This window comes from Pararhizobium sp. PWRC1-1 (genome assembly GCF_049897905.1).
In the GTDB taxonomy this organism is placed as follows: Bacteria; Pseudomonadota; Alphaproteobacteria; order Rhizobiales; family Rhizobiaceae; genus Pararhizobium.
On record NZ_JAFCXE010000003.1, the window covers coordinates 170,221 to 226,086 of the forward strand.

General features: G+C 60.0%; 55 protein-coding genes, 2 tRNA genes and 1 riboswitch (2 of these 58 cut by a window edge). Of the genes, 28 read left to right on the forward strand and 29 right to left on the reverse strand.

Annotation, left to right across the window (positions count from 1 at the left end; all coding sequences use genetic code 11):
• Together ACP7E0_RS06765 and ACP7E0_RS06770 are read right to left on the reverse strand one after the other, a co-directional pair.
• Nucleotides 1-42 carry the beginning of a polysaccharide biosynthesis/export family protein gene (locus ACP7E0_RS06765; protein WP_426123811.1) on the reverse strand. The gene continues 1,233 nt to the left of window position 1, outside the view, so 42 of the gene's 1,275 nt are visible here — the first part of the coding sequence; it begins with the start codon at nt 40-42; the stop codon falls past the left edge of the window.
• Nucleotides 43-117: 75 nt separating this feature from the next.
• The gene (locus ACP7E0_RS06770) at nt 118-798 is read right to left on the reverse strand and encodes a sugar transferase (protein WP_426124121.1); all 681 of its coding nucleotides are present in this window, start codon (nt 796-798) and stop codon (nt 118-120) included.
• An 829-nt stretch (nt 799-1,627) separates the two neighbouring features.
• Between ACP7E0_RS06770 and ACP7E0_RS06775 the strand changes: the two genes are divergently transcribed.
• Entirely contained in the window at nt 1,628-1,915 is a 288-nt protein-coding gene (locus ACP7E0_RS06775; protein WP_426123813.1) for an exopolysaccharide production repressor protein, read from the forward strand.
• A 162-nt stretch (nt 1,916-2,077) separates the two neighbouring features.
• Nucleotides 2,078-3,091, forward strand: coding sequence for a glycosyltransferase family 2 protein (locus ACP7E0_RS06780; RefSeq protein WP_426123815.1), 1,014 nt, complete (start codon nt 2,078-2,080; stop codon nt 3,089-3,091).
• A 34-nt stretch (nt 3,092-3,125) separates the two neighbouring features.
• Here the strand turns inward: ACP7E0_RS06780 and ACP7E0_RS06785 are convergent, their stop codons facing one another.
• Nucleotides 3,126-4,076: a polysaccharide pyruvyl transferase family protein gene (locus ACP7E0_RS06785; RefSeq protein WP_426123817.1), complete on the reverse strand. Its 951-nt coding sequence runs from the start codon at nt 4,074-4,076 to the stop codon at nt 3,126-3,128.
• A gap of 103 nt (nt 4,077-4,179) precedes the next feature.
• Nucleotides 4,180-5,139: a glycosyltransferase family 2 protein gene (locus tag ACP7E0_RS06790; RefSeq protein WP_426123818.1), complete on the reverse strand. Its 960-nt coding sequence runs from the start codon at nt 5,137-5,139 to the stop codon at nt 4,180-4,182.
• A gap of 121 nt (nt 5,140-5,260) precedes the next feature.
• Between ACP7E0_RS06790 and ACP7E0_RS06795 the strand changes: the two genes are divergently transcribed.
• The 9 genes from ACP7E0_RS06795 (at nt 5,261) to ACP7E0_RS06835 (ending at nt 16,671) form a co-directional block, all read left to right on the forward strand.
• On the forward strand, nt 5,261-6,718 hold the full coding sequence (locus ACP7E0_RS06795; protein WP_426123820.1) for a lipopolysaccharide biosynthesis protein: 1,458 nt from the start codon (nt 5,261-5,263) through the stop codon (nt 6,716-6,718).
• A 464-nt stretch (nt 6,719-7,182) separates the two neighbouring features.
• Entirely contained in the window at nt 7,183-8,295 is a 1,113-nt protein-coding gene (locus ACP7E0_RS06800; RefSeq protein WP_426123822.1) for an acyltransferase family protein, read from the forward strand.
• A complete protein-coding gene (locus ACP7E0_RS06805; RefSeq protein ID WP_426123824.1) occupies nt 8,292-9,074 on the forward strand; it encodes a glycoside hydrolase family 16 protein in 783 nt (260 codons plus the stop codon). Before ACP7E0_RS06800 ends, ACP7E0_RS06805 begins: the two co-directional genes overlap by 4 nt.
• Before the next feature lie 88 nt (nt 9,075-9,162).
• Nucleotides 9,163-10,362 carry a glycosyl transferase family 1 gene (locus ACP7E0_RS06810; protein ID WP_426123825.1) on the forward strand — a complete coding sequence of 400 codons (1,200 nt, stop codon included), beginning with the start codon at nt 9,163-9,165 and terminating at the stop codon, nt 10,360-10,362.
• On the forward strand, nt 10,359-11,357 hold the full coding sequence (locus ACP7E0_RS06815) for a glycosyltransferase family 2 protein (RefSeq protein ID WP_426123826.1): 999 nt from the start codon (nt 10,359-10,361) through the stop codon (nt 11,355-11,357). Before ACP7E0_RS06810 ends, ACP7E0_RS06815 begins: the two co-directional genes overlap by 4 nt.
• Nucleotides 11,354-12,289, forward strand: a complete 936-nt coding sequence (locus ACP7E0_RS06820; RefSeq protein ID WP_426123828.1) for a glycosyltransferase — start codon at nt 11,354-11,356, stop codon at nt 12,287-12,289. The genes ACP7E0_RS06815 and ACP7E0_RS06820 overlap by 4 nt, the downstream gene beginning before the upstream one ends.
• Nucleotides 12,289-13,308 carry a glycosyltransferase family 2 protein gene (locus ACP7E0_RS06825; protein ID WP_426123830.1) on the forward strand — a complete coding sequence of 340 codons (1,020 nt, stop codon included), beginning with the start codon at nt 12,289-12,291 and terminating at the stop codon, nt 13,306-13,308. The genes ACP7E0_RS06820 and ACP7E0_RS06825 overlap by 1 nt, the downstream gene beginning before the upstream one ends.
• A 4-nt stretch (nt 13,309-13,312) precedes the next feature.
• Entirely contained in the window at nt 13,313-14,218 is a 906-nt protein-coding gene (locus ACP7E0_RS06830; RefSeq protein WP_426123831.1) for a UTP--glucose-1-phosphate uridylyltransferase, read from the forward strand.
• A 92-nt stretch (nt 14,219-14,310) separates the two neighbouring features.
• On the forward strand, nt 14,311-16,671 hold the full coding sequence (locus ACP7E0_RS06835; RefSeq protein WP_426124122.1) for a polysaccharide biosynthesis tyrosine autokinase: 2,361 nt from the start codon (nt 14,311-14,313) through the stop codon (nt 16,669-16,671).
• Nucleotides 16,672-16,681: 10 nt separating this feature from the next.
• On the opposite strand, the gene ACP7E0_RS06840 is transcribed toward ACP7E0_RS06835, so the two are convergent.
• From ACP7E0_RS06840 to ACP7E0_RS06875, 8 genes are all read right to left on the reverse strand, one after another.
• The gene (locus tag ACP7E0_RS06840; RefSeq protein ID WP_426123832.1) at nt 16,682-16,906 is read right to left on the reverse strand and encodes a hypothetical protein; all 225 of its coding nucleotides are present in this window, start codon (nt 16,904-16,906) and stop codon (nt 16,682-16,684) included.
• A 123-nt stretch (nt 16,907-17,029) separates the two neighbouring features.
• Nucleotides 17,030-17,776, reverse strand: coding sequence for a 2OG-Fe(II) oxygenase (locus ACP7E0_RS06845; protein ID WP_426123833.1), 747 nt, complete (start codon nt 17,774-17,776; stop codon nt 17,030-17,032).
• Nucleotides 17,777-17,891: 115 nt separating this feature from the next.
• A complete protein-coding gene (locus tag ACP7E0_RS06850; RefSeq protein ID WP_426123835.1) occupies nt 17,892-18,881 on the reverse strand; it encodes a beta-ketoacyl-ACP synthase III in 990 nt (329 codons plus the stop codon).
• Nucleotides 18,878-20,143 (reverse strand): adenosylmethionine--8-amino-7-oxononanoate transaminase, encoded by a 1,266-nt coding sequence (locus ACP7E0_RS06855; RefSeq protein WP_426123836.1) that lies wholly within the window; start codon nt 20,141-20,143, stop codon nt 18,878-18,880. Before ACP7E0_RS06855 ends, ACP7E0_RS06850 begins: the two co-directional genes overlap by 4 nt.
• Nucleotides 20,140-20,772: a dethiobiotin synthase gene (gene bioD / locus ACP7E0_RS06860; RefSeq protein ID WP_426123837.1), complete on the reverse strand. Its 633-nt coding sequence runs from the start codon at nt 20,770-20,772 to the stop codon at nt 20,140-20,142. Before bioD ends, ACP7E0_RS06855 begins: the two co-directional genes overlap by 4 nt.
• A complete protein-coding gene (locus ACP7E0_RS06865; RefSeq protein ID WP_426123838.1) occupies nt 20,657-21,916 on the reverse strand; it encodes an 8-amino-7-oxononanoate synthase in 1,260 nt (419 codons plus the stop codon). The genes bioD and ACP7E0_RS06865 overlap by 116 nt, the downstream gene beginning before the upstream one ends.
• The gene (bioB, locus tag ACP7E0_RS06870) at nt 21,913-22,944 is read right to left on the reverse strand and encodes a biotin synthase BioB (protein ID WP_426123839.1); all 1,032 of its coding nucleotides are present in this window, start codon (nt 22,942-22,944) and stop codon (nt 21,913-21,915) included. The genes ACP7E0_RS06865 and bioB overlap by 4 nt, the downstream gene beginning before the upstream one ends.
• Nucleotides 22,945-23,120: 176 nt before the next feature.
• On the reverse strand, nt 23,121-23,789 hold the full coding sequence (locus ACP7E0_RS06875; protein ID WP_426123840.1) for a GntR family transcriptional regulator: 669 nt from the start codon (nt 23,787-23,789) through the stop codon (nt 23,121-23,123).
• 152 nt (nt 23,790-23,941) lie between these two features.
• A riboswitch (TPP riboswitch) is annotated at nt 23,942-24,080 on the forward strand.
• Nucleotides 24,081-24,167: 87 nt separating this feature from the next.
• Between ACP7E0_RS06875 and thiC the strand changes: the two genes are divergently transcribed.
• The 7 genes from thiC to ACP7E0_RS06910 all read left to right on the forward strand — a co-directional run bounded on the left by thiC (nt 24,168) and on the right by ACP7E0_RS06910 (nt 31,336).
• Nucleotides 24,168-26,003 carry a phosphomethylpyrimidine synthase ThiC gene (thiC, locus tag ACP7E0_RS06880; protein ID WP_426123842.1) on the forward strand — a complete coding sequence of 612 codons (1,836 nt, stop codon included), beginning with the start codon at nt 24,168-24,170 and terminating at the stop codon, nt 26,001-26,003.
• A gap of 2 nt (nt 26,004-26,005) precedes the next feature.
• Nucleotides 26,006-27,064: a glycine oxidase ThiO gene (thiO, locus tag ACP7E0_RS06885; protein ID WP_426123843.1), complete on the forward strand. Its 1,059-nt coding sequence runs from the start codon at nt 26,006-26,008 to the stop codon at nt 27,062-27,064.
• Complete coding sequence (gene thiS, locus ACP7E0_RS06890; RefSeq protein ID WP_426123844.1) at nt 27,061-27,258, forward strand: sulfur carrier protein ThiS; 198 nt, start codon at nt 27,061-27,063, stop codon at nt 27,256-27,258. The genes thiO and thiS overlap by 4 nt, the downstream gene beginning before the upstream one ends.
• A gap of 2 nt (nt 27,259-27,260) precedes the next feature.
• Complete coding sequence (locus tag ACP7E0_RS06895) at nt 27,261-28,034, forward strand: thiazole synthase (protein ID WP_426123845.1); 774 nt, start codon at nt 27,261-27,263, stop codon at nt 28,032-28,034.
• On the forward strand, nt 28,031-28,636 hold the full coding sequence (locus tag ACP7E0_RS06900; RefSeq protein ID WP_426123847.1) for a thiamine phosphate synthase: 606 nt from the start codon (nt 28,031-28,033) through the stop codon (nt 28,634-28,636). The genes ACP7E0_RS06895 and ACP7E0_RS06900 overlap by 4 nt, the downstream gene beginning before the upstream one ends.
• Before the next feature lie 10 nt (nt 28,637-28,646).
• Nucleotides 28,647-29,375 (forward strand): hydroxymethylpyrimidine/phosphomethylpyrimidine kinase, encoded by a 729-nt coding sequence (locus ACP7E0_RS06905; protein ID WP_426123848.1) that lies wholly within the window; start codon nt 28,647-28,649, stop codon nt 29,373-29,375.
• 131 nt (nt 29,376-29,506) lie between these two features.
• Nucleotides 29,507-31,336: an ABC transporter ATP-binding protein/permease gene (locus ACP7E0_RS06910; RefSeq protein ID WP_426123849.1), complete on the forward strand. Its 1,830-nt coding sequence runs from the start codon at nt 29,507-29,509 to the stop codon at nt 31,334-31,336.
• 77 nt (nt 31,337-31,413) lie between these two features.
• On the opposite strand, the gene ACP7E0_RS06915 is transcribed toward ACP7E0_RS06910, so the two are convergent.
• The 13 genes from ACP7E0_RS06915 to ACP7E0_RS06975 form a co-directional block, all read right to left on the reverse strand.
• Complete coding sequence (locus ACP7E0_RS06915; protein ID WP_426124123.1) at nt 31,414-31,947, reverse strand: DUF992 domain-containing protein; 534 nt, start codon at nt 31,945-31,947, stop codon at nt 31,414-31,416.
• Between the two features lie 299 nt (nt 31,948-32,246).
• The gene (locus ACP7E0_RS06920) at nt 32,247-33,668 is read right to left on the reverse strand and encodes an adenylate/guanylate cyclase domain-containing protein (protein WP_426123850.1); all 1,422 of its coding nucleotides are present in this window, start codon (nt 33,666-33,668) and stop codon (nt 32,247-32,249) included.
• A gap of 258 nt (nt 33,669-33,926) precedes the next feature.
• Nucleotides 33,927-34,247 (reverse strand): hypothetical protein, encoded by a 321-nt coding sequence (locus tag ACP7E0_RS06925; protein ID WP_426124125.1) that lies wholly within the window; start codon nt 34,245-34,247, stop codon nt 33,927-33,929.
• A 501-nt stretch (nt 34,248-34,748) separates the two neighbouring features.
• Nucleotides 34,749-34,824, reverse strand: a tRNA-Phe gene (locus ACP7E0_RS06930).
• A 185-nt stretch (nt 34,825-35,009) separates the two neighbouring features.
• Nucleotides 35,010-35,216, reverse strand: a complete 207-nt coding sequence (gene yacG, locus ACP7E0_RS06935; RefSeq protein WP_426123851.1) for a DNA gyrase inhibitor YacG — start codon at nt 35,214-35,216, stop codon at nt 35,010-35,012.
• Between the two features lie 4 nt (nt 35,217-35,220).
• Nucleotides 35,221-35,841: a Maf-like protein gene (locus ACP7E0_RS06940; protein WP_426123852.1), complete on the reverse strand. Its 621-nt coding sequence runs from the start codon at nt 35,839-35,841 to the stop codon at nt 35,221-35,223.
• Between the two features lie 48 nt (nt 35,842-35,889).
• Complete coding sequence (gene infA, locus ACP7E0_RS06945) at nt 35,890-36,108, reverse strand: translation initiation factor IF-1 (protein ID WP_037105236.1); 219 nt, start codon at nt 36,106-36,108, stop codon at nt 35,890-35,892.
• A 126-nt stretch (nt 36,109-36,234) separates the two neighbouring features.
• The gene (locus tag ACP7E0_RS06950) at nt 36,235-36,723 is read right to left on the reverse strand and encodes a low molecular weight phosphatase family protein (RefSeq protein ID WP_426123854.1); all 489 of its coding nucleotides are present in this window, start codon (nt 36,721-36,723) and stop codon (nt 36,235-36,237) included.
• Nucleotides 36,720-37,190, reverse strand: coding sequence for a UPF0262 family protein (locus tag ACP7E0_RS06955; RefSeq protein ID WP_426123855.1), 471 nt, complete (start codon nt 37,188-37,190; stop codon nt 36,720-36,722). The genes ACP7E0_RS06950 and ACP7E0_RS06955 overlap by 4 nt, the downstream gene beginning before the upstream one ends.
• Entirely contained in the window at nt 37,187-38,491 is a 1,305-nt protein-coding gene (hisD, locus tag ACP7E0_RS06960; protein WP_426123856.1) for a histidinol dehydrogenase, read from the reverse strand. The genes ACP7E0_RS06955 and hisD overlap by 4 nt, the downstream gene beginning before the upstream one ends.
• Nucleotides 38,492-38,554: 63 nt before the next feature.
• Nucleotides 38,555-38,995, reverse strand: a complete 441-nt coding sequence (locus ACP7E0_RS06965; protein WP_426123858.1) for a DUF2948 family protein — start codon at nt 38,993-38,995, stop codon at nt 38,555-38,557.
• Between the two features lie 106 nt (nt 38,996-39,101).
• Nucleotides 39,102-40,394 (reverse strand): UDP-N-acetylglucosamine 1-carboxyvinyltransferase, encoded by a 1,293-nt coding sequence (gene murA / locus ACP7E0_RS06970; RefSeq protein ID WP_426123859.1) that lies wholly within the window; start codon nt 40,392-40,394, stop codon nt 39,102-39,104.
• 266 nt (nt 40,395-40,660) lie between these two features.
• On the reverse strand, nt 40,661-40,909 hold the full coding sequence (locus tag ACP7E0_RS06975) for a hypothetical protein (RefSeq protein ID WP_426123860.1): 249 nt from the start codon (nt 40,907-40,909) through the stop codon (nt 40,661-40,663).
• Between the two features lie 158 nt (nt 40,910-41,067).
• On the opposite strand from ACP7E0_RS06975, the gene ACP7E0_RS06980 reads away from it, so the two are divergent.
• Nucleotides 41,068-41,142, forward strand: a tRNA-Thr gene (locus ACP7E0_RS06980).
• Between the two features lie 767 nt (nt 41,143-41,909).
• Complete coding sequence (locus tag ACP7E0_RS06985) at nt 41,910-42,170, forward strand: hypothetical protein (protein WP_426123861.1); 261 nt, start codon at nt 41,910-41,912, stop codon at nt 42,168-42,170.
• A gap of 14 nt (nt 42,171-42,184) precedes the next feature.
• Here the strand turns inward: ACP7E0_RS06985 and pdxA are convergent, their stop codons facing one another.
• From pdxA to ACP7E0_RS07005, 4 genes are all read right to left on the reverse strand, one after another.
• Nucleotides 42,185-43,168 (reverse strand): 4-hydroxythreonine-4-phosphate dehydrogenase PdxA, encoded by a 984-nt coding sequence (gene pdxA, locus ACP7E0_RS06990; RefSeq protein ID WP_426123862.1) that lies wholly within the window; start codon nt 43,166-43,168, stop codon nt 42,185-42,187.
• Nucleotides 43,169-43,229: 61 nt separating this feature from the next.
• Complete coding sequence (locus tag ACP7E0_RS06995) at nt 43,230-44,363, reverse strand: iron-containing alcohol dehydrogenase (RefSeq protein WP_426123863.1); 1,134 nt, start codon at nt 44,361-44,363, stop codon at nt 43,230-43,232.
• Between the two features lie 434 nt (nt 44,364-44,797).
• Complete coding sequence (locus ACP7E0_RS07000; RefSeq protein WP_426123864.1) at nt 44,798-45,976, reverse strand: sialidase family protein; 1,179 nt, start codon at nt 45,974-45,976, stop codon at nt 44,798-44,800.
• A gap of 12 nt (nt 45,977-45,988) precedes the next feature.
• Entirely contained in the window at nt 45,989-46,894 is a 906-nt protein-coding gene (locus ACP7E0_RS07005; RefSeq protein WP_426123865.1) for a dihydrodipicolinate synthase family protein, read from the reverse strand.
• A 291-nt stretch (nt 46,895-47,185) separates the two neighbouring features.
• On the opposite strand from ACP7E0_RS07005, the gene ACP7E0_RS07010 reads away from it, so the two are divergent.
• The 8 genes from ACP7E0_RS07010 to ACP7E0_RS07045 all read left to right on the forward strand — a co-directional run.
• Nucleotides 47,186-48,838 carry an ABC transporter substrate-binding protein gene (locus ACP7E0_RS07010; RefSeq protein WP_426123866.1) on the forward strand — a complete coding sequence of 551 codons (1,653 nt, stop codon included), beginning with the start codon at nt 47,186-47,188 and terminating at the stop codon, nt 48,836-48,838.
• A 143-nt stretch (nt 48,839-48,981) separates the two neighbouring features.
• The gene (locus ACP7E0_RS07015; protein ID WP_426123867.1) at nt 48,982-49,938 is read left to right on the forward strand and encodes an ABC transporter permease; all 957 of its coding nucleotides are present in this window, start codon (nt 48,982-48,984) and stop codon (nt 49,936-49,938) included.
• Nucleotides 49,939-49,940: 2 nt separating this feature from the next.
• Nucleotides 49,941-50,900, forward strand: a complete 960-nt coding sequence (locus ACP7E0_RS07020; protein ID WP_426123869.1) for an ABC transporter permease — start codon at nt 49,941-49,943, stop codon at nt 50,898-50,900.
• Nucleotides 50,900-51,934 (forward strand): ABC transporter ATP-binding protein, encoded by a 1,035-nt coding sequence (locus ACP7E0_RS07025; RefSeq protein WP_426123870.1) that lies wholly within the window; start codon nt 50,900-50,902, stop codon nt 51,932-51,934. Before ACP7E0_RS07020 ends, ACP7E0_RS07025 begins: the two co-directional genes overlap by 1 nt.
• Nucleotides 51,934-52,926, forward strand: coding sequence for an ABC transporter ATP-binding protein (locus ACP7E0_RS07030; protein WP_426124126.1), 993 nt, complete (start codon nt 51,934-51,936; stop codon nt 52,924-52,926). The genes ACP7E0_RS07025 and ACP7E0_RS07030 overlap by 1 nt, the downstream gene beginning before the upstream one ends.
• Nucleotides 52,923-54,026, forward strand: coding sequence for a four-carbon acid sugar kinase family protein (locus ACP7E0_RS07035; RefSeq protein WP_426123871.1), 1,104 nt, complete (start codon nt 52,923-52,925; stop codon nt 54,024-54,026). The genes ACP7E0_RS07030 and ACP7E0_RS07035 overlap by 4 nt, the downstream gene beginning before the upstream one ends.
• A 5-nt stretch (nt 54,027-54,031) precedes the next feature.
• Nucleotides 54,032-54,790 carry a FadR/GntR family transcriptional regulator gene (locus ACP7E0_RS07040; protein WP_426123873.1) on the forward strand — a complete coding sequence of 253 codons (759 nt, stop codon included), beginning with the start codon at nt 54,032-54,034 and terminating at the stop codon, nt 54,788-54,790.
• A gap of 205 nt (nt 54,791-54,995) precedes the next feature.
• On the forward strand, nt 54,996-55,866 hold the 5' portion of the coding sequence (locus tag ACP7E0_RS07045) for a capsular biosynthesis protein (protein ID WP_426124127.1). The gene runs 104 nt beyond the window's last position; only the first 871 of its 975 coding nucleotides appear in the window; it begins with the start codon at nt 54,996-54,998; the stop codon falls past the right edge of the window.

A 55,866-nucleotide genomic window follows, 5' to 3' on the forward strand; every position in this document is an offset into this window, starting at 1 on the left:
TCTGCCAAAGGCCGGAAGTCCTTTGCGAAGACTTCTATTCATGAAAATTCCTCACTTAACAACAAAGCCGATTCCGGCATTACGACGGAAACGGCGCATTCGAGCTGGCGACTGTAATCAGTAACTGCCTCGGGATAGGCAGACAGCAGGAATTGTTTTGGCAACGATGACCACATCGTTGAACAGCGACCAGTTGGTCACATAATGCGTATCGAAGGCGATGCGTGCGGCGTAGGAAACATCATTGCGTCCACTAACCTGCCATAGCCCTGTCAGGCCGGGGCGCGACTTCAGATAGAAGACGGCCGAATGTTCATAGAGCTCAAGTTCGTCTTCAACGACGGGACGTGGGCCAACGACACTCATTTCACCGCGGATGATGTTGAGCAGCTGCGGCAGTTCATCGAGGCTCAGTTTGCGTAAAACGCTTCCAACGACAGTAACACGCGGATCGTCCTGCAGCTTGCGGGTCGCCTGCCACTCCTCATATGCCTTGGGATTCTTATGCAGATGGTCCTGCAAGATCCTGTCGGCGTCCGGCGCCATCGTCCGGAACTTCAGGCAATGAAAGAAACGGCCGTTATGGCCGACGCGACGATGCCCGTAAAAGACTTTACCACCATCGGAGAACTTCACCAACGCCATCAAAAACAGAAAGAGCGGGCTAAAGACGATGAGCGCCAGTGACGCGGCAAAGATATCGAAACCTCTTTTTGATATTCCCCCTATCGGCCGGTGTCCCCCGGATTCGATGGTCGTAAAATACGGCGAGCTTGCCGATCGAGTCGCAGACTTCATGGGAGATAACTCCATTTGGGTTGGCGATTGGTCGGGTCCCCTGAGGGCACTGGGTGTCAATTGCATTTCAGAGTGTAGAGGGAGAATTTGATTTTTAAAGGCAGGATTCCTCCTGATGCCTTGGTCCAGCCCATATATGCATCAGTTAAAAACCAAAGCCACATTTGTTAATTCATCAAAACTAACAGATATGAGAATTTACATAAGTAAACCGTCATCAACAATTTCAATTACTCTAGAATAGATCGTTTACCCAACAGAAAGTTTTCCAAATTAAGTTTTAACCATTTGGTTTTTATATTCTATAAAGCTAAAATATATAGATTTATACATTTTTCTTTCTTCCATTCGAAAAATTTAATGCACTGCACCATTTTTCCGCACTGCACATTCTTTTATTCAAAACCTCTAAATTTGTAACAAAAGTTGATCTCAAACTTCAAGTCACGCCGGACGGGAGGCGGGAATAGCGACGATAAGCACCCCGGTTGTGCTCTATGTGGCGATGCACCTGCCAAATGTGGCAAAAACCGTCCGCTGCGGCAAATGGGCGCGAACGAAACAACAACTCGGCCCTCACAGAGCCTCGCTTTTCATGTCGCCGTAGCACCTTCACTCAAAAAAACATCGATTCCGCTGAAATAGACAGATGAATTTAAACCCGGGCTAAGAATTCGCATCGTAAACAGCGTGATGACTATGGAACATTCGTGCTTAGACGGCTGTTGAAAGCACAAAGCATGTTCGATATGTTAATAGTAGCCTAAGAGGAGAAGGTGGCTTTATCCATGATGTTTGCAAATCAAGACATAGCCTTGAGGGCTTTTTGATGTTTGCACCGCGTGTTTTCATCAGCATGATCGGGGCACTAACCGTTTTTGCCGTAGCGACCTTTGTTTTAACTGGCTCGGCGTGGACGGCTGCTTGGCAGACATTACTCTGTGCAGTGCTTCTGCAAGCCGGCTATTTTATCACCGTTCTCATTCTCGTCGCAAAAGAGGCCCATGATCGCCGGAAGCTGGCACAAGGTCCGCTCGCTGCCTCCCCGGCAGCCGGCGACGAAAAAGATGCGAAGGCTTTGCATGTCTCGAACAATCCAGGGCACTTCAACTCCTGAGTGAGAGATTGAGCAGAAACTGCTCGCGTGGTTTTCTCTGAGATAACCGGCCTTCGCACGTATGAAAGACCTCACCAAAGTCTTCGCATATGCAACATCTCGCCTTGTCGCCCAGCAAAAGCCGACTTAGGTTCGGCATGACAGCGATAAAGGAATGCACATATGAAACCGAATGCTGACGTCTGCGTCATCATCGCCGCAAAAAATGCGGGCCAGACAATTGGCCGTGCCATCACATCAGCGCTGCGAGAGCCCGAAACGGCCGAAGTGGTTGTCGTCGACGACGGATCAAGCGACAGCACGGCTAGTGTTTCGCGCCAGATGGATGACGGGACGGGACGGCTGACGGTCGTCAGCTTTGAAGTCAATAAAGGCCCGGCCGCCGCCCGCAACCATGCGATTCTAATGTCGAAATCGCCAGTTCTTGCAATCCTCGATTCCGACGACTTCTTCTTCCCCGGACGGCTGCACAATCTCCTGTCCCAGTCCGGCTGGGATTTTATCGCCGACAACATTGCCTTTGTCGACGAGGACAAGGCATCGACGGCCCATCTGGCGCTCGAGGCCTTTCCGGCGGCACCCCGTATTCTTAATCTCCACGAATTTATCGCCGGCAACATCTCAAAGCGCGGCGTCCGGCGCCGGGAGATCGGATTTCTAAAGCCTTTGATGCGGCGGGAGTTTCTGGACAAGCACCGGCTGCGATATCAGGAAAGTCTGCGTCTCGGCGAGGACTACGATCTTTATGCCCGGGCACTGACGAAGGACGCGCGCTACAAGATCATCCACAGCTGTGGGTACGGCGCCGTCGTGCGTAGCAATTCACTGAGCGGCAGCCACCGGACAGTCGACCTGAAGCGTCTGTACGAAGCCGACAGGGCGATCCTGGCGCAGACAGGCCTCTCGCCTCAGGTACGGGCACTGATTGCCCGCCATGAGCGTCATATTCGCGGGCGTTACGAATTGCGGGAATTCCTCGACATCAAGCGGCAATCCGGCTCTAGGGCAGCCTTGGCCCACGCCCTTGGCAATCCATCGGCGATCCCGGCGATCGCCACCGGGATATTCGCTGACAAGATCGATTACTTCCGCCGCCAGCCCGAGGCGGCACCGGTTGCGTTGGGCGGATCGGGCGGTTTGCGCTATCTGCTGCAACCACCCTCCAGAGCCGTTTAAATAAGAAGTTCAGAAATGACGTAGTGGCCGCGGCTTAAAAATAGGCGCGGCGCACACCGGCAATCACCTCAAGAAAACGTTCTTTCCGCTCTGCCAGAATATGATCGGCACTGAGTTGCGGGGTGGCGCGCGTCGCCTGCCAGAGGGACAGTGCCGACGGCACGGCCAGAAGCTGTTTTGCGGCGACCCGGAACGAAGTCTGTTTGGGGGACCGCGCTGCGACTATCACACTTTCATCGATCTGACGCTTATTCGGATCATCCAGCGCCGGCTGATGTGCATCGAAATCGACCCCCCAGAACCGCGCCCCCTTGATAATGGCCTCCGCCCTGCTGGAAACAGGAACGTGACGTGGACGATAGGTGACGCCAACCGTATGGGCCCAATCGTTCCATTTGAAGCTGTTGATGCTTTTGGAGGTCGTCACGGCCACCCACGGCACCCGGAAGGCATCGGCGAGAATGGCGCCGTGCATCGATTCGGCCATGATCAGTTCCGACTGGGCGATCTCGCGGATGACATCCTTGGCCTCGCCGCGCGGATCTATGTAATGCAGGCCGACCGTCTGGCAGATCACCGGCCACAGGCCTGCAATCGCTGATTCCCAATGGGGAACGAAGCTCTTCTTGTACTTTTTCGGCAAATTCTTGAATTCGTCCATTTCGGCGACCATTACGGCCGGATCGATAATACCGAGCTTCGGATCGACGCCGACTTTCTGCGCTGTGAGCGGGCCGCGAACGCAGCGGACATCCCATTCCGCAGTGTTGCTCATATCCGGCAGGGAACCGTAACCGAAGCCGCTGCCGATCACCAGCTTGTGCCGGCCCTCCGGCAGAAGTGCCTTGTTGAGCACCGTACCAACCCCGACGAGAAGTGTTTCCGGATGAACGGCGCGAAAACCCGGGATAAGGAAGTCCCAGAGCCACAGATTGAGATCATCACCGAAATTTCCGTGCTCGGATTCCCAGTAGTAAGGGTCCATGACCGTCTCCTATTTGCTTTACGCAAGGAACTGCAAAGGCGTGACATGCGATGGCATTCACGTATATCGATGGGCGCGGCAAAAAATGCTGCACCTGCGAAGGCTAGCGTGATAACTTGCCGACCGCAAGCTGGAGCGCACTCTGCAACAGCTTCGGATCACGCCAGACCCAGCGGGCCAGCAGATTGAACTGCGGCATTTTCCGCTGCTTGATCAGCCGGGCCTGGCTCCAGAGAGCCTGCCGCCGGGCTGTATGCTTGTAGGAATGAATTGATGCGATTTCCGCCGGCTTGCGCAAAAAACGCCCTTCCAATGTGTCGAGCGCAACCCAGGTGTTGAACTGCTGCGACAGGAACTGCGGAGAATCGCTATCGATGCTGTGGAAGATGTTGACGCCCTCGCCCCGCACTGCACCCGGCTCGTTGCACAGGACAATGCGGCCGGCTGCAATGGCGCAATCGCAGAAGAAAAGTACGTCTTCTGCCGCCAGGCGCAGCTCGGCCTCGAAGCGCACCGTCTCGAACAATTTCCGCCCGACCACCATGCAGGACAGGTGCAGGAAGCTCCAGTTGCGCAGCATCACCTGCGAAAACTCCGGCACCTCCAGAATCAGGGGCTTTTCAGAGAGCCGCGTGACCTTCTCGGTCTTTTCCAGTTCGGCCATGTCGAAATGGTAGTAGAAGGCGTCACCGCCCGTAATCGATGCCCAGTAGCAATCGGCCCCGAAGCGGGTCATGGTTTCCTGCGCGTTCTGCAGATGATCGGGCGTCCAAAGATCGTCGGAATCGAGAAACGCCACAAAATCAGTTTGCGCCGTGACATTGTTGAGGCCGGTGTTACGCGCGCCGCCCGGGCCTGCGTTCGGCTGTTTGATCACACGGATGCGGGCGCGCTGCTCCGGCGGCAAGCCGTCAAGATCGCTCTCAATGGGAAATGGAGACTGGTCATCGACAATGATGATATCGAAATCCTGATAGGTCTGCGCAAAAACGGAGCCCAGTGCCCGTTGCAGAATTCCCGCCTGTTTCTGGTAGTACGGAATAACAACTGTAAACTTCGCCATCTTTTTGCCCCTGCGGTTTTCCTAGAAGGTGCTTCCTGGTTCCTCCATCAGGTTGCGGCTGCGTTGTCTAGCGCGTCTCCTCTGTCCTTGATCCTCCCAATCGCCACACAGGATTTACGCCATGCCCCCTACAGTTAACGTCAAATCTGTCACGAGCAATGTCGGTTGGAGCATTTTATCCAAGACAAGCACATTCGGGCTTAAGTTTGTCACCGTGCCGATTTTGGCCCGTATCCTGACACCGGAAGAGTTCGGCGCCGTCGCCGTAACGCTTACCGTGGTGCAGTTTCTGGCCATGATCGGCGGAGCCGGATTGACCTCGGCACTAGTGATCCAGCGCGAGGAGGAGATGGAAACGGTCCATTCCGTCTTCTGGGCCAACCTTGCCATTTCCTGTCTCATGGCGCTCGGCCTTTTCATCTGGGCGGATTTCTTTGCAGCTCTTCTCGGCGCGCCGGAAGCCGCCTACCTGTTGAAGATCATGAGCTTCCTCATTCCTATCCAGCTTGGAGGCGACGTCGCCTATTCGCTGCTCGCACGGCGGATGAACTTCAGCAAGGACGCGGTCTGGAGCATGATTTCCGAATCGCTCGGCGCCATCGTCGCCGTCGTGCTGGCGCTTTTCGGATGGGGTGTCTGGGCGCTGATGGCCCAGCTCTTCGTCTCGGCGCTGGTGCGTCTCTGCGGCCTCTATGCGGTCTCGCATTACATGCCGCGTTTCGTCTTTCATCCCAAGCGGGTTATCGGCTTGAGCCGCTTCAGCCTGGGCATGATGGGTTCGGAAGTCGCCAATTTCATCACCTTCCAATCACCGATGGTGATCATCTCGCGTTATCTCGGCCTTGCCGATGCCGGCGCCTATTCGGCGGCCAATCGCTTTGCCAGCATTCCCAATCAGGTCGTGCTTTCCGCCGTCATGGGGGTGCTGTTCCCAGCCTTCAGCGGCATGATGGATGACAAGGCCCGCCGTTCGCAGGCACTGATGTTCAGCACACAGGTGACGACGGTGCTGCTGGCGCCGATGATGTTCGGCCTCTGGGCGCTAGCAGAACCGGCGATGCGCGTGCTGTTCGGCCCGCAATGGGCCTATGCCTGGCCGGTGCTCGGATTGCTGGCGCTGTCCAAGGGCATCCTCACGCCCTGCAGCACTTTCATTCCCTATCTCAAAGGCGTGGGCCATGGCCGGGCGCTGTTCTGGTCCGCCATCATTCGCGCCATCGTCACCTGCGCGGCCGTTGCCTATGGGGCAAGCACGGGCAAGCTCATCGATGCGATGATCTGGCTCTGCATCGTCAATGCCGCAACGTTGATCGGTTACTCATGGGCGGTCTTCAAGGCGGATGGAACACCGTTCTTCAAGGGTCTGTATATCAGCAGCCGCCCCATGCTGATGGCGCTGGTTATGGCGCTTGCGGTTCGGTATCTGCTCGACACCTTCGGTTCCCTGGTGCCGAACCCGATCCTGCAGATCCTCGCCGGCGCTGCGATCGGCGGCCTGATCTACGTCCTGTTCGTCCTGCTGTCGGAACGCCCACTTTTGGCGAAAATCTATCAGCTCGTCAAAAACAGGCGGTCTTGAGGCCAGGCCAAAAACTCCGGCGGGTACCGTTGCGAAACACGCCGGACGGGTTGCAGGAGCGCCTTATTTCGGAACAGGCGTGCCGACTTGAGAAGCATTTCACAAACCTTGACGTGTGGAATTGCCCGTTTTCGAAACTAATTTCTCACTCCGGCCAATTCCGCGAAGCACATTACATCAGAAACTACTGATATTCAGCAACATACTAACCTCACGCATTTTTCCAGGCTTCCAGATATAATATTGGCATTTTTTTCATCCGATTTCTGCCCTCCGAAACCGCGTGCATTGCAGCATCGGCATGACTTTTTCTGCTGCAGTGCCATATTTTTCGCGACACGCTGCCCTATCTTCGAGATGCAGGTTCAAGTCTGCTCTGGTTGAAACGCCGCTTTGGGGGGAGTGGCACAACAGGGGATGTCGCCTTGGTTATCGACGCGAATATATCATCGCGGATCAATCTGATGCGCATCTTGCTCATCTCGGGAATTGTCTTCGTACATGTCCCCTTTGATCCGCAGACCAGCCCGTTCCTCGGTGCCAATGGCTTCGTCGACTGGGTCAGGGTCTTTCTCGGCGACAGTCTTTTCAGGGTTGGCGTGCCGTGCCTGAGCGCGATTTCCGGCTACCTGATGTTTCGCCGCGGGCTTGACGCCTTCGACTACGGCAAGACGGTCCGTTCCAAGGCGCGCACGGTTCTGCTGCCATTCCTGATCTGGAACCTGTCCTTTCTGGCGCTCGTTGTGCTTGGACAAAAGGGCGGTATCGGCTTTGGTTATCTCCCCGATGCGATCAACGCGGCGCCGCGCGATTTGGCGACGCTGACCTTCGCGATTGAGGGCCTGCCGATCAATGTTCCGCTCTACTTCCTGCGGGATCTGCTTCTGTGCATCCTGCTTGCGCCCGTCCTCGCCATCCTGATCAAGCGCTATCCGCTGACGATGCTGGCAATCTTCTTCGCCTACGCCGTGTTGCCGATCCCGAGCGGCATCTTCCTGAAGAAGTCCATCCTGTTCGGCTTCAGCTGCGGCATCTACGCCAGTCTTCACCACATCAACATCCGGACACTCGATCGGCATGCCGCATTGATATCCGCGCTGTTTCTGACGGCAGCCGTGATTCTGGCGACTGCACTCTATTGGACAGGGCCGGACTATCCGGTGTGGATCGATATGCTGCGCAGCCTGACGGCGATCTGCGGCATCGTCGGCTCCTGGGCAATCTCGGCGATCCTTATCCGCTCACGGCTCGGCGAGCGGCTTTCCGGGTCGGAAGGTCTGAGCTTCTGGATTTTCTGCGCCCATTACCCGTTACTCATCGCATTCTGGATGCTTTGGAACCGCGCGGCACATCCTGGTCTCTACCCACTATTCTACTTCGCAACGCCCATTCTGGCCCTGCTGATTTTGGTGGCCTCTCACCACGTGGCGAAGCGCCTGATACCCAGGTTGCATGCCGTTCTAACCGGCAGCCGCGCGGGCCGTTCCACCGCTGCAGCAAAGCGCACGACGGAAAACGCAGCAAACCAGCCAAGCTTGCCCAACACCTCTTCTCCAAAGGAAAAAGCGATACGATGACCCGATCGATCTCAAAAATGCTTATCGTCCTTTCGGCGTTTTCCGCCGCCATTCCCGCATCCGCCTTTGCCCAGGGCGCCAAGACCGGCACATCCTTCGTCGAGAATTTCGACACTGTCGACAGGAAGATCTGGTACGTTTCGGACGGTTGGGACAATGGCGCACATCAGAACTGCACGTGGTCGAAAGATCAGGTCGCCATTGAAAATGGTGTGCTTGAGCTCACCTTCGAGCAGCGCAAGGCCGGCAAGCGCGACTATGCCTGCGGCGAGATCCAGACCAACAAGCGCTACAGTTACGGCACCTATGAAGCGCGGATCAAAACAGCCGAAGGCTCAGGGCTGAACTCGGCTTTCTTTACCTATATCGGACCGACCGACAAAAAGCCGCATGACGAGATCGACTTCGAAGTGCTGGGCAAGGATTCCGGCAAAGTTCAGGTCAACCAGTATATTTCGGCCAAGGGTGGCAACGAGAAGCTGGTCGATGTGACTGGCGGCGCCAATGCCGATTTCAATGACTACGCCTTCGTCTGGGAAAAAGACCGGCTGCGCTACTACCTGAACGGCAAGCTGGTGCAGGAGGTCACGGATCCCACGAAGATTCCGGTCAACGAACAGAAAATTTTCTTCAGCCTATGGGGAACGGATACCTTGAGCGACTGGATGGGCAAATTTGACTATAAAGGCCCGGCAAGGATGCAGGTTGACCGGGTGGCTTACACCGCTCCCGGCGAAAAGTGCCTCTTTCCCGAATCCCTCACCTGCATGCTCGATTGATGCCTATTAGCATCCGCAACATGAATGTTGCGGTGCACAAAAAACTGAACTAAGCTCGGCGCTGGCTGAGCGGGGAACGGGAAGTTTCATGCTGGATATACTATACCTGGCACATGATGTGGCAGACCCGGCGATCAGGCGTAGAACCCTGACGCTCGAGGCAGGCGGTGCGAACGTGACGGTGGCGGGCTTCCGGCGCGGCGCGGCTACGCCTGCCGCCGATGGTGTCATCGAACTCGGCGTCACCAAGGATGGGCGGTTTGGTCAGCGGGTCGCTGCGGTTGCCAAGGCGGCAATGCTTCTGCGTCACAAGCTGAGCGGGGCTAAAAGGCCCGGTGTCATCATTGCCCGCAATCTCGAAATGCTTGCGCTTGCCAATCGGGCAAACGCCATTTTCGGCGGCAATGTTCCAATCGTCTACGAATGCCTGGACATTCACCGTCTTCTGCTCCGCAAGGATTTTGCCGGCCGGATGTTGCGCGCTGCCGAACATTATCTCGGGCGGAATGTCAGCCTCCTGATTACCAGTTCACCCGCCTTCATCGAAAATTATTTCCGGCCGGTCTCGCGTCTCAAAGCGCCGATAATGCTGCTGGAAAACCAAGTGATCGAGCTTGAAGAAACCGTTGGCATGCAGACGGCGCGCCCGCGTCCACCACAGCCCGGCGAACCCTGGAAGATCGGCTGGTTCGGTGCCTTGCGCTGCCGCAAATCGCTGAAACTGCTTTCAGAGTTCACCCGCGCCATGGATGGAAAGTTCGAAGTCGTGTTGCGCGGACGTCCGGCCTATTCGGAGTTCGATGATTTCGACGGTTTCGTCGAGAACGAACCCTTCATGCACTTTCACGGCGCCTACCAGAATCCCGAGGATCTGGCGCGGATTTACGACGACGTCCAGTTTTCCTGGGGCATCGACTTTTTCGAGGAAGGCTTGAATTCCAGCTGGCTGCTGCCAAACCGGCTTTACGAAGGCTGCCGCTACAACGCCGTTCCAATTGCCATGCGCGGGACGGAAACGGCGCGGTTCATCAGCGCCAAGCATATCGGCCTCGTCCTCGACCGAGCCGAAAGTGCCGCACTTGCCGATCTTTTTTCCGGCATGACGCGGGAACGCTATTTCGCCGAATTCGGCAAGGTCGCAGCGACGGGATCATCGACCTGGGTCTTCGATCGGGCCGATTGCCAGCGGCTGGTCAACCGGCTTGCAGCACTGCGCGCCAGTGACGCCCAGACCGCGTCAATCCACGAGCTCTCGCAAAAACACAGCAACAAGGGTGGACTGTTATGAACGCCGATGATCTGAAGCACGGCCGCAGCCTTATTGTCATTCCCTGCCTCAACGAGGCCAAATATATAGAAGCCCTGATCATCAAGCTTGGCGGCGCCATGCGCGATCTCGGCGCGGATTTGGTCGTGGTCGATGGCGGCAGCACCGACGGCACGCGCGAGATCGTCCAGCGGATCTCAACCGTCAATCCGAAAGTTCGGCTGCTCGACAATCCGAAGAAGATCCAGAGTGCTGCCATCAACCTCGCCGTCGGAACGCTTGGCGCGGATTACGAGTACATGATCCGGATCGATGCACATGGCGAATATCCGGATGACTATTGCCAACGCCTGATGGAGGACGCCATCGTCACCGGCGCTGATTCCGTTGTCGTTGCCATGCAGACCGTCGGCTTCAGCACCTTCCAGAAAGCCACCGCCTATGCCCAGAATTCCAAGCTCGGCAATGGCGGCTCGAAACATCGCACGGGTTCCATCGGCCATTGGGCAGATCACGGCCACCACGCCCTGATGCGGATTTCGGCGTTTCAGGCGATCGGCGGCTATGACGAAATGTTCAGCCATAACGAGGACGCCGAATTCGACTACCGCCTCAACAAGGCCGGTTACCGGATTTGGATGACCGACAAGACCAGCATGATCTATTATCCGCGCAGCACCGCGACGACGCTGTTTCGCCAGTATTTCGGCTATGGCCGGGGCCGGGCGAAAAACTTCCTGAAGCATCGCGCCATGCCGAGCATTCGCCAGATGCTGCCGCTTGCCGTCGCACCTGTTGCGGTCGGCGCCTTGCTGGCGATCATCAATTGGGCTGCCGTCATACCCTTTGGCCTGTGGGCCGTGGCATGCCTTGGTTATGGTGCGTGGATGGCCCTCGGTCAAAAGAACCCGTATGGCCCCCTTGCGGCCGTTTCGGCCATGGTGATGCACTTCGCGTGGTCTGCTGGCTTCTGGCATGAGCTTCTCGACTTCCGCAACCGCCGGATCGCCGCATGACGACAGACATCAATCGCATTCGCATCGATATCGGCGTGTGTACCTATCGGCGCCCCGAGCTAGAGCAGACGCTCAGATCGCTGGCGAAGATGACGGTTCCCGGCAATGCCGAAATCCGGATCATCGTGGCCGATAACGATGATAGCCCGAGCGCCAAAGGGCGGGTGGACGCTATACGCGCCTCCGTGCCGCACGCCATCGTCTATCTGCATTGCCCGTCGTCGAATATCTCTATTGCCCGCAATGCCTGCCTCGACAATGCCAGGGGGGATTTCCTGGCGTTCATCGATGATGACGAGACGGCAAGTAAAGACTGGATTGTCAGGCTGATCGAAACGGCGCTCACGACCGGTGCGGATGCGGTGCTTGGCCCGGTCAAGGCCACCTACGGCACGGATGCGCCGGGCTGGATGCAGCGGGGCGACTTTCATTCGACATTCCCGGTCTGGGTCGGCGAGCAGATCGTCACCGGCTACACCTGCAATGTCCTTCTGCGTCTTGCAGCGCCTTCGCTTGCCGGACGCCACTTCAACCTGGCGCTTGGCCGTAGCGGCGGCGAAGACACCGAATTCTTTACCCATATGCACCGGATGGGCGGCAAGATTGCCTATGCACCGGCAGCCTGGGTTGAGGAACCTGTGCCAGCCAAGCGCGCCACCTTTTCCTGGCTCGCCAAGCGAAAATTCCGCTTCGGCCAGACCCATGGCCGGCTGATCGATGCCGGGACCGGCGCGGCGGGCAAAATCCGGGCGCTTGCGCTTGCTGCAGCCAAAAGCGGTTTCTGCGCGCTCGCCGGCGTCATCCTGTTTTTCTCACCTGTTCGCCGTAACCGCTACGCCCTGCGCGCCTCGATGCATGCGGGGGTCGTCGTCGGGCTTCTTGGCGTCAGGGAAATCGAGCAGTACGGCGCAGCCGAGGCGAGGTCGTCCTGATGGAACAGCATCGTCCCGACGCCACATTCATCGTCGCCGCCTTCAAGGCCGGAGAGACGATCGAGCGCGCTATCGACAGCGCGCTGGCGCAAACCGGAGTCAGCGTCGAGGTTGTCGTCATCGACGACTGTTCACCGGATGACACGGCGGAAATCGTTGATGCCTACACCGATCCGCGCGTCCGGCTGATCCGGCTGGACAAGAACCGTGGCCCCGGCGGCGCCCGCAATGCAGGCCTTGCCGCCGCGCGCGGGGAGTGGATCGTCATTCTTGATTCCGACGATGCCGTGTCGCCTGATCGCACCGCGCGCATGATCGCGCGGGCCAAGGCCGCCAGGGCTCAGATCGTCGTCGATAATGTCGATGTCGTTCCGCTGGACGGCCAGATCAAACAGATGTTCGACGAAACCCAGCTTTCCACACTCGAAACACTGACGCTTCCGGCCTTCATCGGCTCGAATGTGCTGTTTCAAGCAGAGCACAATTACGGCTACATGAAGCCAATCTTCGAGCGCCGGTTTATCGAGGAGCATGGCTTACGCTTCGACGAGAGCCTGCCGATCGGCGAGGATTATCTGCTTCTGGCATCGGCCCTGGCCAAGGGCGGCCGCTGCGCCGTCGAGCCGGTCGCCGGCTACACCTATTACATCCGAAGCGGGTCGATCTCGCGGGTGCTGAAGCTGCATCAGGTGGATGCGATGCTCGCCGCCGATGCCGCGTTTCTCAGGAATCACCGGCTGGACGAGGCCTCGATGGCGGCTCAGGGCCGGCGTCACCGCAGCATCGAGGATGCGCGGTCTTTCATCATGCTGGTCGATCAGATCAAAGCACGATCCCTTTCCGGCGCGGTCAAAACCGCGTGGAAAAATCCGGCGGCAATCCGGCATCTACGGATGCCCATTGCCGTCAGGCTGCGGCGCCTCATGGCGCCGTTCACTGCAATTCGCCCTTTCGGTCCCCCGCCGAAAACGATGAATAGAACCACCCCGGGCAACAGCCCGCACAAGAACAAAGGATAGTTCTATGGCTCCTATCAGACCCGTTCGCAAAGCCGTTATTCCCGTCGCCGGCAACGGCACCCGATTTCTGCCCGCAACCAAAGTGATGCCGAAGGAAATGCTGACCATCGTCGACCGTCCCGTCGTGCAATATGCCGTCGAGGAAGCGATGCAGGCCGGCATCGAGCACATCGTGTTCGTCACCGGCCGCAACAAGCAGGCGATCGAAGACCATTTTGACGACGTGCCAGAGCTGATCTCGTCCCTGACCCGTTCGGGCAAGGATGCCCAGCTTTCCGAACTGGCGCGCATGCTACCAACCGCAGGCTCCGTCAGCTTCACCCGCCAACAGGCGCCGCTTGGCCTTGGCCACGCGGTCTGGTGTGCCCGTGATCTGATCGGCGACGAACCCTTCGCGCTGCTTTTGCCGGATATGATTTCCTACGGTGCACGCGGCTGCATGGCCGGCCTGATGGACCTCTACAACGATGTCGGCGGCAATGTCGTCGCCGTCGAGCAGTGCGCCCTTGAGGACACCTCGAAATACGGCATTGTCGGCATGGGCGACAAAACCCGGCATGGGTTTGAAGTGACGCAGATGGTGGAAAAGCCGCCCGTTGCGGAGGCGCCGTCCACCTATTACCTCAATGGCCGCTATATACTCCAGCCGGAAATCTTCTCGATTCTTGCGCACCAGCAGCGTGGCGCCGGCAACGAAATCCAGTTGACCGACGGCATGCTGCGCCTGTCGGCAGACCAGTCGTTCCACGCGCACCCCTACGAAGGCCGGACCTTCGATTGTGGCTCCAAGCAGGGCTTCATCGAAGCAAACGTCGCCTTCGCGCTGGCGCGCGCTGATATCGGCAACCTCGTGTTCGAATCCGTTCGCGAGATGGTTCTGTCGCACGAGCAGGCGATGCAGGCTGCCTGAAAACGATAATTTTCCGCCAGTTTGATGCTGGCAGAAAATCCGGTCTCACCCCTGACGTTATTCTGGGGTGAGATCACATCCGCAAAAATGATCTGGAGACCGAGCGGCCCATGAATCAAAGACCTCTTCCGTTGAACACTGTTCCATCGCTGCGAAGCGACGAATCAGACTCGTTCATCGATCTGAACCGGCTGACCGCGATCGCGTTTCGCCGTTCAAGGGTCGTGGCCGCCTGCGTTATCGCCTGTTTCCTTGCCGGCTCGGTCTATCTGTTGCTTGCGACACCGATCTATACGTCGCAGACACAGATCCTGCTCGACGACAATCTGTCGAAATATGCTGAGGAAACCCCCTCGCCGCAGAACGCGCAGCTGGCCGACACGCAGCTTTCCAGTGCCGTGGAAATTCTGAAATCGGGTGAGCTGGCCTTGCGCGTCACCGATGCGGAAAATCTCGGGGAAAACGAGACCATCCTCAATCCACCGCAATCGCTGATGTCGATGCTGAAATCGGTACTTCGGCCACTCCGCGGGATATTTGCAACCCGGCACGAGCTTTCCGAAGAGGCCGTGCGCAACGGCAGGCGCGAGACAGCGGCCGCTTACATCCAGCAGGCACTGACGGTCGAGCGGGTGGGCAGAAGCTCCGTTGTCGCCCTGTCTTATAAATCGACAGATCCGCGGCTTGCCGCCGTCGTCACCCGTGCCTACGCAAAAGCCTATCTGACCGACCAGCTGAACGCGAATTTCGACGCCACAGAACGGGCCTCCGTCTGGCTGCAGGAACGGCTGACCGATCTTCGCCAGCGCGCGCAGGCCGCTTCTCTTGAGGCGGAAAAATTCAAAGCGGAAAACGGACTGACCTCGGCGCGCGGTGAATTGATGTCCGAGCAGCAGCTGTCCGATCTCAACAGCCAGCTGATCGTTGCGCAGGCAGACAGCGCCAGCGCATCCGCCCGCTATAACCAGTTCAAGTCGATCATTGACCAGGGCGCCGAAAACGCGGTCAACAACGCGACGATTTCCTCGAACCAGACCGACAATTCCGTCATTCAGGATTTGCGGACCCGCTATCTGGCTGTCAGCAAGCGTGAACAGGTCATCGTCCAGAACTTCTCTGCCGACCATCCCCAGGCGGTGGCGCTGCGGGCTGAAAAATCGGAACTTGCCGGCCAGATTTTCCGGGAACTGCAGCAGATTACCGGCAGCTACCGCAACGAAATGGAAGTCGCCAAATCCCGCGAGGCATCGCTGCGCAAAAGCATCGAAGGCGTGGTGGGCAGCAACTCTGAGGCCAACCGGTCGCTGGTGCAACTGCGCGAACTGGAACAGCGGGCAACTGCGCTGAAGACCCTCTACGAATCCTATCTCGGCCGCTTCGAGGAAGCGGCCCAGCAACGCTCCTTCCCGATTGCAAAGGCCCGGATCATCTCCGATGCCGGCATCCCCGTCTCGCCATCCAGCCCGAAACGAACGATAGTGCTTGCACTCTCCATCGTGCTGGGCTTCATGCTGGGCGCTGTCATTGCTGGCCTTCAGGAGTTCCGCGAGCGCTTCTTCCGGCTGGAGGAGGATATCCGCTCCGTTCTCGGGCACAAATCGCTCGGCTACCTGCCGTTGGTCGGGAAGAAAACCGTCAGCATGTGGAGCAAGACGCGGGAGCGTCTTTCCAAACCGGAACCAGATAAAGCGGACACGCCGGCCGACGCAGACATTCCGCTGACGCGGATGACAAGGATTGCCGTGGATTCGCCGCGATCGGCCTTTGCCGAAACGCTGCGCAATGCCAAGCTTGCCAGCGATGTCATCCTGCAGGGCCGCCCCAACCGGGTGATCGGTGTCGTCTCGGCGCTGCCGGGCGAAGGGAAATCGACCATCGCTGCGAATTTTGCCGGGCTGCTCGCCGCCAGCGGTAAACGGACGTTGCTGATAGACGCCGACATCCGCAATCCGGCAATCAGCAAAATGATCTCTCCGCCGCCGAAAACGGGTTTGGTGGAAGCTGTTCTTGGTGAAGAGGAATGGACCGCCGGGCTGCGGGTCGATCCCCAGACCAGACTTGCGATCCTGCCGATTGCACCCCGCGACCATCTCTACCATACCAACGAACTGCTTGCCTCGCAGGGCATGGAGGCCCTTATCGCCAATGCCCGCAAGAGCTTCGACTATGTCATCGTCGATCTTGCACCGCTGGCTCCGGTCATCGACGCCAAGGCATTCTCGCCGTTTGCAGATGGCTTCCTGATGGTCATCGAATGGGGCAAGACTCCGGCCCGCCTGGTCCGGGACGTGCTGCATTCCGATCCGCAATTCAACGCCAAGATCCTTGGCGTCATGCTCAACAAGACGGATATGGACGAGCTTGGAAAATACAGCGATTTCGGCGCGGCGGAAAAATATCGCAAGAGCTACGAGAGCTATTATATCGAACAGCCATTGAAGACCGCGCGCTGAGGGGGCCCTCTCAGCGCAGGCCGGGCTGACGCTCCGCATCCAGCCCGAAGATCGCCACAAGCACCATGAGAAAGACCACGGCGGCAATGGCGACGGCACATACCAGGCAAGCGACGAGATATTCGAGAAGGCAGGGGATAAAGAGCAGGGCACGGACAAAGGCGGGCTTCGATCGCGCCCAGCCGCCCATGCCGTACCTCATGTAATTTTCGAAACGGTGCGTGATGCTCGGCATAGCTGATCGCTCCATCAATCTTTAGATAAAATTTACCAAAGATGATGGAGCCAGGCAACCGATACTCGTCCCTTAAATCTGATAGGAACCGGGGCTTTCTGGGTTTCACGGCGCATCGCAGCGTTATCTTGCGTCGTGAAAAATAATGCCGGCGGTGCGGCGCATGCCTGAACGAATGCGGCTGACGCCTTGGCGCAGATTGACCCGATAATTGCCCCTTGTGCCCTGAACCGGCCGATTGTGAACAGCGAATGCGACCGCATCGCCCTGGCGCAACGGCACGACCTCCGCCCGGCTCTGCATGCGCGGGCGCTGCTCCGTCAGGACAAATTCGCCGCCGGTAAAATCCTCTCCCGGCTCCGAGAGCAGGATCGCCACCTGGATCGGGAAGGCGAGATCGCCATAGAGATCCTGATGCAGGCAATTGAAATCACCCGGGACATATTGCAGTAAAAGCGGTGTCGGCCGGGTCTGGCCTGCATCGTGACATTGCTGGAGAAACGCGGCATGCTCGGAAGGATAGCGTTCTGCCATGCCCATGCGCTCGTTCCACGCGTTGGCGACATCGGAAAGACGCGGATAGAGCGCTGTGCGCAAATCCCCGATGAGGTCTGGCAGCGGATATTTGAAATAGCGATATTCGCCTTTGCCAAAACCGTGGCGCGCCATGTGGATATGGCTACGGAAGTATTGTTCCTCCGCGTAAAGCCCGGCAATCTGCCGGCATTCTTCCGGCGACAAAAGCTTGTCGATGACCGCACAGCCGAAGCTATTAAGCTCTTTGCCGAGATGGTTCCAGTCATACCGCGTGACACGCGCCTCGGCGGACAGAGCGGCAGAAACTGGCGGCGTTGTCGAATGCGCATTCATGGCAAAGCTTCCTTGTTGGGACGTCGGATACTTCTTGAATGACGGCTTGAGCTGCGGGTCGCCACCCGTTTCCTGCGCAATTTTTACAGCGGCGAAGAGTATCGTAAAATATTACTTACATTCCAACAACACAGGCGCCGCCCGTCAACCCCGCACCCGCAGCGGTCAGCAGCAGTTTTTCTCCGGGCATAAGGGGGGAGGCCTGATGGGCAACCGACAGGGAAAGCGGGATGGTGGCAGCGGAGGAGTTTCCGTAATCAGTGATCGTGCGGACAGTTCTCTGCGGGTCGATACCGAGATCACCGCAGACAGCATCGAAGATCCGGGCATTGGCCTGATGCGGAACGAACCGGTGAATATCCGCCGCGCCGATCCCGGCATTGTCCAGCGCCCGTCGTGCGCAATCGCTCATCATCCGGACGGCTTGCGTAAACATTTCGCGTCCATCCCGCATCGCCATCAGGCAGTCCTGCGCTGCTATATCCGAGGCAAAAGGGCGACTGCTGCCACCAGCCGGGATCGAGATCAGGTCGTATCTGCTTCCGTCGGAGGCGAGATCGACACCCAGCAATCCCCCATCCTCATCGCGCGCGGGTACGAGGACTACCGCACCGGCCGCGTCTGCGAAAAGGACTGAGCTTGCCCGCTCTGCGGGGTTGATCCGGCGGCTCAGAATATTGGCTGCAACCACCAGCACCGGCCGGCCCTGCGTGCGGACGAAACCATCGGCCAGCGTCAAAGCGTAGAGAAATCCGGAACAGGCCCCGGCCAGATCGATGGCACCGGAATTCACCAGGACGAGTCGATGGGCGAGCAGCGGCGCAGACGGCGGCAACAGGTGGTCGGGTGTCGAGGTGGCGAGCAGCGTCAGTGCAATGTCTTCCCGCAAGATGCCAGCGTCCTCGATTGCCGCCTCGCCTGCCTTGGCCGCAAGCCCGGACAGGGTATCGCCGGGCTCGGCCCAATAGCGTGTCCTGATCCCGGTCCGGCGTTCGATCCAGCCCGTTTCAAGAACGAGATTGCCCTCTATTTCGGCGTTCTCGACACAGCGACCCGGAACGCTATGACCGAAGCCGGCAAGACGGGATGAGCGGACGCCCCTCACAGGCGTCCCGCCGCAAAGGATGCAGCAGCTTCATCGATCGCGTCATAGGCCCGGTCTAGTTCGGTGGCAGTGACACAATAAGGCGGCATCAGATAGATCACATTGCCGAGCGGTCGGATCAGCAGTTTCCGCTCGCGAAAGAAGGTCCTGAGTTTCGGGCCAACCTCTGACAGATACCCTCCGGCTGGTACCGTGAGATCGAGTGCGGTGATCGTGCCGATCTGGCGGGCATTGCTAAAGCGGGGGTCCGCTGCAAAGCGTGACAACCGTTCCGCCTGCATTACCTCCACGGAGCCGATGCGCTCGCGCACCGGTTCGTTTTCCCAGACAGCCAGATTGGCGACGGCGGCGGCGCAGGCAATCGGATTGGCAGTATAGGAACTGGAGTGGAAGAATGTCTTCCTGCGGTCGATCGACAGATGTGCTTCGAAGATTTCTGCCGTACAGAGGGTGGCGGCAAGCGGCAGGGCACCACCGGTCAAGCCTTTGGACGTGCAGAGGATATTGGGCGTCACACCGGCCTGCTCGCAGGCGAAGACACTACCGGTGCGGCCCCAGCCGGTCATCACCTCATCCGCGATCAACAAGGTGCCATGCCGTTCCGCGATCCGCTTCACTTCGGTCAGGACCGAGGCGGAATAGGTGAGCATGCCGCCCGCCCCGAGAATGAGCGGCTCGATCAACAATGCGGCGACATCTCCTGTCGCGCAAAACCGCTCGAAGGTATCCAGCGTTTCCTGCTCATGACCGGCCCTTGGAAACGGCAGGCGATCGACGCCGAACAGCATCGGCTCATAGGCCGCGTTGAAGACGCCGCGTTCGCCTGCCGACATCGTGCCGATCGTGTCGCCATGATAACCATGCTCCAGAACGCAGATGCGCCGGCGCGGGCTGCCGGAATTGTGGAAGAAGCCGAGGGCCATTTTCAGCGCGACTTCGACGCAGGTCGATCCGCTGTCGGAATAGAACACATGCGCAAGCCCTGGTGGGGCGATCCGCAATAGGCCCCGTGCCAGTTCTTCCGCCGGTTCATGGGTATATTCGGCAAAAATGATCTGGTCGTAGCGTTCGCATGCCGCCTGGATAGCCGCCATGATCGCTGGATGCCGATGGCCATGCGTGATCACCCACCAGGAGGAGATGGCATCAAGGATGTACGATCCGCTGTCATCGATCAGGCAGGCGCCGTCGGTTTGGACGATGCGCTTCAGAGTGGGTTCCAGCGCATGCTGGGTGAAGGGGTGCCAGACGGGCGAGGTCATGCTGTCTTCTCTTCGAACGAGAAAAGAGGAAAGTTTTTCTGAAAGGCCTGACCGAGGCTTTCGGGCGTCAACGGATCGATCTGCGGCAAGCGGCCGAGAATGCGCACCTGCCCCATCGCGGCGATGATACGCTGGGTTTCGGTCTGTTCATCTCCGATGAAGACCACGCCGAAGACCGGAATAGAACGGTGGCGCAAAGCTTCGAGCGACAGCAGCGTGTGATTGATGGTGCCGAGCCCGGTGCGGGCGCAAAGAATGACGGGGATTTGCCAGCGCGCAAAGACATCGGCGAACACCGCCGTTTCGGTGATCGGCACCAGCAGGCCACCGGCGCCCTCGATAATTAGCGGTGCATCAGTTACCGGTGGCATCAACCGCTCGGGTTCGATCTCGACGTGATCAAGCCGGGCGGCGAGATGCGGCGAAGCCGGTGTCCGCAAGCGGTAGGCCTCTGGAACGATACGGTTGGGCGGCAGACGGCCCAGCCGGTGGACGACCTGGCTGTCGGTTTCCTCATCCAGACCCGATTGCACCGGTTTCCAATAATAACCGCCAAGTGCCGCCGCGAGTGCGGCCGAAAACACCGTCTTGCCGATGCCGGTATCGGTGCCCGTTACCACAAAGCGCACATGGCTTCTCCTCCGCGATCATGGCCGCCAGCCGGGTGAACATGCAGACTATCGTCGGTTGATCGACATTCAGCGTAATGGCGATCCGCAGCCTTGCGGTGCCTTCTGGCACCGTCGGCGGCCGGATGGCACGGATGTCGAAGCCTTCGGCCCGCATGCGCGCGGCAATCCGCACGGCCCGGCCGTTGTCGCCAATCAGCACCGGCAGGATCTGCGATCCGCTGCCTGCGACACCGAGTTTTGCGCTCAACTCGGCATTGGCGAAGCTGCGCAATGCGTCGAAACCGGCACGGCGCTTCGGTTCGTCCACCAGCATGCGCAGGGATTGGCGAACCGCTGCCGCCATCAGCGGCGAGGGCGCGGTCGAATAGATGAAACCACGCGCCCGGTTGACGAGGTAATCGCAAAGCACAGCACTTGCGCCGAGCAGTGCACCGGAAACGCCCAGCGCCTTGCCGCAGGTGTGCAGCACGATAACGTTGGCGCGATTTTCGAGATCAGCGGCAAAACCGCGGCCAGCGGGACCGAAAACGCCGGTCGCATGCGCCTCATCGACCACCAGGAAACCGTCGTGTTTTTCGGCAAGGGCTGCAAGCTCCGCCAGCGGCGCGCGATCACCATCCATCGAATAGAGGCTTTCCACGGCAATCCACGGATGGCCGGTTCCGCCCTCGATACGCCAATGTTCTATCGCCTGCGCGAAAGATTCGACATGGTTGTGAGCAGCGGCGATAGCCTGCGCCTTGCCCGCCTGAATGCCCTCATGCGCACTGGCATGCACCAGCGCATCATAGACGACGAGATCGCCCCGCTGGGGCAGGGTCGAGAAAAGCGCTGTGTTCGCGGCATAGCCGCTGCCAAAGTAGAGGACACGTTCGGCTCCGAAGAAAACGGCGGCCTCCGCCTCCAGTGCCTCATGCTCCGGATGATTGCCGCGCAGCAGCCGCGAGCCGCCGGAACCGGCCGGCACGCCACGATCAAGGGCTGACGCAATCGCCGCCGCCAGCCGCGCCGATCCGGCCAGCGCCAGATAATCGTTCGAACTGAAATCGGCCCCGGCCCGGTCAATCAAAATGCGCCGCCTGCCCTTGCGCTCCAGGCCCGCCAGCGTGGTTTCGTAGCGGGCAAGACCTTGAGCCATCATTGCGAAAGTCCCAGGTCCATCGGCTTCAGGCCAAGGCGGCGGAACAAGGCGGTGTCATGGTCCTCGCCCGGGTTTTCGGCTGTAAGCAGCGTGTCGCCGGCAAAGATCGAATTGGCGCCGGCGAAGAAACAGAGTGCCTGCATCTCGTCACTCATCTGCGTGCGCCCGGCTGAGAGGCGCACATGCGCATGCGGCATCAGGATGCGGGCGAGCGCGATGGTCCTGACGAATTCGATCGGATCGACCGGCTCTGCATTGGCAAGCCGCGAGCCGGGGATCGGGATCAGCATGTTGATCGGCACGCTTTCGGGTGGTTCCGGCAGGTTGGCGAGCGTTACCAGCATGGAGATGCGATCATCGGTGGTTTCGCCCATGCCTAGAATACCGCCGGCGCAGACCTTCATGCCGGCATCGCGGACATTGGCGAGCGTCTCCAGCCTGTCGGCGAAGGTGCGCGTGGTGATGATCTGCGGATAGAATTCTTCCGACGTATCGATATTGTGATTGTAATAATCGAGCCCGGCTTCGGCCAGCGTGCCTGCCTGCTGCGGCGATAGCATGCCGAGCGTCATGCAGGTTTCCAAACCGAGCGCCTTGACGCCTGCCACCATGTCCACCAGCGTGTCCATGTCGCGGTCCTTGGGGCTGCGCCAGGCGGCCCCCATGCAATAGCGGCTGGCCCCTTCGGCCTTGGCCTTGCGCGCTTCAATGAGCACCTTCTCGACCATCATCAGCCTGGAGGCTTTCAGCCCCGTCGGAGAGCGTGCCGACTGGCTGCAATAGCCGCAATCCTCGGCGCATCCACCGGTTTTGATCGACAACAAACGGCTGATTTGCACAGCGTTGGGATCGAAATTCTCGCGGTGAACCGAGTGCGCCTGAAAGAGCAAATCGTTGAATGGAAAATTATAGATAATTTTTGCGTCATCGGGAGAAAAGCGAGCTATCTCGGGAGCTTCCCCATAAGAAATCTCGCCTATAACGCTCTTTTCAACAGGGAAATCAGCGTGTTTTTCATCTCTCAGCATCCCGCACCCATCCGATAGATTAAAAATAATAATTATCTATAATTTATCGAAGGACAGAAAACCGCAACCGCCTTTTTGATGCAAAACGGATAAATTCACGTAATGCGTGCTTTTGCGATACCCCGGCACGCGCCGGGAGCGAGCAAAATCAGGGAAAATAAGCCGTGAAAAAAACGTCAGCCGACGATGGCGAAAGCGTCGCGGGTTGCGCCGGAAGCGTTACGGACGGGTTTTTGGCCGATCCATTGTACGTGCCGCTCAAGCACAGGCGCGGCGTTTTCGATATTGCCCTGACGCAGAAATGTCAGGATGGCGCGGTGATCGTGATCGGTGCGCACTTCCCATTCGGTTCGCCAGCTGGCGAACAGGAAACGGGCACTGGCCGCATGCAGATCGCTGATGGCGGCCAAGAGGCGCGGCATGCCGCAGGGAGTAAGAATCAGCGTGTGAAAACGGCGGTTTGCCTCCTCCCAGGAGCGGACATCATGGGAATTGTCGCCCGCAACGGTGGCCTCTTCGGCTTGATCCAGAATGGCAGCCGTCAGATGCGGCGCCGCATGCCGAAGGGCCAGAACCTCAAGGGCTGCCCGCATTTGCGCCACTTCGCGCACTTCCTTCAGATCGAAGGACGCAACCCGCACGCCCCGGCGCGGTTCGCTGACCGCAAGCCCCTGCGCTTCCAGCCGGCGGAAGGCCTCGCGCACCGGCACGTGGCTGGTTCCGAACTCCTCGGCAATATGGTCCTGACGCAGCTTCGTGCCCGGATCCAATTGCCCGGTGACGATCCTGTCGGCAAGGATGCGGCTGATGCGGCTGGCAATCGTGTCTTCGCTCGCTGAGGTCATGTTTTATAGATAATTTCCCGGGGCGGCGCTGTCGAGGGCGCGATTGTAATCATTGGATATCTTCACAGTCTTCCGGCGCTCAACGAGAGCCGCACGCCGGGTGCTGCGCCAAACGGCCCTTGACGCTCCGTCCGAAACTGTGGCTAGATTGGCGCATTCACCAGGGGGGTCCCGACAAGGGGCTGAGATTCTGCTGGCATGATCGGTGGCTTTGCCGCCCTCAAGCAGCGCAGTGACCCGTTGAACCTGATCCAGTTCATACTGGCGTAGGGACGGTGCAAGCGCTGTTGAGACTCGGATTCCGTTTGCGGATTCGCGTCGGCGTCTTTTCATCATTCCGGCTCTGATGACTGGGTCTCCAACTTTGGAGCCTCAACCATGACTATTGCCGCAAAAAACATCACACCCACAGTTACCACAGGTCCGCTGCCGGCCTCCCGCAAGGTGCATATTCCGGGCGAACTCTACCCGGATATCCGCGTGCCGATGCGCGAAATTTCCGTGCATCCGACATCTGGCGAACCACCCGTTACCGTTTACGATCCCTCCGGCCCCTATACCGATCCGGCGCATATCGTCTCGATCGACGCCGGTCTATCCCGGCAGCGCCAGGCCTGGGCCACCGCGCGTGGCGATGTCGAGACCTATGACGGCCGCCACGTCAAACCCGAAGACAACGGCTTTGCCACCGGCGAACGGCTGACGCCGGAATTTCCCCACCGCAACCAGCCCTTGCGCGCCAAGAACGGCAAGGCTGTGACCCAGATCGCCTATGCCCGTGCCGGCATCATCACGCCGGAAATGGAATACATCGCCATCCGCGAAAACCTCGGCCGCAAACCGCCGAACGGAGCGCTGGTGCGCGACGGCGAGAATTTCGGCGCCAGCATTCCCGATCACGTCACGCCGGAATTCGTCCGCCAGGAAATTGCCCGTGGGCGAGCCGTCATCCCGGCCAATATCAACCATCCGGAATCCGAACCGATGATCATCGGCCGGAATTTTCTGGTGAAGATCAATGCCAATATCGGCAATTCCGCCGTCACCTCGTCGATGGCCGAGGAAGTCGAGAAGATGGTTTGGGCGACACGCTGGGGCGCCGATACCGTCATGGACCTGTCGACCGGCCGCAACATCCACAATATCCGCGAATGGATCATCCGCAACGCGCCGGTTCCGATCGGCACCGTGCCGCTCTATCAGGCGCTGGAAAAGGTCAATGGCATTGCCGAGGACCTGAACTGGGAGGTCTATCGCGATACGCTGATCGAGCAGGCCGAGCAGGGCGTCGACTATTTCACCATCCATGCCGGCGTGCGGCTCGCCTATATCCCGCTCACCGTCAACCGCGTCACCGGCATCGTTTCGCGCGGCGGCTCGATCATGGCCAAGTGGTGTCTTCATCACCACAAGGAAAGCTTCCTCTACGAGCATTTCGACGAGATCTGCGATATCGCCCGCGCCTATGACGTCACCTTCTCGCTCGGCGACGGCCTGCGTCCCGGCTCGATCGCCGACGCCAACGACGCCGCGCAGTTTGCCGAACTCGAAACGCTCGGCGAACTCACGCAAATTGCCTGGGCCAAGGATTGCCAGGTGATGATCGAAGGCCCCGGCCATGTGCCGATGCACAAGATCAAGGAGAACATGGACAAGCAGCTGGAAGTCTGTGGCGAGGCGCCGTTCTATACACTCGGACCGCTGACCACCGACATCGCCCCCGGCTACGACCACATCGCGTCCGGCATCGGCGCTGCGATGATCGGCTGGTTCGGCACGGCGATGCTCTGCTATGTCACGCCGAAAGAGCATCTCGGCCTGCCCGACCGCAACGACGTCAAGGTCGGGGTCATCACCTACAAGATCGCCGCCCATGCCGCCGATCTCGCCAAGGGGCATCCGGCTGCGCAATTGCGCGACGACGCCTTGTCGCGGGCCCGCTTCGAGTTTCGCTGGGAAGACCAGTTCAACCTGTCGCTCGATCCGGAAACGGCGCGCTCCTTCCATGACGAGACCCTGCCGAAGGAAGCCCACAAGGTGGCGCATTTCTGCTCGATGTGCGGGCCGAAATTCTGCTCGATGAAGATCTCGCACGAGATCCGCGCCGAGGCGCAGAAGGAAGGGCTTGAAGCAATGGCGGCAAAGTTCCAGGCGGGCGGCGCGCTCTATATGCCGCTCGGCCCGGACGGCACCATTCCGCCAGCCGGAGAGTGACCATGCGCGTCCTGATCAGGGGGGCCGGCGTTGCCGGCCTCACGGTTGCTCATGAACTTGCCGGGAAAGGCATCGCGGTCGAGGTGACGGAGACGTCATCGCGGCCTGGCGGCGGCGCCTCCTGGTTTGCCGGCGGCATGCTGGCGCCCTGGTGCGAGCGCGAAAGCGCGCCTGAGACAGTGGTGACGCTGGGGCGCAAATCGGCTGATTGGTGGGAAGCGGCACTGCCCGGCCACGTTGTCCGCAAGGGCACGCTGGTCGTCGCGCCGCCGCGCGATACTGCGGAGCTTAACCGTTTCGCAGCCCGGACATCAAACTTCGACTGGCTGGACGGCGATGACATCTCAGCCTTGGAGCCGGACCTCGCCGGCCGGTTCCGCAAGGCGCTTTTCTTCCGTAACGAAGCCCATCTTGATCCCAGGCACGCGATAACCGGCCTTTCCGGCAGGCTGGCGGCAATGGGCGTGATCTTCCATTTTGGCGCCGCCCCGGATTTTCCGGTCGATGGCTTCGACCATGTCGTCGATTGCACAGGCGCAAGCGCCATCGGAAAATCGGCGGATTTGCGCGGCGTTCGGGGTGAAATGCTGGTGCTGGAGACGCCGGACATGACACTCTCGCGCCCCATTCGCCTGCTGCATCCGCGCATTCCGCTCTACATCGTGCCGCGCGGCAACGGCGTTTTCATGGTTGGCGCAACGATGATCGAAAGTGACGACCGCGGACCGATCAGCGCCCGCTCGCTGATGGAGCTTTTGAATGCTGCCTATGCGCTTCACCCGGCCTTTGGCGAGGCGCGCGTGGTCGAAACCGGCGCTGGGGTCCGCCCAGCTTACCCCGATAATCTGCCGCGCTTCGAAAGCGACGGCGAGACCACTCGGATCAACGGGTTCTATCGGCACGGTTTTCTACTGGCACCCGCGATCGCGATGGACGTTGCTGCCCATATCATCACTTCAAGCACTGCGAAATCCCGGCGGCAATCCCCACGGTTTTCCCAGAGCGTTCCGCTGACAGAACAACCAAACACTAAACCCCTTCAGATCGGAGCAGACCGATGAAACTGACAATCAACGGTGAGGATCATCAAACCGACATCTCCGTCCTATCCGACCTTCTAATCTCGCTCGAATACGAAGGCGACTGGCTGGCAACGGCCGTCAATGGCGAACTGGTGCACCGCGAAGAGCGGCGCGGTTTCGTGCTGTGCGATCGCGACCGCGTCGAGATCCTGTCGCCGATGCAGGGAGGCTGATCATGTTGACGCTTTACGGAACCTCCGTTTCTTCGCGCCTGCTGCTCGGCACGGCGCGCTATCCCTCGCCCGCCATCCTGGCCGATGCCGTCCGGGCCTCGAAAACCGATATCGTCACCGTGTCGCTACGCCGGGAAACGGCAGGCAGCCGCACCGGCGGCGCCTTTTTCGAGCTGATCCGCGCGCTTGGCGTTCGGGTCCTGCCCAACACCGCCGGCTGCCACACGGTTTCGGAAGCAGTGCTGACCGCAAAAATGGCGCGCGAGGTCTTTGCCACCGACTGGATCAAGCTCGAGGTGATCGGCAATCACGACACCCTGCAGCCCGATGTCTTTGCGCTGGTGGAGGCGGCTCGCATCCTGAACGGCGAAGGTTTCAAGGTCTTCCCCTACACGACCGATGATCTCGTGGTGGCGGAACGGTTGCTGGAGGCAGGCTGTGAGGTGCTGATGCCCTGGTGTGCGCCGATCGGCTCGGCCATGGGGCCGGTCAATCTGCCGGCGCTGCGCAGCATGCGGGCAAGCTTTCCCGATGTGCCGCTGATCGTCGATGCGGGTATCGGCCGGCCATCGCATGCCGCCGCCGTCATGGAACTCGGTTTCGACGCCGTTCTGCTCAACACAGCTGTTGCAGGCGCGGCCGATCCGGCCGCGATGGCCGCGGCCTTCACCGGCGCGATCGAGGCCGGGTGCATGGCGTTTCACGCCGGCATGCTGGAGCCGCGCGACATGGCCGTTCCATCCACCCCGGTCATTGGCAAGGCGGTGTTTGCATGAAGCTCGACCCTTTCTACCTGATCGTCGATAGCGCCGAATGGATCGAGCGGCTCGTGCCGCTTGGCGTCAAGCTGGTGCAGCTACGCATGAAGGACCGCCCCGATACCGAACTGCGAAACGCCATTCGCCGCGCGAAAACGGTCTGTGCGGCGCACGACTGCCAGCTGATCATCAACGACTACTGGCGCGTGGCGATCGAGGAAGGCTGTGATTTCATCCACCTCGGCCAGGAAGATCTGGCCACCGCCGACATAGCCGCCATCCGCGCCGCCGGGCTCATGCTTGGGCTCTCGACCCATGATGAGGCGGAACTGGAGACGGCACTCAGAGCAGCGCCCGACTATGTGGCGCTCGGGCCGGTCTGGCCGACCATCCTGAAGAAGATGAAATGGGCACCGCAAGGGCTGGAGAAGTTGCGCGACTGGAAGGCGCGGATTGGTTCGCTGCCGCTGGTGGCGATCGGCGGCATCAATATCGACCGGATCGATAGCGTCTTTGCCCATGGCGCCGACAGCGCCGCCGTCGTTACCGACATCACCCTCAACGCCGATCCGGAAGCACGCGTGCGGGAATGGATCGAACGCACGGCGCGCTTACGATGAGGAAGCCAGGATGAAGACCATTCCGCATGTCCTTGTCGTCGCGGGCTCGGATTCTTCCGGCGGTGCCGGGATCGTGCGCGATATCGAGACGCTCGCCGCCTTCGGCGTCAAGGCTTCGGTGGCGATCACCGCCGTCACCGTCCAGACCCATCAAGGCGTCGAGCATGTCGACGCCGTGGCGCCGGACCGCGTGGCCCAGCAGATGCGCGCGTCCCTGTCCGCCAATCCTATCGCAGCCATCAAGATCGGCATGCTGGCTACCTCAGCGACGATTGCTGCCGTTGCCCAGGTACTTGCGGATCATCCTGACATCCCCGTGGTGCTCGATCCGGTTCTGGTCTCGACGTCCGGTCGGGCATTGTTGCTCCCGGACGCGACGGATGCCCTGCTGGAACTGTTTTCTTCGTGCATGCTCGTCACACCCAATCTGCCTGAACTTTTGGTGCTGGCGGCAGTGCCGCGCAGCGTGGCCGATCAGGCCCGGACCCTTTTGGCAGCAGGAGCAAAGGCGGTTCTGGTCAAGGGGGGGCACGCGAACGGCATGGAAGCCATCGATATCCTCTTCCAGCCGGAACAGGCCGAACAGTCCTTTGCCTCCCCTCGTCTCACTGCAACGATGCGCGGCACCGGCTGCATGCTCGCAAGTGCGGTTGCCGCCCGCTTGGCCTTTGGTGATCCGCTTCCGGCCGCCGTCGCCCTGGCCAAGGCCTTTGTCTATGACAAGTTTCGCGAAACGTGAACAGCCATCTGCCCGTCAATTTGCGATGATAGCCGGCAAATGAGTCCGTTGGACGGCCTCGCTCCATGCTGCCCTGCTAATCTTTCTTAGGGGTAGCGCTTCGGACGCGCTATATTTCGGAGGTGAAGACCGTGGTGGAGAGATTCGCGCCGATGCCGCATGACATGAATGGTAAGAGTAATCAGCCTGTAGAGACAGACGACGAGCAGCCTTTCTTCGATCAGCTCCGCATGATGCAGCGGGCTTTTGTCGCCTCGTCTGTCCGCAAGACCATCATATGGCTCGCAATCGGTATCGTCATCGTGATATTGGCGACCGCGTTCGGGCAGATCATGCTGAACCGATGGTACAAACCCTTCTACGATACGCTCGAACGGCGCGATCTCTCGGCGTTTCTGATGCAGTTCATCACCTTTGGCCAGATTGCCGGTGCACTGCTGGTTCTCAATGTGCTGCAAACCTGGCTCAACCAATGGATCCGGATCAAGCTGAGAGAAGGCCTGACGCTCGATCTGATCGGCGAGTGGATGAAGCCGGCGCGGGCCTTTCGCCTTGCTAATGCGGGCGCGATCGGCATCAATCCCGATCAGCGCGTGCATGAGGACGCCCGTCATCTCGCCGACCTGACGGCGGGCCTCACCGTCGGCCTGTTCCAGTCGGGCATTCTGCTTGCCAGTTTTGTCGGCGTACTGTGGTCGCTCTCGGCCGGTTTCATTTTTCACGTCGGCGGCTATGATCTCAACATTCCCGGCTACATGGTCTGGGCAGCCTTCCTTTACGCCGGAACCGCTGCGGCCGTGAGCTGGTTCGTCGGCCGTCCCCTCGTCAAGATCAATGGCGACCACTATGCGCGGGAGGCGGCCCTGCGCTTCTCGCTGATGCGGGTCAATGAACATATAGAGGCGGTTTCGCTGTCTTCCGGCGAAGGCAATGAAAAGCGCCGTCTCCAGCGCGATCTCGCCTCGGTTCTGGAAATCAGCAACAAGCTGATGATGGCGCTGACACGGCTGACATGGGTGACCTCCGGCTATGGCTGGCTTACGGTCGTCGCACCCATCGTCATCGCAGCCCCGGTCTATTTCAATGGCGATCTCAGTTTCGGCGGCCTGATGATGGCCGTCGGCGCGTTCAATCAGGTGAATACGTCGTTGCGCTGGTTTGTCGACAATATCGACAGCATCGCTGACTGGCGCGCGACACTGCTGCGCGTCGCCGCCTTCCGGTCTGCGATCCTGATGACCGACGAACGGCACGAAAACGACAAGCGCATCGAATTTGCCAAGGCTGACGGTGACCACCTAATCATCGACCGCCTGGAAATCGCCCTGCCGTCCGGCTGCATCAAGCTTGCCGATCAGCATGTGGAAATCCGGCCCGGCGAGCGTGTGCTCGTGACCAGTGAATCGGATGTGGAAAAGGCGCCTTTCTTCCGGTCCCTGGCCGGCCTTTGGCCTTGGGGACATGGGCGAATTGCCCTACCCGACGGCGAGGATATCGCCTTTGTGCCGCGAACGCCCTATTTTCCGCCCGGAACGCTGGAAGAAGTCCTCAGCTACCCTGAAAATCCAGGCCGTTTCAAGAAAGCCGATTTGGTGTCGGTGTTGTCCAGGGTCGGTCTGAGCAAGCTGCAAAACAGCTTTGATCAGGACATGCGGACAAGACTGAAGCTGAACGAAGTCGAGATCAGGCTTCTGGCCATTGCGCGGCTGGGACTGCACAAACCGGGCTGGATCATCATTGACGAGGCACTCGACACCCTGGATCGCGATGCCTACCAGCAGGTCCTAACCTTTATGGAGCAGGAACTGGGTAATGCGGCTATCGTGAATATTGGCAGGGTTGCGTCCGGCAACCGCTTCTTTACGCGCACATTGCAACTCCAGAGCAGCCCGTCAGGCAAAGCCATCCGCTTGCTCAGACCCAAAAGCCTTCGCACGGATAATCCCGAACTGGCGGATTGAACTGACGCTGCGTGCTAAAGCACACCAGCTTTTTGGCTTTCCCCCTCCGAAGAGACGGAGGGGGAAAGCGGGACGATTTAGTTGACGGCTGTCAGCGTCACTGATGTACCGCCGGCAGCAAGGTTGAGACCGAGCTGGCCCGTCACGCTGATCGTCTGCAGGTGGATGGAGCCGGAGGTGCCGCCAACCAGGATATTGGCACCGACACCCGCACCGACCGTGGCTTCAACACTTGCGCCCTGATAGAGACCGCTGAGCGAACCCTGATGATAACCCGCCGTCGGCGCCAGCACCGCCCAGACGAGCTTGCTGCGCGTCGTGAAGCCGAGGTCAACGCCCATCTTTCTGACAGCGCCGGTATAGTGATCTGTGCGTTCCTTCCCGACCGAGGAATGGAAGGTGCAATCGATTTCCTTGGCCGAGCCAAGAACGTACCCGGCGCCACCGCCGACCTCGCATTCGAGATAGCCGATCTTCACGCCGCCGCGCACATCGCTCTCTTCATAGCTGGGAGCCGGTGCGCCGTTTGCCAGATCGGCAGCCTGAGCGGCAATTCCGCCCGTCAGAGCCAGGGCCGCGGTGGTGAGCGCCAAAGCAAGTGTACTCTTCATCATTCTTTCCTTCTCAAACCGGGGCCGGTAGGGCACGCAGCCGTTCAGTCGATAGATTCAATGCAAGTCATCGAATGTTTCGCAGCGATCCCAGCCGGCGCAATGAACGCGAGACAATGCGTGGATCGGTTGCAGATGACAGACACTCAACTGTTCACCTGTTATTAGGACATTTCAAAGGCAGCCCCGCCGCTCACCTTGCCCGCCCACAACATGCTGGCCGCCCGTCACCAAAATCACACAGAATTGCAGCCCGAAACCGGGAGAGAGAAGGTGTGGGCAAGCAGAAATTAAACCCGTTACGGAATAGCGTATACCGGGATTTCTCGTGTGATACCCCGCAGCGCCGCACTATGCGAGACCGGTTTCAGGTCCTTGGCAAAGAGCAGATCGGCTGCCTTGGCGTCGCCGGCAACCTCGCCGGTGATAAAGATCGCCTGGGACGTCGCCAGCCCCTGGACGCGGGAGGCGATGTTGACCGTCTGGCCGAAATAATCCTGCCGCTCGTTCATCGTCACCGCAATGCAAGGTCCTGTGTGCACACCTATCTTGAGGATCAGGTCCTCGCGGCCGCTCTTTTCGTTCAGCGCCTGCATGGCATCGCGCATTCTCAAGGCGGCGGCCACGGCCCGGTCTGGCGTTGGAAACGTCGCCATGACGGCATCACCGATCGTCTTGACCACAGCACCGGTCTCGGCAGCGACGATCTCGTGCAGCACCTGGAAATGCGCCCGCACCAGATCGAAGGCAACGAGATCGCCGACCCGCTCGTATAATTCGGTCGAGGCCCGCAGATCAGTGAACAGGAAAGTCAGACTGGTGATCTTCAGCCGCTGATCGACATCGAGTGTATTGGTGCGGTAGAGATCGCGGAACGTCTGGTTGGTGAGAAGCCGCTTGGCTGTCAGGAACGGCCGCCGCTTGCCGAGCATGTCGTGTAGGACATCCCCTGCGATGCAGACGGTTGGCAAAACCCTGGTATCGGTCCGGTTTTCCAGCGCGATGCGCAATGGTCCCGGACGCATGTCGATGGCTTGGTTTTGCGTATGATCCTTGTCGAAAACTAGGGCCAGGTTCTGCCGCTCGCGGGTTGCCTCCCCTTTGATGTCGAGGAACTGTGCATTGTGAGTCACCGGCTCGAATACGATGATGAATTCCGATGGCAGTTGCAGCGACAGAACGGCCTTTTCCCCGGGCGCAAGCTCGACATCCTCAAGCACGAAACTTTCGACCAGAGCTTCGAAATTGTCCTCCGGAAGTTCAACACCCGATCCCCAATAGATTTGCCGGAAATATTCTGCCATCGGCAGTTCGTGCGGACTATGCGCCGCAATCTTGCGAACCCGCGGGTTGATCGTGAAGGTCACTTCGACCATCTCGTCGAGGGTCGGGGAGTAATTGGTGGCGCACAGCGCGCAGACATAGCAGTCCTTCTGCATCGTCTTCAGCGTCGCGTTGGAATCCAGCACGCCGCCGCAACCGGGACAAAGCACATTCCAGGACATGTCGAACATGCCGATCTGTGCTCCATGCAGAAAGGTCGCGATGGTGCGCTCCTCGTCCAGTTGATGGCGTGCGGCAAACGCCAGTACGTTGATCCGGCACAGATACCTGTCGAGGCCATCTGCGACAACGCTCTGGATCGCATCGGCCGCTTGCGGATAACCTTTCACGGATTGGCGCAGCAGTGAGAATAAAGCTTGGGTCTCGGTTTCGCTCATGACGTCACCTTCGGGTCGCAGTATTCGATATCCGGGGCCGAATTGCGCAAGCGCCGCTTGCGCGCTGCCCGGTCCGACAGTTCTACACCCGTTCAGGCCGGCTGACACCTCGCGAATGGCTGCAAGGGCTCAAAAACCGCGATAGAGATATGACCGGAGGACTTCTGTCATGCTGCCGGCGACCGGCGACTTGCCGTAAAAAAGCATGACCCCGCCACCACGGACGATGACGGGGCCGATGGAAAAACTCTGGGCTGCTTATTCTTCGATCGTGTATTCGCCCAACTCGCAGAGATCCTGCGTGTCGGTCGTGACGTCGAGATCATCGCCCTGGAATTCAAAACGCATGTCGTACTTGCAGACGTCGCGGCCGTCCCCAATGGTGATTTCCATGGTTTCGCCCGGGCCAAGTGCCTGACGGCCAAAGATATCGTCTTCCCACTTATCGACGCCGACCGGCGAAGCGTGGAAATTATTGAGTACCGATTTCGTGCCGTTCTTCAGCGTGAAGACGAGGTCTTCCGCATGGGAGACACTGGCCGTCAACAACACCGCTGCGGCGGCAACGGCGATTTTCATTCTCTGCATTTTCTACTCCATAAAGCCCAAGTGGCTGCTGGCTTTAGAGCGCTCCAAATGTGAATACGGCATGAATGAGGCAGGGGTAATTCATGCCGCGCTTATGCAGGTGGTCGGGTTGATATCTGACTGCACTTGCCCTGTGTCACTCGCGTCCCCACGGCGCAAATCACAATTCAATCTATTGTTTTTAAAAGTTAATTAGAGAATTCAATCGTCATTTCAACGAAAAGCGGGACATCCTCAGCCAACGGAATACCGTCTGATCCCGTCCGCAAGGGCAGGTCCGACTGACATGAATGGACAAAACACCACCAAATATGGAGCACCCTGCCCCCCCCACTCGCTCTCGGCCAACTCCGCGCGGCTTATGCACAGATCGTCTTAACGATGTCCGGCTCCCAGCGCCGAGATTAAACACGGATCGATCCGCGCCATGCGAAACGTCGCTCGTCCTGCTGCGTGAGGCATCAAATTAAGTTGTTTTGGAAACCAAATAAATGGTGCCCGGAGGCGGATTTGAACCACCGACACGCGGATTTTCAATCCGCTGCTCTACCAACTGAGCTATCCGGGCATCCTGCCTTGCGGGCAATGGTTCCGCTTCAAGAACCGTGGGGCGTTGGTTGCGCCCCGGAAGCGAGCGGGGTTATAACATCTTGTTCGGCGGTGTCCAGCACCAAATGACATTTTTTCGACAGGAAAATGTCATTTGGTGCAAATACCTGAAAAACAACGGATATCCCGCAAATCCGGCTGTTCTCAATCCTCGCCGTCGGCTTTCGATTCATCATCAGCCACCGGAATGGCGTAGGAACCGGTCAGCCATCTGTTGAGGTCGACATTGCGGCACCGGTCCGAACAGAAGGGATAATATTCGCGGTGTGACGGGCGTTTGCACTCGGGGCACGTCACGGCCTTGCGCAGCGGCGCCACGTTGGAGGCGCCCTTGGTGTCGTCTGAGCTCATGGCCTTAGCCTTTCATCCAGCTGTCATGCACGTCATAACCCTCGCCTGCAAGCAGGCTTACGGTCTCATAGAGCGGCAAGCCGACGACGTTGGTGTAGGAGCCCACCAGTTTGACGACAAAGCTGCCTGCGATGCCCTGGATGCCGTAGGCGCCCGCCTTGCCCCGCCACTGGCCCGACGCCAGGTAGCTGTCGATATCGTGACTGGAGAGACGCTTGAAGCGGACCTTGGTATCGATGACCTTCTGGCGCACGGTCTTGTCCGGCGTGATCAGGCAGACACCGGTATAGACGCGGTGGCTGCGGCCAGACAGAAGATGCAGCGCGCTTGAGGCTTCGCTGACCAGTTCTGGCTTGCCGAGGATGCGGCGGCCGACGGAGACGACAGTATCGGCGGCAAGGATATAGCTTCCCTCCCAGCCGTGTTCGCCCTTGATTGCAGCCAGTGCCGCTCTCGCCTTTTCGGCAGACAGCCGCCAGGCAAGCGAGCGCGGATGCTCGGTGCGCTTCGGCGTCTCGTCGAGATCCATCGGCATCAGGCGCGCAGGCTCGATACCCGCCTGTGCGAGCAGTTCGACGCGCCGCGGCGAACCGGAGGCCAGGATCAGCTTATGTGTCAATGCCATCGAAACAGGGCCATCGATCTCGAGTTTGCGGCGCGCACGCCGCCGCGCTTACTTGAAGCGATAGGTGATACGGCCCTTGGTCAGGTCGTACGGCGTCATCTCGACAAGCACCTTGTCGCCGGCGAGAACGCGAATGCGGTTCTTGCGCATGCGGCCAGCCGTATGGGCAATGATTTCATGCTGGTTTTCAAGCTGGACGCGGAACGTTGCATTGGGAAGCAATTCGGTAACGACGCCCGGGAATTCGAGGACTTCTTCTTTCGCCATGTAGGGTATTTCTTTCTGTGCTTCGATAGAGGCGCGTATCGCACCTTTTAAAAATTTGGCGGAAACTACACAATCGCCGCTGTTTTGTGAACAGCAGCGAGCTCATTTTCCGGTTTTGCATGTGCCCTATGCCATCTTGTCCGGCATTTGTCCAAGCAAACGATGCTTGAGCAGGCTGGCAATGTGATTTCTGACCTCGCGATAGGCCGAAACGATCTGTTCGCGCGTGCCGGTCGCGACCGTCGGGTCAGGCGTCGGCCAGTAGACCACATCAATCGCCATCGACCGCGTCAGTTCCAGCGCCGCATGATGCGCCTCTGGCGCCAGCGTGACGATCAGGTCGAAATAATCGTCTTCCAGTTCATCCAGCGTATGCGGCTGATGCCGCCCGGCGGTCAGGCCGATCTCTTCCAGCACCACATCGACGAAGGGATCGCGCTCGCCTGGCCGGACACCGGCCGAAGCAACATAGGTGCCGGCCGGCAGCATCGCCTTGGCCAGCACTTCCGCCATCGGCGAACGGATCGCGTTCATGCCACACATGAACAGCACCGAACCCGGCGATTTTGCGCTCCGCTGCGGGTCGTTGGGGGAAGCAGCGACCGTCACCGTCATCCCCGCCAGTAGAGCACGCACACCAGCGTGAACAGACGCCGCGCCGTATCGAAATCGAGTTTGATCTTGCCCGACAGCCTGTCCATCAGGGTCTGCGAGCCCTCATTGTGAATGCCGCGCCGCCCCATGTCGATCGCCTCGATCTGGCTCGGGGTCGAGGAGCGGATGGCCTCGTAATAGCTTTCGCAGATCAGGAAATAATCCTTCACGATCCGCCGGAACGGCGTCAGCGACAGGATATGGGTGGCAACCCCGGCATCGGTCTCGGTGGTGATCGCAAAGACAAGCTTGGAATCGACCAGCGACAGCTTGAGCCGGTAGGGGCCGCCGGCATGGCCGGCGGGCTCGAAAAAATTCTCCTCGATCAGATCGAAGATCGCCACCGCCCGTTCGTGCTCGACATCGGGTGTCGAGCGGCCGATGGTCTCATCCAGCACGACATCGCAGAGACGGTGGCTGGATGTCATCCCTCGCCCCCGAGATTGAGACGGATGGCAACCGAGCGCGCATGGGCTTCAAGACCTTCGGACCGGGCAAGTGCTATCGCTGCCGGTCCGAGATCGCGCAGCTGGTCGGCACCGAGGCGCAGGATCGAGGTGCGCTTCATATAATCGAGCACGCCGAGACCGGAGGAAAACCGGGCCGAGCGCGCCGTCGGCAGCACATGGTTGGAGCCGCCGACATAATCGCCGATCACTTCCGGCGTATGACGGCCGACGAAGATGGCGCCGGCATTGCGGATCTTCGGGATCATCGCATCGGCATCGGCAAGGGCGAGCTCGAGATGTTCGGCAGCGATCCGGTTGGCGAGCGGCACCGCCACGTCGAAATCCGGCACAAGGATGACCGCGCCAAAGTCGCGCCAGCTGGCGCTGGCCGTTTCCGCCCGTGGCAAGGTGCGCAGCTGGCGCTCGACTGCGGCCTCGACCGCAGCGGCAAAGGCCGCGTCGTCGGTAATCAGGATCGACTGCGCGCCGACATCGTGCTCGGCCTGGGCGAGGAGATCGGCGGCGATCCAGTCCGGATCGTTGTCGCGATCGGCGATGACCAAGACTTCCGAAGGCCCCGCGATCATGTCGATGCCGACGGTGCCGAAGACCTGGCGCTTGGCGGCGGCGACATAGGCATTGCCCGGGCCCATGATCTTGGCGACCGGTGCGATCGACGCCGTGCCATAGGCAAGGGCCGCAATCGCCTGGGCGCCGCCGATACGGTAGATTTCCTCCACACCGGCCATGCGCGCGGCTGCCAGAACCGCCGGACTGATCACGCCGCCATTGGCCGGAACGACCATGACGATGCGCTCGACGCCCGCAACCCTGGCCGGCAGCGCGTTCATCAGCACCGAGCTTGGATAGCTTGCCGTGCCGCCCGGCACATAGAGACCGACGGCATCGATCGCCGTCCAGCGCGAGCCGAGGCCGACGCCCATCGAATCCTCGTAGATATCGTCCTTCGGCCGCTGGCGGGCATGATGCGCCTCGATGCGCACGGCGGCGACCTTGAGCGCGCCCAGCACTTCGGACGGCACAGCATTGATCGCCGTGTCAATCTCGTCAGCCGTCACCGCCATGCCGGTCACTGCGAAATCGAGGCCGTCGAATTTCTTGGTATATTCGGCAAGCGCCGCGTCACCGCGCAGGCGGACATCGTCGATGATCGTCTTGACCACGGCGTTGACGTCTTCAGACACTTCCCGCTTGGTCGTCAGAAAGGCTGCGAACTCGGCTTCAAAGCCGGGGGTCAGATAGTCGAGACGGATAGCCAATGAAAACGTCCTTATGGGTGGTCGGCAGAGATGTGCGGCCCTCTGAGGCCAGCGGTCAGGATATCAGGCGCCGGCTGGATGGCGCGGCTTGAAACCGGTTTCCCATGCGCCGCCGGCATCTGCAAGCTGAACCTCGATACATTCCACATCGAGCATGATCGAGGCTTCGCCGGACAGGATGAACTCGACGGTTCCATCCGGCCCTTCACCGTTCGGTTCGAACTGGATCGCCAGTAGCGACAGCACTTTGTCATCGTCCTTGCGGTCGAAGCCGATGGAGCGGACGGCGGTCACCCGCTTGAAGGCGAGCAGGCTGCGGCGGCGCTCGAACGACTTGCCGCGGCCTTCGGCGGTTTCCCAGACGAAGCGGTTGATCACCAGCGACAGCTGTTTGGAGCGTGGCGCGTAATCCAGTCTGGAAACCTTGAAGACCGCGTCCTGCACATGGGCGGACACGATCTCCAGATCTTCAGGGTCCAGCCCCATCAGCTTCAAAGCATCCATGCCATTCATCCCTTGCCTGCGCAGCCAGCGGCTGCCCTCATCATCACACAGGACATAGGACGCCGGCATCGAATCCGCAACTGCAGGCCGGATGCGACGCGCTGGATCAGTCGCTGACGCGCTCCACCTGGGCGCCGCAATTGTTGAGCTTTTCTTCCAGGCGCTCAAAACCGCGATCGAGGTGATAGACGCGCGACACCATCGTCTCGCCTTCCGCCACCAGACCGGCGATAACAAGCGATACGGAGGCGCGCAGGTCGGTTGCCATGACCGGTGCACCCTTCAGGCGCTCGACACCCTCGATCTTCGCCGTCTGGCCCGACAGCGTGATCTTGGCGCCGAGGCGGGCCAATTCCTGCACGTGCATAAAGCGGTTTTCAAAAATCGTCTCGGTGATGTGCGACGTGCCGGACGCCTTGGTCATCAGGCCCATGAACTGTGCCTGCAGGTCGGTCGGGAAGCCTGGGAAAGGATCCGTCACCACATCCACCGGCTTGATGCCGCCGCCGTTGCGCACGACGCGAAGGCCGCTTTCGGTTTCGGTGATTTCGGCGCCGGCGCGGCGGATGGCTTCGATCGCCGTATCAAGCAGCTTGGCATTGGTGCCTTCGAGCACGACGTCGCCGCCGGTCATGGCAACGGCCATGGCATAGGTGCCGGTCTCGATCCGGTCGGGCAGGACGCGGTGGCGTGCGCCTGAAAGGGACGTGACGCCTTCGATGGTGATCGTCGAGGTGCCGGCACCGCTAACCTTGGCGCCCATGGCATTGAGGCAGTTGGCGAGATCGACCACTTCCGGTTCGCGCGCGGCATTGCCGATCACCGTCGTGCCGTTGGCGAGCGTCGCCGCCATCATCATCACATGGGTGGCGCCAACCGAAACCTTCGGAAAGACATAACGCGCGCCGACCAGGCCGCCCTTCGGCGCCGTCGCATTGATATATCCGCTGTCGATCTCGATATTGGCGCCGAGCGCCGTCAGGCCCTCGATGAAAAGATCGACCGGCCGCGTGCCGATGGCGCAGCCGCCTGGCAGCGAGACGCGGGCCTTGCCTTCGCGGGCGAGAAGCGGAGCGATGACCCAGAAACTGGCGCGCATCTTCGAGACCAGCTCGTAAGGCGCGGTCGTATCGACGATGTTGCGCGAGGTGAAATGAATGGTACGCGAATATCCTTCGCCCTGGCGCTCGCGGCGGCCATTGACGGAAATGTCGGCGCCATGATTGCCCAGGATGCGGATCAGCTGCTCGACATCGGCCAGATGCGGCACGTTTTCGAGCGTCAGCGTGTCATCGGTCAAAAGCGACGCGATCATGAGCGGCAGTGCGGCGTTCTTGGCGCCGGAAATCGGGATGATGCCGCGCAGCTCGGTGCCGCCGATAATTCTGATGCGATCCATAGGGTACCTTACGGGCGCTGCCCGCCTTTCCTGATAGTCCGGACTTTAAGAGATTGGCGCCTCCATAAAGGATGCACCGTGAAATGAGAAGCAAATTGAACAAGGACGACGCAGCCGCATTCGGAGCGATGCAGATACAACACCATACAGTCTGAATGATCTAACCCGCAGGCCCCATCGGCATCGACGTGGCCACGGACGTAACAATCACTTCGCCAACCACCGGCGATCCGCCCCCGGATCCGATCAATGGTGCTGGCGGCGGATTATTCAGCCGATTCGTCCGTTTTTGCGGCAGGCAGGCCGGATGTTTCGTCGGCTGCACCGGCGCGCCGTGCCCGTCCCTGCTGCTTGCGCCGTAAAAGATTGTCGCGCAGCGTCTTCGCCGCCCGCTCGCGGCGTGCCTCCGCCTGCCGCTCGGCCTCGTGCCCCGGTTCGAGTTTGCCCGCTTCGAGCTTGCTTGCCGCAGCAGGCGTTGCAGCATCTTTGCGTGTCTGATCGTTGTTATCTTGCATGACCGCTCAGATACCGCAAAACCAAGCACTCCGGAAGAGCGGCCTGCTTTTCGAACGCGCCATCCAGTGAAAACTTCGATTTGCGGCTTGCGCTCCGCAACAAGCTATGGCAATAGGCCCTCGCTCGCGCCGGACAAACACTGATCCGACCGCACGATGCTGCTATAGCTCAGGGGTAGAGCACTCCCTTGGTAAGGGAGAGGCCGAGAGTTCAAATCTCTCTAGCAGCACCACTTTTTCCGCTTTCTTTCAAATGGGTTACCGTTGTTTTTCTTGCGCTCCGCCGAGCGCGAAACGACACAAATATGCAGTTCAATTCATGAACTTCCCGAATGTTCCGTGCAGTTCGTTCACCGATGTTCTCATCGCGACGGACCCAACCAGAACACAATCAAAGAAAAAGAGAGGCCATGGCCCGCAGCAACCGCTCGACCGCGACGAGCGCGCACGCTTGCCGCTTGCAGGCTCTTGACTTTTGTCGAAATTAGAACATATAGTGAACAAATGGAACGTTGCAGGCGGGGCGACCGTTGTATCTTCATCGGCACCATCGCTGGGCCACCTAACCTTTGAGGTAAGACATGAGCCATGTTGATGAAATTACGGCGCGGACGCAGGCAGTTCTGGCGCGGTCGCGCGCATTCAGGGAACGATCGCAGGCCATGCGGGAAGAGCACAGGGCTCTGATCGAGCGCGCCTCGATCAAGTCAGGACAGCTTCATTTCGTATTTCCAGCCTCAAACTCCGACACTGCAAAGCATTGAGGGGATAATGTTATGTCTGCGAGAGAATGGGGGTCCTCAGCTCCCATGAAAATCTTTTAGTGATGGCCGGAGATGTCACCACCGTAAACCAGACGCAACAAAAGTGGCTTGTGCAAGGATCACATTCAACCCTTCAGTGAAAGCGCGGCGCCTGCAAGCGACAGGGCCAGACTTCTTGAATGCATCACTGATCCCACTACATTGTCGCAATGAGCGTCCTTGCGGAGTAAGCCCCGATGAAATCTGTCGTTTTCCTGAGCGCGGTTGCACTGATGCTCGCCTCGTGCACCACGCCGGATGTCGAGCCGATCCCGGGCAGCATCACCTATGGCGGCCAACCACGCACGAAGCTGACGAAATCGCCGATCGGCAGTCTCGTGCACAATTCATTCCGCACCGTGACAGGCGTTGCCTATGAGACCTATGTCATCCAGCCGGACCGCTCGCTGAAGCTGATCCGGCGCGAGATTCGCAGCGACTTTTTCGACCAGAACTAAGGTTTGCCACCGCCTCAAGAGGCGGCGACGGTCCTTGGTGACCGGGCCACCAGCCGCGCATAGTCGATCGCGGACAGCATGTTGACGTGGTTGGCCTTGCCGGTGCCGGCGATATCGAAAGCGGTACCGTGATCGACCGACACCCGGTCGATCGGCAGGCCGAGGGAGACGTTGACGGCGGTATCGAAGGCCACCAGCTTGATCGGGATATGCCCCTGGTCGTGGTATTGCGCCACGACCAGATCGAATGCCCCGCCATAGGCGCGGGCATAGACGGTATCGGCGGAAATCGGGCCGACCACATCGATGCCCCTGGCCTGCGCCAGTTCGACCGCCGGCGCCAGAAACTTGGTGTCTTCATCGCCGAACAGACCGCCCTCGCCGCAATGCGGATTGATGCCGGCGACCGCGATACGGGCCTTGCGGCCAAGACGCAGGAAATGCCGGTGTCCCGCCTCGATCGTTGCTAGCACTCGCTCGATAGTCGCCCGCTCGATGGCGGTACGCAGCGACACGTGGGTGGAGACATGGATCGTGTTCAATCGTTCGGATGCCAGAAGCATGAAGGAGCTTTTGGAGCCGGTCAGGTGAGCGAGAAGACCGGTATGACCATCGAAATGATGGCCAGCGAGGTTCATCGCTTCCTTGTTGATCGGCGCGGTGACAATGCAATCGACTTCGCCGGACAGCGCCAGCTCGACCGCGCGCTTGATGTATCGCACCGACGCATCGCCGGCGACCGGGCTGACCTTGCCGATCTCCGGCAGGTCTCCATCGATCGCAACCTCATCGACGGCGATCGTACCTGCAGCGGGGGACGCTGAAAAATGCAGTTCCGTTCCCGTCACCCGGTTGGCCCGCTCCAGCGCCTCGACATTGCCGACGACGACGAAGTTCGCTCTGTCGGTTTCCGGCAGCGACGCCAGAGCCTTGACGATAACCTCAGGACCGACGCCGGCCGGATCTCCCAGCGTGACGGCTACGCGCGATGTTCTCATGTTCAGTCCTCCATGCGGCGCTGTGGCCGTGGCTGCGATCCGGAGCCGCAGGCATGTTCCGTCAATAGGCGGCTTGATAGATCGAAAGAATGTCGTCGCGCGCGAGATCGCGCGGATTGTTGTCGAGCAGGCGGCGAATGGCAAAGGCGTCATCGGCCATGACGCCCAGATCCGTCTCCGGCACGCCGAGTGCCGAGAGCCGCATCTCGATGCCCAGCCCAGCGCAGAAACCAAACGCGGCATCAAAGACCGAGGCCTGGTCGGCACCGGCCTTGAGATCGAGCGCTGCGATCACCATCGCCGTCTTTTCCGCAGCTGATGGTGTATTGAACGCCAGCACATGCGGAAAGATCAGCGCATTGGCGGCGCCATGCGCCACATGCCAGCGCGTGCCGAGGGGATAGGCCAGTGCATGGCCGCCGGCGGTATTGACCGGGCCGAGGCAAAAGCCGCCGTAAAGCGAGGCGAGCGACAGACCCGCCCGCGCCTCGGCATCCGAGCCATCGGCAACGGCGCGGGCAAGATAACGTCCGACCAGACGCACGCCCTCGATTGCGTAGAGGTCGATCATCGGATGCGCCTTGCGGTTGGTAAAGGCCTCGACACAATGGGCCATGGCATCGACGCCGGTGGCGGCGGTGGTTGCTGCAGGCACGGTAAAGGTCAGGCCGGGATCGATGACGGCGATATCGGCGAGCATGTGGATGCTTTCGACAGCCAGTTTCGCCTGCGTTGCCGGATCGGTGACCAGGGCGCGGATGCCGGCCTCGCTGCCGGTCCCGGACGTGGTCGGCACCTGCGCCAGTCCGGCCCGGCGGCGCTGAGCCACTTTGCCCGCCCCGACGACATCGCGCAACGTTTGACCGGAGCCGGAAAGGACCGAGGCAAGCTTGGCCAGATCCATGGCACTGCCGCCGCCAAAACCGACGATCAGATCGGCCTGCGCCTTATCGGCGGCAGCCAGCACCAGGTCGAGATTGTCCGTATCCGGCTCCGGCTTCACCTCCGAAAAAACAGTGACGTCTCCCGGCAATTCCAGAATGCCGACGCGCGATGCGTTGAACGCATCCGAGACGACGAGAACGCGCGCAAAACCCTGGTCTTTTGCCCATTTTCCCAGTTTTCCAGCCACGCCGACGCCGAACTCGATGATATCCGGGCGGACGATCGTGATGGGCGCGTTCAAACTGGTCATGGACATGTCCTCGTTGTTTTCGCCGCATCATCCATCGAGGATCGCGACAAACATGTAAATTTGTTATATAAAACTGTCTTTCTTGGCAATAGCCAAGGTGCACGCAAGCGCTGTTTTATCCTTTTCAGGCCCATTTGGCGAAGTCAGAACATGCCAATTTTCCAGTAAGCAATTGTTTTAAATGGTATTTCTAAGAAAACTGCGAAGTGCATCTCTCCTTCACCGAAATTGGGAGACAAGCAACAGGCGCACCGAAATGGAGTGAATACCTTGTAAACAGACGCATGAAACCCGCGCCATTTGGCGTGAGTTCCGGACCCACAACCATATTTGTCAAATCCCGCTCGGGCAGCGCTCGATTTTTCGCAGCTGCAACACATGTATTTTCCACTCAAACGGTGGAAAAGCGTGGATTTGCGCGCAGCAACAAGACCTTAAAAGCCGTATCCGGGCTCCAGCCGCACATATTTGATCGCCCGGCGATAATAGGTGTAGGCGACATGCAGCGCCCCGTCCGGCCCCTCGACAATCGACGGGTAGGAATATTCGCGGTTGAGTGCATCCTTGGAATTGTTGGTGAGGCAATAGCCATCGCCGGTTTCCAGATGAACGGGATCGCCAAAGGTCTCTCCGCCATCACCGGAAGAGACAAGACTCATCGGCGCGCGGGAAACACCCCAGATCGCTTTCGGCCTGCCATCGGCAGCAGACGCCGCCTCCGCCGGCTCGATCTCATCGTAGAGAGAATGGCGCCGGTCGCTGGATGTCAAAGCACTGGAATGATTGTAGATAATCGCGACCCGGCCATCCTTGAGCGCGACCGCCTGGATCGATGAATTGTTGTTGGGCAGCCCGGTTGGCGCCGGCGCACTCCAAGTCATACCGTCATCATCGGAATGGCTGCGCAGGATCTGCGTAGCAAAGCGATTGCGGAAGAAGGCCACCAATCGCCCGTCGCCACGCGGGACGATGTTCATATGGACGGCACCGACGCTGCCGGGCAGATCGATCATATCCCAGCTGGATCCGGCATTGCGCGAGATCAGAACGGCGGCCGTATCGGCGTCGCCCGTCCAGCGCTGGCCGGGCGCGCCAATGCAGCGGAACACCGGCAGAAGCCAGTCACCCTTGGAGTTGACGACGATCGGCTGACGCACGAACGTTCCCGGACGGTCGCAGAGGATTTCGACGGGACCGAAAGTGCGCCCGCCATCAGCGGAAATCCGCCGCTTGACGACGGCGCCGTCCTGGTTTCCCGAGGTTTGCGACGTGAAGATCAGCCAGACATCGCCATCCGGCGCCGTGAAGATCAGCGGGTTCTGTTCGGACTTCTGCGGATCGTCCGACATTTTTTCCGCATCCGACCATTGGCTGGAACCGGCCGGCAGTCGCGACATGTAGATGGAGATATCCCCCATGCCTTCCATCGTGCCGCCAAACCAGACGCAGGTCAGCGTGCCGTCCGGAAGGAAGGCCAGATTGGCCGCGTGGTTCTGCACACAAGGCGATGGCAGGAAGGCGTCGAAACGATATTTTTCTGCCACGTGCGGCAGGATAGCGCCGTTCATAAGCGGCGGAATTTGCTCAGGTTTCAGGCCGGAACCGGATGTCATGGCACTATCCCCTTACGGCAGCTGCGCAAACTTGACGGCGAGATCCGCCTGGTCGGCAGCGCTCAGCGCCATCAGCGGCGGTCGCGGGCGCGCCCAGGCGGAATTGCCGTTCTTGAGGCCGACCATCGCCTTGATCGTCGGAATCTGGACGTAGGAATTGGACAACGAGCGATAGGCGTTGATACGCGCCTGCGCTGCCTCGACCTCGGCCGCGCGGGCCGGATCATTGGCATGGTCGTAGACCGTGCGCAGCGAGTTTGCGACCAGATTGGATGTCGCGGTAATGCAGCCCGCCCCGCCAGCCCTGATCAGCGGTAAGAGTAGAGGATCAGCCCCAGCAAGCACGGAAAAACCCGGAAACGCGGCAAGAAGCGCTTCCATATTGGCGAAATCGCCAGCCGAATCCTTGATACCGACCACTGTATCCGGAAACGCCTCGATCAACCGGCGGATCAGCGGCAGGGTCAGCGGAATGCCGGACACCTGGGGAATGTGATAGAGCACGACTTGCAGCCGGTCGTCGGCGATCGTTTCGATGATCCGCGCATAGGCGGCGAACAGGCCATCATCCGATACGCCCTTGTAATAGAAGGGTGGCAGCATCACGACGCTGCTAACACCAACAGACAGGGCATGGCGCGTCAGCTCGATCGTCTCCGGAATGGCGGCAACGCCGGTCCCGGGCATCAGCTGATCGCCGGATATATCCGCCTTCAGCGCCGCCTCGAGAATAGTGCGGCGTTCGGCAGACGAAAACGAATTGGCCTCGCCCGTCGTGCCAAGCAATGCCACGCCGTGACAGCCTTCGCTGAGAAGGCGCTGGCAATGGGCGGTGAACAGGCCAAGATCGGGCGTATCGTCGGCATTGAGCGGCGTCGTGGCAGCGCTATAGACGCCGGTGATCCTGTGAATCGTCATTTTTGCAAACTCCTCCGCGAGCATCCGGCCATCTGGGTGCCGTCATTCTCCTGCTTTTTCCGCAATCATGACAAGTTGTCAAGAAAAAATCAGCATAAGAAAATTCATCAAAAATCCATCATATTGATAAATATACATTTTTACTTAAGACAAAGGCGAGCAACGAATAAACAAAGAAATAATGTTGACATATTTACAATAACGATCCAGTGTCCGGCTTCATCATGGCGCGGCAAGCTGTCCGGAACCGGCAGAAGGAGGGCGCGATGACAGCATCTATTGGAGGATCAGATGTCTAATCAGAACACCATACCCGCCTCGTCGCAGCCGCAGATGACGCGCCGCAACGCCCTGAAACTCGGCCTTGGCACCAGCGTGGCGCTTGGCCTGTTCGGCCTGAACGCCCGCATCGTCATGGCCCAGGAAGGTCAGGTGCTCAAAGTCGCGAACCCTGCCTTCAACCAGGACTGGTCGCCGTTGCGCGGCGGCGGCGTACCATATCGCTGGAATTCCGCCTGGTGGGCATCGCCGATGTATTTCGACAGCAAGGGCGAATTGCACCCTTACGTCTTTACAAGCTGGGAACCCGCCGCCGACAACAAGACCTGGACCTTCAAGATCGACCCGAAGGCCGTATTCTCCGATGGCAGCAAGATCACTGCCGAGGACGTCAAGGGTTCCTGGAACGTCTCGGCCATGCCGAACACCAAGAACCAGCGCGCCGACCAGGTGCTGAGCAAGGTCGCAGGCTATGCCGATGTCGGCGCCGGCAAGGCCAAGGAAATTTCCGGTATCGCCACGCCGGACGAAGGCACGGTCGTCGTCACCCTGTCGGAAGCCGATCCGATCTTCTTCATGCGGCTGGGCAACCATATCGCGCCGATCACCAAGGCTTCGCAGTCGCGCGGCGAAGACGGCGAGGAAATCGCCGACTGGTACATGCCGACCAGCGATGCCGTCTATTCCGGCCCGTTCAAGCTGACCAGCATCGATCTCGATGCCGGCAAGCTTGTGTTCGAGCCCAATGAAAACTTCTTCGGCCCGAAGCCGAAACTGGCGCGCATCGAAATCGACTCGATCGAAGACAACGTCACCGCGACATCGCTGTTGAAGTCCGGCGAATACAATGCCCATACGGAGCTTGTGACCTCGACCATCGTGCAGGACCTTGGCGCCAGCTTCGCCGAGGGCCCGCTGATCCCGACCAGCCAGCATTTCTGGTTCAATTCGGCGCGTGCACCGATGGACGATCCGAAGGTTCGCCAGGCGTTGATCATGGCTGTCGATCGCGACGGCCTGATGAAGGCGTCGTTCCCGGATGGTCCGCACAAGAAGACCGACCAGGTCATCAACTCCGTACCGGGCGCCGATAATTCCGGCTTCGAGCCCTACCCTTACGATCCGGAAGGCGCCAAGAAACTTCTGGCTGAATCGACCTATGGTGGCCCGGAACGCCTGCCAAAACTGCTGTTCGTCGGCATTTCCGGCCCGGCGATCGAGGCTGCCGCCCAGTTCATCGCCGAACAGTGGCGCCAGAACCTCGGCATTACCGCCGTCGACATGAAGCCGCAGCAGGATGCCTATGCAGGCCCCGACCAGAACGCGGTGCAGATCTTCCGCGATGACGTCGGCACCCGTGTTCCCGATGCCGTGTCCTATCTCGCCGGTTCCATCGCCTCGACCTCGTCGAATGCGCAGAACAAGCTGGGCGGTTACAAGAACGACAAGGTCGACAGCCTGCTCGCAGAAGCCGCCACCAAGTCGGTGGACGATCCGCAGCGTGTGGCACTGGCGCTCGAAGCGCAGAAGGCCTTCCGCGAGGACTGGAGCTTCATCCCCTGGTATGCGCAGGCGATGTCGCGCTGGGCCACCGACAAGGTGTCCGGGATGGACAAGAATCTCGACTGGCAGGTCGTGGCCCCCTGGGACATCTCGGTCGCTTGAGGCAATTGCCATACTCGATATCTGCTGTGCGGAGGCGGAAGCCGCTTCCGCACAGATTGCCATTGCTGGAATATGATTGCGGACCTTTGCCGCAGGGCAAGGCTTCACGCATCATCTTCTGAAACCAAGGGTGGGAGACTGCCATGCTGCGTTACATCGCGACCCGTTTCGTCGTCTGGGTCCCCTCCGTCCTTCTCGTCATGCTGGGCGTCTATGCGCTGGCCTATTTCGGCGCCGGCGACCCGATCAAGCTGATCTTCCTGCGCGCGCCCGGCGACGTCGCCTATAATCCCGAGCGCATCGAGGCGATCCGCGAAAGTGCAGGGCTCAACCGGCCGTTTCTTGTTCAGTTCGGCAGCTATATCTGGAACCTGCTGCATGGCAATTTCGGCAACTCCTTGAGCTCCGGACGGTCCGTCTGGGCAATGATCTCGGCTGCCGCCCCGGTTTCCTTCAAGCTGGCGCTCTGTTCCGTCATCCTGACCGCGGTCGTTGCCATTCCGCTCGGGCTGATCGCCGCACTCAACCAGAATACCCGCACCGACTATGCCATTCTTGGCTCGGCGCTGTTTCTCTGGGCGATCCCCGCTTATGTCGCCGGGCCGATGCTGATGGTGATGCTGATCATGATCCTGCCCGGTTCCGCCGTGCCCTATGGCTGGGGTGGTATCTTCGACGTGCGCATCATACTGCCGCTGCTCGTTCTCTCCTTTCAGCCGATCGCGCTGATCGTCCGCCAGACACGCGCTGCCGTGATCGAAGTTCTTTCCGAGGATTTCGTCCGCACCGCCCGTGCCAAGGGCGTTCCGGAAGTGATCGTCGCGCTGCGCCATATCCTGCGCCCGGTACTGACCCCCGTTGTCACCCAGCTTGGCCTGATCATGATCACCATCGTCAACGGCGCGATCTTCGTCGAGCTGGTTTTCGGCCTGCCGGGTCTTGGCCGCCTCACCGTTCAGGCGCTGACCAATACCGATTACCCGGTCATTCTCGCCATCACGCTGATCGGCTCGTTCCTGGTGATGATCTCCAACCTTTTGGTCGATGTGCTCTATCCGCTGCTCGATCCCCGCGCCAACGACACAAGAAGGAGCCGCTGACCATGTCCGTCGTTCCCATGACAACCACCCCCATCGAGATCGAACCGCCCGTCAGCCTCTGGCGTGACGCCTGGCACCGGCTGCGCCGCAACAGGCTCGCCGTCTTCGGTCTCGTCATCGTCGTCATCCTTGCCTTTGCGGCAGTGTTCGGTCCGTATCTGACGCCTTACGACTTTCTCAGCCAGGATCTGAATTCGCGCAACATGGCCCCGTCTTTGTCGCATCTGTTCGGCACGGACGATCTCGGCCGCGATGTCTTCAGCCGCGTCGTCTACGGCACGCGCACCGCCTTTCTGGTGGCGATCGTTGTCACCTTCAGTGCCGTTCTGATCGGCGTGACGCTCGGCGCGCTCGCCGGTTTCTTCGGCGGCTGGCTGGACCGGATCGTCATGTGGCTGACCGACATGACCATGTCGATCCCCAACCTTCTGCTCGTCGTCGTCATCAATGCCTCGCTGAAATCGCCGATCACCGGCTGGATGGAAGCCCGCTATCTGGCGACGCTCAACCCGGTCTACCGCGAAACCATCTGGGTCGATTTCCTGCTGGTCTTCGGCTCGATGGCGCTGATCTCCTGGCCGCCCTATGCCCGCCTTGTGCGCGCCCAGGTCCTGTCGATCCGGTCGCGCCCCTACATCACCGCCGCTCAGGCGCTGGGGCTGACCAACCGCATCATCCTGATGCGCTATGTCGTGCCGAATGCCCTTGGCCCACTGATCGTGGCAGTCAGCGCCGGCCTCGGCACCGCCATGGTTCTGGAAAGCGCCTTTTCGTTCCTCGGCGTCGGCGTCAACCCGCCGACCCCAAGCTGGGGCAACATGATCTCGGACGGCCTGCGCGTCTGGCAGCATTATCCGCATCTGCTGGCCGCCCCTGCCGCCGTTCTCGGTCTTGCCTCCGTCGCCTTCTCCTTCCTCGGCGACGGCCTCAACGATGCCCTCAATCCGCGCGGAGCGAAGTGATGATGATGGCCAACGATATCCGCCCAGAACCATCGGCCAAGACCAGCAAGCGCCTGCTCGACGTCAAGGGGCTGACCATCGAGATCGAGACCCGCAACGGTCCGGCAACCATCGTCGATGGCATCGATCTGCATGTCGACAAGGGCGAGACGCTGGGCATCGTCGGCGAATCCGGTTGCGGCAAGAGCCTGACGATGCTGAGCATGATGCGGCTTTTGCCCAACAAGATTCGGGTCACCAAGGGGCAAGCCAATTTTGCCGGCCGCGACCTGCAGACAATGTCGAATTCCGAACTGCGCAAGGTGCGCGGCGGCGAGGTCGGCTTCATCTTCCAGGACCCGATGACCTCGCTCAATCCAGTGATGCGCATTGGCCAGCAGCTGGCCGAACCGCTCATTTATCATCGCGGCATGTCGAAGGCAGAGGCGCGCAAGCGGGCTGGCGAACTCTTGAAGCTGGTCGGCATTCCCGGCGCAGAGGATCGTCTCGACGCCTATCCACATGAACTCTCCGGCGGCATGCGCCAGCGCGTGATGATCGCCATCGGCCTTGCCTGCAATCCGCAGCTTTTGATCGCCGACGAGCCGACCACGGCGCTCGATGTGACGATCCAGGCGCAAATCGTCGATCTGGTGAAAGATCTGCGCGACAAGCTCGGCATGTCCGTCGTCTGGATCACCCATGACCTGGCGCTGATCGCCGGTCTCGTCGACCGTATCAACGTGCTCTATGCCGGCACCGTGGTCGAGGATGCGCCGGTCGATGCGCTGTTTGCCAATCCGAGCCATCCCTATACGCAAGGATTGCTCGCCTCGATCCCGAAACTGTCCGACGAACGTTCGACGCGCCTCAGCTCGATCGGCGGCACCCCACCCGAACCCGGCCGCCGTCCGAAGGGCTGTCCATTTGCGCCGCGCTGTCCGCTCGCGGAAGCAATCTGTCGTGAGCGTGTCCCGGCACTGGAAGGCCTCAGCCACGGCGGTGCCCACCGCGTTGCCTGCTTCGTCGCCCAAAGAAAACTGGAGGCCGCATGATGGCTGCCCAACCCTTGATGCGTATCGAACATCTGGTAAAGCATTTTCACGTCCGGCTCGGTGCCTTTGGCGAGCGCGCCGCAACCGTGCATGCGCTGGACGATGTCAATTTCGATATATTCGAAGGCGAGACGCTCAGCCTCGTTGGCGAATCCGGCTGCGGCAAGTCCACCACCGGCTTCACCCTGCTCAACCTGCACCGGGCGACCGAAGGCAAGGTGATCTATCAGGGCAAGAATATCGTCGAGCTCGATGAAAAGGCGATGCGGCCCTACCGCCGCCAGTTGCAGATCGTCTTTCAGGATCCCTATTCGACGCTCAACCCGCGCATGACGATAGGCGAAGCCGTCGGGGAGCCGATCCTGTTTCACAAGCTTGCCACCAAGGCCGAGCTGAAAGACCGGATCGCCACGCTGCTGGCCGATGTCGGCCTGCCGCCGCGCTTTGCCTCGCGCTATCCGCATGAACTGTCCGGCGGCCAGCGCCAGCGCGTGGCGATTGCCCGAGCGCTCGCCTGCCAGCCGAAATTCATCGTCTGCGACGAGGCGATCTCGGCGCTCGACGTTTCCGTGCAGGCGCAGATCATCAACCTGTTGCTCGACCTGCAGCAGAAATACGGACTGACCTATCTGTTCATCGCCCATGATCTCGCTGTCGTCCGCCATATCAGCGACCGCGTCGGCGTCATGTATCTCGGCCGCCTCGCCGAGCTTGCGACCCGCGAAGAACTGTTCGAGCATCCGCTGCATCCCTACACCAAGGCGCTGCTCTCGGCAGTGCCGGAGGCAGACCCTGCCCATGAGCGCAGCCGCAAGCGGCAGATCCTGCAGGGCGATGTGCCAAGCCCGCTGTCGCCGCCCGCCGGTTGCCGGTTCCACACGCGTTGCCCGATCGCCATGGAGGTCTGCGGCAAGGTCGTGCCGGAATGGCGTGAAGTCCGGCCGGGCCATATGGTCGCCTGTCATGCCGTCACCGAGGGCTTGCCCGGATGACACTGCAAGTCGCCATCATTGCCGACGACCTGACGGGCGCGCTCGATACCGGCACGCCCTTTGTCGACGCCGGCCTGAAGGTGGCGGTGGCAATCGAGGTGGATGCGATTGCTCAAGCGTTGGCGCGCAAGCCGGACGTCATCGTGATCAATACGGCATCGCGGGCGCTTTCCGCCGGTGCAGCCTCGCAGGAGATGCAGGCGGCTCTTACCGCGTTGGGTTCGACTAAGCCGCTTATTCTCTTCAAAAAAATCGATTCGCGGCTCAAGGGCAATGTCACTGCGGAGAGTATAGCGCTTGCCGGGATGACCGGCCGCAACCGGATCGTCGTGGCGCCGGCCATTCCGGATCAGCAGCGTTTCACCATCGATGGCGCTGTCACCGGCCGGGGGGTCGAGACACCGCTGCCAATCCGCACCCTTTTTCCCGCCGACCCGTTGGCGATCGATGTTTACGACGCCAGCACCGATGCCGATCTGGACGATCTGGTTGGGAGGACCGACTGGTCCACCACGGTCGCCGTTGGCGCGCGTGGTCTGGGCAGCGCCTTTGCCCGTTTCCTGGCGAGGCCGACTGCCCTTCGCCCGCCATTCCCGCAATCGACCGACACCTTGTTTGCCTTCGGATCGCGCGATCCCATTACATCAGCCCAGATCGAACATCTCGCTAAACACAGACAGCTTGTGGCGATCGCGGATGCTCTCGCCGGCGAATTGTCGGCAGTGGACGTCCACGGACTTCCAGCCGTAGCCCGATGCTCCGGCGAGCAGACATCCAACCCCGAACACGTCGTTGCCCGCTTTGCCGACGGCATCCGGCAGGTGGTCGAGCAAACCCGGCCCGACATGCTGATGATGGGCGGCGGCGATACCGCACTTGCGATTCTGAAAGCGCTTGGCGCCAGCGTGCTGTCTCCCAATGGCGAGATCGAAGCGGGCATTCCGTGGTTTCAAATCGAAAGCCCGGACGGGCGGACAATCTGCTGTGCGGTCAAATCCGGGGGCTTCGGTACTATCGATTCTTTGCTAAAACTCGTTCCCGAGAATCTGTTAAGTCAAAAACCGTCCCACAGGACAAGGATCGAAAAACAGGCGTGGTGAAAAAAATGGCGCAGGATGCCCCCGCAATCGAAGAACCCGGCCCAAACGCCAAACCGGAGCGCGTCAAATCCGTGCGGCTGGTCGATCGTGTCTTCGATCAACTGCGCGAGCGCATCCGCTCCGGCAATTATCCGCCGGACTCCCGATTGCCGGGCGAACACGAGCTGGCATCGATCATGGGGGTTTCCCGCCCGATCGTGCGTGATGCGCTCGGCCGGCTGCGTGAAGAGGGCATGGTCTATTCGCGCCAGGGGGCTGGCACCTTCGTCAGCGCCCAGGCATCGCCCGCCACCCACCTTGCTTATTCTCCGGTCAAGACCATTGCCGACATTCAGCGCTGCTATGAGTTCCGCCTGACGATCGAGCCGGTCGCTGCCTTCTTTGCCGCCCAGCGGCGCGACGAAGCCGCCATCCAGAAGATTGCCTCCGCCCTTGCCGACCTGCGCGAAGCAACCAGCCATCAGTTGCATCGCACCGATGCCGACTTCGTTTTCCATCGCAGCGTCACCGAGGCGGCCAACAATCATTACTACACTGCCTCCATCGAAGCGCTGAAGCCACACATCGCCGTTGGCATGCATTTGCACGGCCTGTCATTGATGGGACCGCGGCTTGGTCTGGAAAAGGTGTTCGAAGAACACAACGCCATCTATCAGGCTATCGCCGACGGCCGCGCCGAAGACGCCCAGAAAGCCATGCGCCTCCACCTCGAAGGCTCCCGCAACCGCCTGTTCGAAGACCGCGTTCTGGACCTGTCTTTTTGAGCGGGGCTCGCCACAAGCCGCGCTGCCCCCATGGCTGCATCATCTTAGGCTGTCTCTGCCCCTGATTGATCTGGACTTCGGCAACACAGTTCCTGTAGATGGCCGTCTTGATCCCTTCATGCATCGGGAAAACAGCCAGCGAGAAGGCGGTGCCAGAGTGGAGCTTCCTCCAATTCCGGGAAAACCATGGTTTCCTCCCGCCCAGATGCCGCTCGGCGCGACGTTTTTCGTTCGCCAGGCATTTCCCTGGTTGCACCATTATTTCGATCTGGCTGAAATGGGCACAACGCTCTCGCCGGGAATCAAGGGCATAGTATCCTGGGGCGGACGCCTGCCTGCCAAGACGGCAATAGGGATTGCCCGTTTACGCGGCCTGCCGCACTGGAACCTGGAAGACGGCTTTTTGCGCTCCGTTGGACTGGGCAAAAGCGGATCCATCCCCTTGTCGATCATTGCCGACGATCTTGGCTTGCCGGTCGATGCCGGCATTGCCTCCCGTCTGGAACTCCTGATCGGCGACCCCACCCGTCCGCGTGATGCGGCCTGCGGCAAGACAATCCGTAAGCGTTTGGTCGAGCATAAACTCACGAAATACAATCACTTGCCGCACAAGGCCCCGAACATAGCCGCCAGCACGCGCCGTCGGCTTCTGCTTGTCGATCAGGTGGTCGGCGATGTCTCGGTTGGACGGGCGCTTGGGAATGCTGCGTCGTTCGAGCAGATGTTGCGCGATGCGGTTGCAAGCGGCGGTCAATGCCTGGTGCGGACCCACCCCGACGTCATGGCCGGCTATCGCAAGGGCTACCTCACGGAACTCGCCGCCAGAACGCCGGGCGTCGTCTTCGTCGGCGACCAGGTCTCGGTCGCCTCGATCCTTGACGTGGTGGACGAGGTCTGGACGGTTTCCAGCCAGTTCGGCCTGGACGCATTGCTGCGCGGTCTGCCAGTGCGCTGCTATGCGGCACCGTTTTATGCCGGGTGGGGGCTGACGCAGGACACTGTAAGCCAAGCAGCAAAGGCGGCTACTTCCCAAAGGCGTACCGCGCGGCCGACGATCGACGAGCTTGTTGAAGTGG

What these genes read in the sequence shown, in the direction of transcription:
- ACP7E0_RS06770 (WP_426124121.1), bottom strand. Translation starts at nt 798, where the DNA reads ATGAAGTCTGCGACTCGATCGGCAAGCTCGCCGTATTTTACGACCATC.
- ACP7E0_RS06985 (WP_426123861.1), top strand. Translation starts at nt 41,910, where the DNA reads ATGAAATCTGTCGTTTTCCTGAGCGCGGTTGCACTGATGCTCGCCTCG.
- ACP7E0_RS06780 (WP_426123815.1), top strand. Translation starts at nt 2,078, where the DNA reads ATGAAACCGAATGCTGACGTCTGCGTCATCATCGCCGCAAAAAATGCG.
- ACP7E0_RS06840 (WP_426123832.1), bottom strand. Translation starts at nt 16,906, where the DNA reads ATGCCGAGCATCACGCACCGTTTCGAAAATTACATGAGGTACGGCATG.
- ACP7E0_RS06825 (WP_426123830.1), top strand. Translation starts at nt 12,289, where the DNA reads ATGGAACAGCATCGTCCCGACGCCACATTCATCGTCGCCGCCTTCAAG.
- ACP7E0_RS06775 (WP_426123813.1), top strand. Translation starts at nt 1,628, where the DNA reads ATGTTTGCACCGCGTGTTTTCATCAGCATGATCGGGGCACTAACCGTT.
- ACP7E0_RS06805 (WP_426123824.1), top strand. Translation starts at nt 8,292, where the DNA reads ATGACCCGATCGATCTCAAAAATGCTTATCGTCCTTTCGGCGTTTTCC.
- ACP7E0_RS07000 (WP_426123864.1), bottom strand. Translation starts at nt 45,976, where the DNA reads ATGACATCCGGTTCCGGCCTGAAACCTGAGCAAATTCCGCCGCTTATG.
- ACP7E0_RS06915 (WP_426124123.1), bottom strand. Translation starts at nt 31,947, where the DNA reads ATGAAGAGTACACTTGCTTTGGCGCTCACCACCGCGGCCCTGGCTCTG.
- yacG (WP_426123851.1), bottom strand. Translation starts at nt 35,216, where the DNA reads ATGAGCTCAGACGACACCAAGGGCGCCTCCAACGTGGCGCCGCTGCGC.
- murA (WP_426123859.1), bottom strand. Translation starts at nt 40,394, where the DNA reads ATGGATCGCATCAGAATTATCGGCGGCACCGAGCTGCGCGGCATCATC.
- bioB (WP_426123839.1), bottom strand. Translation starts at nt 22,944, where the DNA reads ATGCTGAGAGATGAAAAACACGCTGATTTCCCTGTTGAAAAGAGCGTT.
- ACP7E0_RS06830 (WP_426123831.1), top strand. Translation starts at nt 13,313, where the DNA reads ATGGCTCCTATCAGACCCGTTCGCAAAGCCGTTATTCCCGTCGCCGGC.
- ACP7E0_RS06920 (WP_426123850.1), bottom strand. Translation starts at nt 33,668, where the DNA reads ATGAGCGAAACCGAGACCCAAGCTTTATTCTCACTGCTGCGCCAATCC.
- ACP7E0_RS06865 (WP_426123838.1), bottom strand. Translation starts at nt 21,916, where the DNA reads ATGATGGCTCAAGGTCTTGCCCGCTACGAAACCACGCTGGCGGGCCTG.
- ACP7E0_RS07025 (WP_426123870.1), top strand. Translation starts at nt 50,900, where the DNA reads ATGATGATGGCCAACGATATCCGCCCAGAACCATCGGCCAAGACCAGC.
- ACP7E0_RS06875 (WP_426123840.1), bottom strand. Translation starts at nt 23,789, where the DNA reads ATGACCTCAGCGAGCGAAGACACGATTGCCAGCCGCATCAGCCGCATC.
- thiS (WP_426123844.1), top strand. Translation starts at nt 27,061, where the DNA reads ATGAAACTGACAATCAACGGTGAGGATCATCAAACCGACATCTCCGTC.
- ACP7E0_RS07020 (WP_426123869.1), top strand. Translation starts at nt 49,941, where the DNA reads ATGTCCGTCGTTCCCATGACAACCACCCCCATCGAGATCGAACCGCCC.
- ACP7E0_RS07035 (WP_426123871.1), top strand. Translation starts at nt 52,923, where the DNA reads ATGACACTGCAAGTCGCCATCATTGCCGACGACCTGACGGGCGCGCTC.
- ACP7E0_RS06820 (WP_426123828.1), top strand. Translation starts at nt 11,354, where the DNA reads ATGACGACAGACATCAATCGCATTCGCATCGATATCGGCGTGTGTACC.
- infA (WP_037105236.1), bottom strand. Translation starts at nt 36,108, where the DNA reads ATGGCGAAAGAAGAAGTCCTCGAATTCCCGGGCGTCGTTACCGAATTG.
- ACP7E0_RS06900 (WP_426123847.1), top strand. Translation starts at nt 28,031, where the DNA reads ATGAAGCTCGACCCTTTCTACCTGATCGTCGATAGCGCCGAATGGATC.
- ACP7E0_RS06975 (WP_426123860.1), bottom strand. Translation starts at nt 40,909, where the DNA reads ATGCAAGATAACAACGATCAGACACGCAAAGATGCTGCAACGCCTGCT.
- ACP7E0_RS06800 (WP_426123822.1), top strand. Translation starts at nt 7,183, where the DNA reads ATGCGCATCTTGCTCATCTCGGGAATTGTCTTCGTACATGTCCCCTTT.
- ACP7E0_RS06845 (WP_426123833.1), bottom strand. Translation starts at nt 17,776, where the DNA reads ATGAATGCGCATTCGACAACGCCGCCAGTTTCTGCCGCTCTGTCCGCC.
- ACP7E0_RS06795 (WP_426123820.1), top strand. Translation starts at nt 5,261, where the DNA reads ATGCCCCCTACAGTTAACGTCAAATCTGTCACGAGCAATGTCGGTTGG.
- ACP7E0_RS06905 (WP_426123848.1), top strand. Translation starts at nt 28,647, where the DNA reads ATGAAGACCATTCCGCATGTCCTTGTCGTCGCGGGCTCGGATTCTTCC.
- ACP7E0_RS06815 (WP_426123826.1), top strand. Translation starts at nt 10,359, where the DNA reads ATGAACGCCGATGATCTGAAGCACGGCCGCAGCCTTATTGTCATTCCC.
- ACP7E0_RS06965 (WP_426123858.1), bottom strand. Translation starts at nt 38,995, where the DNA reads ATGGATGCTTTGAAGCTGATGGGGCTGGACCCTGAAGATCTGGAGATC.
- ACP7E0_RS06940 (WP_426123852.1), bottom strand. Translation starts at nt 35,841, where the DNA reads ATGGCATTGACACATAAGCTGATCCTGGCCTCCGGTTCGCCGCGGCGC.
- ACP7E0_RS07040 (WP_426123873.1), top strand. Translation starts at nt 54,032, where the DNA reads ATGGCGCAGGATGCCCCCGCAATCGAAGAACCCGGCCCAAACGCCAAA.
- ACP7E0_RS06925 (WP_426124125.1), bottom strand. Translation starts at nt 34,247, where the DNA reads ATGAAAATCGCCGTTGCCGCCGCAGCGGTGTTGTTGACGGCCAGTGTC.
- ACP7E0_RS06855 (WP_426123836.1), bottom strand. Translation starts at nt 20,143, where the DNA reads ATGACCTCGCCCGTCTGGCACCCCTTCACCCAGCATGCGCTGGAACCC.
- ACP7E0_RS06790 (WP_426123818.1), bottom strand. Translation starts at nt 5,139, where the DNA reads ATGGCGAAGTTTACAGTTGTTATTCCGTACTACCAGAAACAGGCGGGA.
- ACP7E0_RS07030 (WP_426124126.1), top strand. Translation starts at nt 51,934, where the DNA reads ATGGCTGCCCAACCCTTGATGCGTATCGAACATCTGGTAAAGCATTTT.
- ACP7E0_RS06785 (WP_426123817.1), bottom strand. Translation starts at nt 4,076, where the DNA reads ATGGACCCTTACTACTGGGAATCCGAGCACGGAAATTTCGGTGATGAT.
- ACP7E0_RS07005 (WP_426123865.1), bottom strand. Translation starts at nt 46,894, where the DNA reads ATGACGATTCACAGGATCACCGGCGTCTATAGCGCTGCCACGACGCCG.
- ACP7E0_RS07010 (WP_426123866.1), top strand. Translation starts at nt 47,186, where the DNA reads ATGTCTAATCAGAACACCATACCCGCCTCGTCGCAGCCGCAGATGACG.
- thiO (WP_426123843.1), top strand. Translation starts at nt 26,006, where the DNA reads ATGCGCGTCCTGATCAGGGGGGCCGGCGTTGCCGGCCTCACGGTTGCT.
- ACP7E0_RS07015 (WP_426123867.1), top strand. Translation starts at nt 48,982, where the DNA reads ATGCTGCGTTACATCGCGACCCGTTTCGTCGTCTGGGTCCCCTCCGTC.
- ACP7E0_RS06950 (WP_426123854.1), bottom strand. Translation starts at nt 36,723, where the DNA reads ATGACGGTGACGGTCGCTGCTTCCCCCAACGACCCGCAGCGGAGCGCA.
- ACP7E0_RS06955 (WP_426123855.1), bottom strand. Translation starts at nt 37,190, where the DNA reads ATGACATCCAGCCACCGTCTCTGCGATGTCGTGCTGGATGAGACCATC.
- ACP7E0_RS06810 (WP_426123825.1), top strand. Translation starts at nt 9,163, where the DNA reads ATGCTGGATATACTATACCTGGCACATGATGTGGCAGACCCGGCGATC.
- pdxA (WP_426123862.1), bottom strand. Translation starts at nt 43,168, where the DNA reads ATGAGAACATCGCGCGTAGCCGTCACGCTGGGAGATCCGGCCGGCGTC.
- ACP7E0_RS06895 (WP_426123845.1), top strand. Translation starts at nt 27,261, where the DNA reads ATGTTGACGCTTTACGGAACCTCCGTTTCTTCGCGCCTGCTGCTCGGC.
- thiC (WP_426123842.1), top strand. Translation starts at nt 24,168, where the DNA reads ATGACTATTGCCGCAAAAAACATCACACCCACAGTTACCACAGGTCCG.
- ACP7E0_RS06995 (WP_426123863.1), bottom strand. Translation starts at nt 44,363, where the DNA reads ATGACCAGTTTGAACGCGCCCATCACGATCGTCCGCCCGGATATCATC.